Raw genomic sequence first — 57671 nt, forward strand, 5'->3', positions numbered from 1 at the left:
GCAGCGACACGCCGGAGGCGGCCAGGTGGTCGGCGATCATCGCGCCGAACATGTCGTTGGCGATGCCGCCGACGAAGCCGGTCAGCGCGCCGAGGCGCGACATGGCGACGGCGATGTTGAGGCAGGAACCGCCGACCGCCGGCACGTAGGCGTCCCGGCCATCGGCCGACTTCACAGGCACGAAATCGATCAGTGCGTCGCCGCAGGCCAATAACATGTGATTCCCCCGAGGTTGCTGGGCCGTCCTGCTCCAGTGCTAGCCAATCGGCAGGGCGGCTTCAATCGCTCCGATAGGCATGGGGAATACTTCTGACCACGTTGACAGCCGTCCGCCCGGCTCCTCAGTAGCGATCGATCGACAGGTCGGCCGTTTCGATGTCCGGCTTGCGGCCGGAAATCAGGTCGGCGAGCGCCCGGGCCGAGCCGCAGGCCATCGTCCAGCCGAGCGTGCCGTGGCCGGTGTTGAGCGACAGGTTGCGGTAGCGCGTCGCCCCGATGATCGGCGTTCCATCCGGCGTCATCGGCCGGAGGCCCGACCAGTAGCTGGCCGCCTTGAGATCGCCGCAGGGAAACAGGCTGCCGGCGACATGTTCGAGCGTGCCGCGCCGGATCGGCGGCAGGTCGGTATTGTAGCCGCCGATCTCGGCCATGCCGCCGACGCGGAGACGGCTGCCGAGCCGGGTGAGGGCCACCTTGTAGGTCTCGTCGAGCACGGTGGAGACCGGCGCGCGCGTCTCGTCGGTGATGCCGGCGGTGAGCGAGTAGCCCTTCACAGGATAGACCGGCAGCCGGAGACCGATGGTGCGGCCGAGGACCGGCGACCAAGATCCGAGCGCCAGCACGTAGTGGTCGGCATCGATCCTGCCCTCGGAGGTGGCGACGCCGCTCACCGCGCCGCCCTCCGTCTCGATGCCGGAAATCGACACGCCGTAGCGGAAGCGGACGCCCAACTCCCCGGCGATCTTCGCCAGGGCGTCGGTGAACAGGTAGCAGTCGCCCGTCTCGTCGAGCGGCAGGCGGAGGCCGCCGACGAAGCTCTCCTTCGTAGCGGCCAGCGCCGGTTCGGCGCCGGCAACGCCGTCGCGATCGAGCAGTTCGAACGGCACGCCGTCGGCCGACAGCACCTCGGTGTCGCGGCCCGCGTGATCGAGCTGCTTCTGCGTGCGGAACAGTTGCACCGTGCCCTGCGAGCGGTGGTCATAGGCGATGCCGGTCTCCTGGCGCAGGGCGATCAGGCACTCGCGCGAATAGCCGGCGATGCGCAGCATGCGCCCCTTGTTGCGGGCGTAGGCCGCCGACGTGCAGTTCATCAGCAGCGACAGCATCCACGGCAGCACATGCGGATCGAGCGTCGGCCGGACAATCAGCGGCGCATGCCGCATGAACAGCCATTTGATCGCCTTGAGCGGAATGCCCGGCGCCGCCCAGGGCGTCGAATAGCCCGGCGAGATCTCGCCGGCATTGGCGAAGCTGGTTTCGAGGGCGGGGCCGGACTGGCGGTCGTAGACGGTGACCTCGTGGCCGGCTTTTGCCAGATAATAGGCGGTGGTGGTGCCGATGACGCCGGCGCCGAGAACGGCAATCCTCATGTGAATGGTCCCTGCCTCACAAGTCTTCATGCGGGCGGCGGCCAGCGAAACCGCCGTCTTCCGCGGCGTCTCCGGCATCGCGGGAGGTCGCTCGCCGCATGTGCCCGAACTCTAGGAAGGCGGCCGGATCGGGTCCACATGAAAAAGACCGCGGCGGGCGCTTGGGAGGGTTGCAGGATTCCGGGGTCCCGGCGGACCGACCTTCATGCTCCCCCCTCGCTTCATTCGGCGAGGCGCCTGTGTTATCGAGGGGCATGACTCGCATTCCTAACCTTCTGCGCCTGTCCGGCGTGCTGATGTCGGCGGCCCTTGCGGGCTGCTCCCTCCTCGGCTCCGACTCGGACTTCACGCCGCCGCCGTCGCGCGCCGCCACCTTCCGCATCACGGCGGCCGGCGTGCCGGGATTGCCGCCCGGCACCGCCTTTTCGAAAAAGGCGATCGAGGCGCTGGAGCCCGGCTATGTCGTGTCGTCGGTGACCATGGCGACCGAGCAGAGCGAGAGCGTCGCCGCGCTGGCGCTGTTTCGCGAGGGCCTGCAGGTCCTGCAGGTGCTGCCCGGTCCGGGCGGGAAGATCGGCGCCGTGCATGGCGTATCGGAAAGTCTCGTCGGTCCCAATGGCGAGCGCATCGGCATGACCTTCCGCGAGACGCGCGTGGATCGCGCCGCCTGCCGCGAGGGGCAGGGCAATTGGCTCGGCATGCCGATCTGCACGGCGCGCGGCGCTCCCAACGTCACCTTCGTGTTCGCCATCCCCGGCTACATCTCGGCCGGCAGCCTGCCCGACGATGTCACGCTGGCCGGCGCCACGCTGCAGCGCATCATCTGGGTGCCGCCGGTGGGGTGAGGGCGCTCGCCCCGAAGGGCATTGTCGCAAAGCCGTGGCATGAAAACGCAAGAGGCCGGGAAATCCCGGCCTCTCGTCGTATTGGAGAATAAAGGCGTCGATCAGCAGAACTGATTGACGATGGCCTCCAACTGCTCCTGCTTGCCGCTCTTCGGCTCGGGATTGATGTTGTTCCTGGCAACGTAGTCGGCGAGGTCGTCGAGCGAGCGCTGGCCGGCGAGGATGGCCTGGCCCTCGGCGCCCTTCCAGCCCGCGTAGCGCGCTTCGAGGTTGTTGGCGAGGCGGCCGTCCTCGATGATGGCGGCGGCGTTGAGCAGCGCCTTGGCGGCGGCGTCCATCGACGCGGCGTGGGCGATCACCAGATCCTCCGGGTCGAGCGACTGGCGGCGGACCTTGGCGTCGAAGTTGAGACCGCCGGTGGTGAAGCCGCCCGCCTTGATGATCTCCAGCATGGCCAGCGTCAGCTCGGGCACGTTCATGCCGAACTGGTCGGTGTCCCAGCCGAGACGATCGTCGCCGCGGTTGAGGTCGACCGAGCCGAAGATGCCGAGCGCGTTGGCGAGCGCCAGCTCGTGCTCGAAGCTGTGGCCGGCCAGGATGGCGTGGTTCTGCTCGATGTTGACCTTGACTTCCTTCTCGAGGCCATAGGCCTTCAGGAAGGAGAACACCGTGGCGACGTCGTAGTCGTACTGGTGCTTGGTCGGCTCCTTCGGCTTCGGCTCGATCAGGATGGCGCCTTCGAAGCCGATCTTGTGCTTGTAGTCGACGACCATGGTCAGGAAGCGGCCGAGCTGGTCCTGCTCCTGCTTGAGGTCGGTATTGAGCAGCGTCTCGTAGCCCTCGCGGCCGCCCCACAGCACGTAGTTCTGGCCGCCCAGCTCCTTGGTGATGTCGAAGACGTTCTTCACCTGCGCCGCCGAATAGGCGAACACGTCCGGATCGGGGTTGGACGCGGCGCCGGCCATGAAGCGGCGGTTGGAGAACAGGTTGGCGGTGCCCCACAGGAGCTTGATGCCCGTCTCTTCCTGCTTCCTGGCGAAGATGTCGGCGATGACGCGGACGTTCTTGTTGGACTCGGCGAGCGTCTTGCCTTCCGGCGCGATGTCGCGGTCATGGAAGCAGTAGAACGGCACGCCGAGCAACTGGAACAGGTCGAAGGCGACGTCGGCCTTCACCTTGGCGAGCTCCAGCTCGTCGGAGCCGGTGAACCACGGGCGCAGGAAGGTGCCGTTGCCGAACGGGTCGCCGCCGCCCCAGGCAAACGAGTGCCAGTAGGCAACCGCGAAGCGCAGGTGATCCTCCATGCGCTTGCCGAGCACGACCTGGTCCTTGTTGTAGTAGCGGAAGCCGAGCAGGTTGCGGCTTTCCGGGCCCTCGTATTTGACGGGCTTGAGATTGCCCCAGAACGGATGGGTCATGGTCTTTCCTCTCTTTGAACTTTGTTGCGGACGAAAAGGTCAGGCGAGCGCATCCCGCACGGCCGGGTAGAGCGCGCGATACTTGGCGTAGCGGTCGGCATAGGCGGCGACGAGCGCCTTGTCCGGCTCGACGGTGCGGGCGACCGGCGGCGGCGTCAGCGTCTCGAAGGGATCGTCGCCGGTGGCGGCGATGCGGCCCATGCGGGCGGCGCCGAAGCCGCCGCCGTAATCGCCCTCGGCGGTGATGTCGAGCGGCCGGTCGAGCACCGCCGCCATGATCTGCAGCCAGGCTTCCGAGCGCGAGCCGCCGCCGACCGCGAAGGCGCGGTCGATGTCGGTGCCGGCGTCGTTGAGCACGCGCAGGCAGTCGCGGAAGGCAAAGGCGACGCCTTCCAGCACCGCCTGCGTCAGCTCGGCGCGGCCGGAGGTGTGGCTCAGCCCGACGAACACGCCGCGGGCGGCGGCGTCGTTGTGCGGCGTGCGCTCGCCGGAGAGATAGGGCAGGAAGGTGACCGGCGACGGCTTGGCCGGCTTCGGGTCGAGCCCCTTGGTCAGCTCCGGCGCCGGCGTTTCCAGCAGATGCGACAGCCATTGCAGGCTGTCGGTGGCCGACAGGATCACGCCCATCTGGTGCCAGGTGCCGGGAACGGCATGGCAGAAGGCGTGCACGGCGCCCTCGGTGTTGGGCGAGAAGGAGGCGTTGGAGACGAACAGCACGCCGGACGTGCCGAGCGAGGCAAAGGCGGCGCCGGGCTTGACGGCGCCCATGCCGATGGCGCTCGCCGCGTTGTCGCCGCCGCCGCCGGCCACCACCGGCGCCTTGGCGATGCCCCAGCGGGCAACCAACTCGGCGCGCAGGTCGCCCGAGGACTCCGTGCCCTCGACGAGGCGCGGCATGTGGTCGAGCGTGAGGTCGGTCGCGGCCAGCAGCTCCTTCGACCAGGCGCGCTTGCCGACGTCGAGCCACAGCGTGCCGGCGGCGTCCGACATGTCGGACACGTAGTCGCCGGTCAGCCAGAGCCGGACATAGTCTTTCGGCAGCAGCACCTTGGCGGTCCTGGCGAAAATCTCCGGCTCGTGCTTCTTCACCCAGGCGAGCTTCGGCGCGGTGAAGCCGGGCATGGCGATGTTGCCGGCGATGGCGCGGAGCTCGGGGCAGCGGGCCTCGAGCTCGCCGCACTCGGCGGCCGACCGCACGTCGTTCCAGAGGATGGCCGGACGGAGCGGCTTGTCGGCCGCGTCGAGCAGCGTCGCGCCGTGCATCTGGCCGGAAAGGCCGATGCCGGCCACGGCGGCGAGCTCCTTGGGATGGCTCGCCTTCAACTGGTCGATGGCGTCCTGCGTCGCGGCGATCCAGCTGTCGCCGTCCTGCTCGGACCAGCCGGCATGCGGCCGCGCCACCTCGAGCGAGGCCGAGGCGGTGGCGATGATCTTCTCGCCGTCGCCGACGAGAACGGCTTTCACCGACGACGTGCCGATATCGAGGCCGAGATAGGTGGTCATGGTCTCCTCCCAGTGTTGTTTCGGGTCTCTGTTTCAGGTCCGGCGCTACAGGAGATTGTCGCGCAGGAAGATGTCGATGCGGATCCGTTCCTGCTCGTCGATGATCTGCCAGTCCGAGGTCAGCGACAGCAGCACGCGGGCCGCCGAGCGCACTTCGTGGCCGGGATCCTGGTTGATCACCGCGTCGATGGTCCCTCTCACCAGCGCCTCGCGGTTTTCCTCGATGAGCTCATGGGCGATATAGACGATCTCGCGCGCCCGGCCGCTGGCTTCCAGCGCCGAGATGACGCCGGCATTGCCGGCGCCGGCGTTGTAGATGCCGGCGAGATCGGTGTGCTGGCGCAGGAGATCCTCGACCAGCTTGTGAACGCGGGCCGGGTCGTCGCGCCCCTCGCGCAGGGCGATGACGTGGACGTCGGGAAAGTCCTGGGCGATCACCTGCTCGAAGCCGAAGCGGCGTTCGGCATGGTCGCGCAGGGCCAGCGAACCGGCGACCAGCGCCACCTTGCCGGCATGGTTCGGCAGGAAGCGGCCGATCAGCGAGCCGGCGGTGCGGCCGGCGGCGGTATTGTCGATGCCGATGAAGCGATCGCGGCGCGAGCTCGGAACGTCCGACACCAGCGTCACCACGGCGACGCCGTCGGCCTTCAATGCGTTGATCGCCTCGCGCACGGCCGGGTGGTCGAGGGCGGCGACGGCGACGCCTGCGTAATCTTCTTGCCGAATTTCCCTCAAGGCATCGGCGAGCACCTCGCCGTCGAAGACGTCGACATGGCGAATATCGAAGCCGGCCCCCTTGTAGGGCAGCCAGTCGCCCAGGCGCTGGATGGTCGCTTCGAGGGATTCGAAGAACGGGTTGTGGCCGCGGGGCAGCACGAAGGCGAAGCGGCTGGTGCCGGGCTGGACGCGGCCGGCGAGGCTCGATGGCGCGTATCCGAGCTGGCGGATGGCGCTTTCCACCTTGTCGATGGTCACCGAACGCACGCCGTCGCGCCGGTTCAGCACACGGTCGACCGTCGCCACGCTGACGCCAGCCGCTTCAGCAACCGTCCGCAGGGTGATCTTCATTGAGGGACCTAGCCTTCCAAATGATTTTTTTCACTCAATAAGGCTATGCAATTCCATCGTCAATGCGCAATAGACCGATTCAAACACTCATCGGCGAAAAGCAGGGGGCGGGTGGGAAGCCCCATGATGTGTCGGGGCGACGCCGGCCGAGTTCGAGCCGGCGCCGCATTGGCCATCCTCAGGCGCCGAGCGCCTCGAGAACGCGGACCCAGGAGCGGATGCCGCCGTGGTAGCTCGACACCTCGTATTTCTCGTTGGGCGAATGGATGCGGTCGTCGTCGAGGCCGAAGCCGATCATCAGGCTGTCCATGCCGAGGATCGACTTGAAATGCCCGACCACCGGGATGGAGCCGCCCGAGCCGACCAGCGCCGGCGCCTTGCCCCATTCGGCTTCGAGGGCCGCGCGCGCCTTGCCCATCGCTTCGCCGTCGATCGACAGATGGACGGCCGGGCTGCCGCCATGCTCATGGAACTCGACCTTGGCGTCGGGCGGCAGCCGATCCTTCACATATTGCCGGAAAGCGGCGCGGATCTTCTGCGGGTCCTGCCCGGCGACGAGACGGAACGACACCTTGGCCTCGGCGGTCGCCGGCAGCACCGTCTTGAAGCCCGGGCCGGCATAGCCGCCGGCAAGGCCGTTGATCTCGCAGGTCGGCCGCGACCAGATCTTCTCCAGCACCGTCCGGTCGACCTCGCCGGCCGGCGTCGTCAGTCCGGCGCCGCCGAGGAAGGCGGCGGCGTCGAAGCCGAGGTTGTCCCAATTGGCCCTGAGTTCCGGTGAAATGTCGGCGACGCCGTCGTAGAAGCCGGGAACGGTGACGCGGCCCTCGTCGTCGTGCAGATCGCCGAGGATTTTCGTCAGCACGTGCAGCGGATTGAGCGCCGCGCCGCCGAACGCGCCGGAATGCAGGTCGTGGCTGGCGCAGCGGAGCGTGATTTCCTCGCCGACGAGGCCACGCAGCATGGTGGTCACGGCCGGCGTCTTGCGGTCCCACATCTCGGTGTCGCAGACCAGGGCCACGTCGACGGAGAGTTCGTCCCGGTTCGCCTCGAGGAAGGGAATCATCGACGGCGATCCCGACTCCTCCTCGCCTTCCGAGAAGAAGGTGACGTTGACCGGCAACTGGCCGGTCTCGGCGATCAACGCCCGGCACGCCTCGAGGAAGGTCATCAACTGCCCCTTGTCGTCCTGGGCGCCGCGGGCGAGGATGCGCTCGCTGCCGTCGGGCAATTTTTTCACCACCGGCTCGAAGGGCGGCGAATCCCACAGCTCCAGCGGATCGACCGGCTGGACGTCGTAATGAGCGTAGAACAGCACGTGCGGCTTGTCGGGACCGGCCTTGGTGTAGTGGCCGACCACCATCGGATGCTTCGGCGTCGGCCGCACCGAGGCGCTGAAGCCCAGCGCGGTCAATTCGTTCACCAGCCAGGCCGCGGCACGAACGCAGTCGTCCTTGTAGGCCGGGTCGGCGGAAATCGAGGGAATGCGCAGGAAGTCGAACAGACGGTCGAGGCTCTTCGGGAAGTCGGCATCGACGCGGGAAAGAACGGCAGTAACGGACATCGGCGTCTCCAATGGGATAGGCCCTTTATAATCCATTTGCGATCGATGCGACGAGCCCAAAGGAATGCACCATGGGCGGACCATGGAAGCGTCCCGCAGAGTTGGCGCCGCGGTCGGCAGAATTCGTGTTGTTTCCTACGTAAAAATACGCAATATATTGTCCCGGCTTGGCATTAGAGGCGCCGTCCGACGTGAGCTTATTGGCAAATTTTTCCGTTCGGCATGCTTTTCCGGACCGCTCCGGCGCTGAAATTCAGAGTAGCAAAATTCGAACCTGTAATCAGGGGCGGTGGTTGCTGGCGCGCCAAGTCGGGAGGATTTTAGCTGGGCAACGAAATTGGATTGCACCGGCGTTTTAAGGTTCGTTTCTGGCTATATACATATAATTTTTCTCATATTAGTTGCTGATAAATTTCAATTCGCAAGTTGATACTGACGATAATTCCGGAAAAACTGTCTTAATTCCGCCTAATCGAGCCCGTGGTGAAAGTTTATGCAGTGTCATAAATAGGATAGTTGGGTGGTAGTCGCCTTTTTTGAAAGCGAAGGGCATAGCAATTCGTGTGATATTGTGCGCTTTCGCTTCCAAAGCCTTTATCTGGCGCCAAATGTGCTCTAGAAGGAACCTATTCGGGCGTTCATGCGTTTTTATGCGAAAAGTAGCTGAAGCATGAGCATATATGTCCGAACTGACGACCTGTCGGATGGCTGGAGGTAGGGTCGAAACCATGAATACGCCAGACGATATCCTGGCTGACGCAGTCGGCCTCCGCACGTATTCCAGTGCAAACAAGATATTCGAGGTTATCGAGCGCCGGCTTATTGGGCACGGCGCCAGTCACGTCCTGATCTCCGGCCTGCCGATGCCGGGTCGGCCGGTGGAGCCGCTGGTTCTCCACATCCGTTGGCCCGACGTCCGCTCCGAGCGCGGGCAGCTCATCACCATCAACAAGGGTGACCCGGTGCTGGAGCGCTGCCGCGTCGCCCATCGGCCCTGCCTGATCGACGGCGTCAGCATTTCCGGGCACTCCGATCTGGTGGCCGCCGCCGGCCCCGAGGCCTCGGCGCGCATCGTGGCGGTGCCGATTACCTCGATCACGCCCTATCAGGCGGCGGTCATCGGCCTCGGCGAGGCGCTGTCGCTGACCGAGCTCGATCTCGTCGCCTTCGACTTCCTGTGCAACCAGGCCTTCCGGCGGCTGCGAGCGCTCGGCTATCTGGTGGATTCCCGCCCCGGTGACCTGTCGGCGCGCGAGCGGCGCGTCCTCGAACTGACGGCGCTCGGCATGACGGCGCAGGCCATCGCCGAGAACCTCAACATCTCCCAGCGCACGGTGCACGCCCATCTGCAGAACGCCGGCGAGAAGCTCGACGCCACCAACAAGACCCAGGCGGTGGTCGAGGCGTTGCGCTACGGACAGATCTCGCTCGCCAGCTGAAGCCATCCGGCGATGCCATGGCATGAAGGTCCGTCGGGTCGCCGGCGGGCCTTTTTTCTCGATCCGATCGTGAAAATGCTGTTCCCGTCCATAGGCAGCGTTGAGAGGCGACCGTCGACTGGGTTAGAACGTTTTCAGGTTCGCCGGGCATCGGACCGAAAAGTGGGATCCGGTTTTCGGAACATCCGATGCGGCAACAAAGAACTGGATCGTCATCTTGCGTCCGTAAGGACGCACGACGATCTAGGACGTCGGAAGGATTTGCGCATGTTGGAAGAGGGCAGGGTCTATATCGGGTCGAGCACGAAGCCGGAATATCTGACTTTGAAGCTCACCAACCGGCACGGTCTCGTCACGGGCGCCACCGGTACCGGCAAGACGGTGACGCTGCAGGTGCTGGCCGAAGGATTGTCGGACGCCGGCGTGCCGGTGTTCTGCGCCGACGTCAAGGGAGACCTCTCGGGCATCGGCGCCCCCGGCGAGGCCAAGGATTTCCTCGAGGAGCGGGCGCGCTCCATCGGCTTTTCCGATGAATATCGGCTCAAGGCGGCTCCCGCCGTGTTCTGGGACCTGTTCGGCGAGAAGGGGCATCCGGTGCGGACGACGGTGTCCGAGATGGGGCCGCTCCTGCTGTCGCGCCTCCTGGAGCTCAACGAGACGCAGGAAGGCGTGCTCAACATCGTCTTCAAGGTGGCCGACGACGAGGGCCTGCTGCTGCTCGACCTCAAGGACCTGCGCTCGCTGCTCACTTATGTCGCCGAGAACGCCGAAGCCGTGGCGGCGAGCTACGGCAACGTCGCCAAGGCGACGGTGGGCGCCATCCAGCGGCAGCTCCTGGTGTTGGAACAGCAGGGCGGCAACCATTTCTTCGGCGAGCCGGGCCTGCAGATCTCGGACCTGATGAAGGTGACCGGCGACGGCCGCGGTGCCGTCAACGTGCTGGCCGCCGACAAGCTGATGCAGACGCCGCGCCTCTACGCCACCTTCCTGCTGTGGCTGCTGTCGGAGCTGTTCGAGGATTTGCCGGAGGTCGGCGATCTCGACAAGCCCAAGCTGGTCTTCTTCTTCGACGAGGCGCACCTGCTGTTCGACGAGGCGCCGAAAGCGCTGATCGACAAGGTGGAGCAGGTGGTCAAGCTGATCCGCTCCAAGGGCGTCGGCATCTATTTCGTCACGCAGAACCCGCTGGACATTCCGGAAAGCGTGCTCGCCCAGCTCGGCAATCGCGTGCAGCACGCGCTGCGCGCCTATACGCCGCGCGAGCAGAAGGCGGTGAAGGTCGCCGCCGAGACCTTCCGGCCCAATCCCGACTTCGACACCTTCACGGCGATCACCGAGCTGGCGCAGGGCGAGGCGCTGGTATCCATGCTGGAGGGCAAGGCGGTGCCGTCGGTCGTTCAGCGGACGCTGATCCGGCCGCCGTCGTCGCGCCTCGGGCCGCTCAAGGACGACGAGCGCGCGGCGCTGATCGCCGCCAGCCCGCTGGCCGGTGTCTACGACGAGGCGGTTGATCGGGAATCCGCCTTCGAGGTGCTGAAGGCGCGCGCCAATGGCGTGCAGCAGGCGCACGAACCCGCCGCGCAGCCCCGCACGACGCGCGAGAGCCCCGGCTTCAGCGTGCCCGACTTCGGCTGGAGCCGCGGCAAGGACGCCGCGCCGGCGCCGGAAGCCCGCTACGACGAGCCCGCCCGCCGGCCGCGCCTTGACGAATACGAGAGCGCCGCCGAGCGCCGCCGCCGTGAGGCGAGCGAGGAGCGGGTGGCCCGGCGCGACACCTACGGCTACGGCGGCCGCCAGACGGTGACCGAGGCGGCCATCAAGTCGGTGGTCCGCTCGGTATCGAGCCAGGTCGGCTCGCAGCTCGGCCGGGCGCTGGTGCGCGGTGTTCTGGGAAGCCTCTTGAAGTAGTGCTTTGTTTGTAAGACGGATATCGAGCGATATCCGTCTTACCCTTCCGCCGGCGGCTCTTTTCGCGCTGCTGCTAGCGTCTCAATGCGCCGGGCGGTGTCGGGTTCGGCGAGTAAATCCTCGAGCGGGGCGCTCATGCGGCGGCGCCAGTTGGGATGCTCGGTGATGGTGCCGGGCAGGTTGGGCTGCTCCTCGAGCGCCAGAATATCCTCGAGCGGCGCGATGGCGAGCTGGGAGCGCGCCCGGCCGATGTGGCGGAGCGCCGCCTCCACCGCCGGCGCCGGATCGTCGGGCGCCGGCCGCGGCTCGCTGCCGCCGAAGGTGGCCCACAGAAGGCCGCGGTCCCACGCCCGCCGCTCGTCCTCCCGCTCGCGATTGGAATCGAGCGGCAGGCGGCCGAGCTTGTCCGCCCAGTCGAGGTCGCGGCCCGTCCACCAGCCGGCGACGGTGGCGGTGTCGTGGGTGCCGGTCATGGCGACGCTCTGCGGCGGATAATCCTGCGGGCCGATGAAGCCGTGATCGAGCGCCCGCTCGAACCACAGGACGCGCATGCCGAACATGCCCTCGGCGTCGATCGCCTCGGCGAAGCCGCCGGGCTTGGTGCCGAGGTCCTCGGCGACGATCAACGCCTTCGCCCGGTGCGACTCGAGGGCGGCGAGGCGGGTGAGGTCGTGGAAGGGATAGGCGAGATAGGCGCCGTCGCTCGACGCGTGTCCCTCCCGCATCACCCAGAGGCGCGACAGGCCGAAGGCATGGTCGATCCTGAGGCCGCCGGCCCGGCTCAGCGCCGACCTGAGGGTGGCAATCCACGGCGCATAGCCGCTTTCGGCGAGGCCGCGCGGCGAGAAGGTGGTGAGCATCCAGTTCTGCCCGAGCGGCCCGAGCGGATCCGGCGGCGCGCCGATGGTGAGGCCGTCGAGCAGATGCTGGCGCAGGCTCCAGCTATCGCTGCCGCCGGTGTGGACGCCGACCGCGAGGTCGGCCAGCAGGCCGACGGCCATGCCGGCGTCCCTGGCATGGCCCTGCACCGCCATGAGACTCTGGTGGGCCAGCCACTGGACGAAAAGATGGAAGGCGATCTCGTCGGGATTTTCGGCGGCGAACTGGCGCACCGCCGCCCCGTCGGGATCGTGAAAGGGCGCGGGCCATGTCCGCCAGCCGTCAAGGTCGCGCGCCCGGAATCGCACGTCGAGCGCGTCGAAGATGGCATGACGGCGCAATGCATCGCCACCGGCGAGGCTGTCCGTGGCGACACGGGAGCGGAATTCGGGCGCCAGTCCCTTGAAAACCGCCCGCAGCTGAGCGAGCCGCTTCGGCAGGGCGCTCTCCCAGTCGATCAGCGCGTCGCCGCCGTCGCCCGGCGGCAGCGGCGGCAGGCCGACCAGGGCCGGATCGCCCATGGCGCCGTTGAGGAACAGCCGGCTCGACGGCGAATAAGGGCTGAATCCGATGCCGTGGCCGGGGAACAACGCATGGACCGGATTGATCATCACGACGTCGGCGCCGCGGGCGGCGAAGCGTCGCACCGCGTCGTCGAGATGGCCGAAATGGCCGAACGGCTGCGGCACCGGGCCACGCAGCGACGGGATCTGGATCGACGGTCCCCAGACCCGGCGCTCCCCCCGAAGCTCGCCGGGATCGTGGCAGCGCGGCGGAGCGACGGCGAGCGTCAGCTCGTGCGGGCCGATGGAGAGCCGGTAGTAGCCGGGCTCGGCGATGGCCGGCAGATAGCCGCCTTCGATGGCCAGCGCGCGGCTCGTGCCGTCCTCGGCGGCGAGATCGGCGCGGGCGAGGCTGGACGGGATCTCTATGGGCCGGCCGGCGTCGGCGACGAGAAGGGCCGGCGGCCGCTGGCGCTCGTCCTCGATCCGGGCAAGGCTGAGGGCAATGGCCGCCGCGCTGTCGGCCGGATAGCCGAGCGCGGTGGCGATGGCGCCGAGTGCCTCGTCGGTCACTTCCTGCTGCCGGCCGGAGACGTCCCACCAAACCCGCACCAGGCCGATTGCCGCGGCGAGCGCGTGGAGTTCGGTCATGTCTGCCTCCCCTGAGGCCGCGGCGGGATCTTCGCCCGGCATTGCCAAAAACCCTGCCGGAACCGGCGGATAGGATAGTCCTGAGATGACGTTACGTGTTCCCGGCCCGGGGAACAACCGCCCGTCAGAGCTTCGTCAGGCCGGTGAGGTCGGACAATTCGGCCGCCGGCCGCATGTCGGGATACTCGTCGAGCGCGCCGGTGCGGTTGATCCAGACGGTGCGGAAGCCGAACCTCGAGCCGCCGGCCACATCCCAGCGGTTGGACGACTGGAAGGAGATGGCGCTCGGGAAAACGCGGAAATGCGTCGTCGCCATTTCGTAGACGCGCGGGTCGGGCTTGTAGCAGCCGATGGTATCCACCGACAGCACGTCGTCGATGATGTCGCCGAGGCCGGCGGCGCGGATCGCCCGGTTGAGCATCAGCGGACTGCCGTTCGACAGGATGGCGATGCGGGCGCCGGCGATCTTCAGGTCGCGCAGCACGGCCGGCACCTCGGGAAAGCAGTCGCAGCGGCGGTAGGCTTCGAGCAGCTTTTCCCGCAGGTCCGGGTCGACCTGCGGATAGGCGGCGAAGGCGGCGTCGAGCGCGTCCTTGGTCAGCGCCCAGAAATCCTTGTAGGCGCCGGTTGCCGACCGGATCCAAGAATATTCGAGCTGCTTGGCGCGCCACAGCTCGGACAGGCGCTGCGCGTCCGGTCCAAGCTCGGCGGCGTGCCGGCGGACGGCCGAATGGACGTCGAACAGCGTGCCGTAGGCATCGAACAGGAAAATCGGATGGTACATGCCGCTGTCTCCGCTCGCAGCCGTCGATTCGTGAATCCGGCGGCTTTCGCAACTTCGGTATCGGATATATTCGGATATCTGGAAACCGGCAAAACAGACATGCGGAAAAGCCTGCAGAGGGGCGGTTTTCATCCGGCCGTTGCCGCGCCGCCGCGTTTGGCGGCGGGGCTGCCGGCCGCAACGACGAACGGAAGGACAGTATCGTGGCTTGGTCTCAGACCTGGACGTGGTTGGATGGAAAATGGCACGAGGGCAACGTGCAGATCATGGGCGTCAGGACGCACTCGTCCTGGCTCGCCTCGTCGGTGTTCGACGGCGCCCGCTATTTCGAGGGCGTGGCGCCCGATCTCGACCTTCATTGCCAGCGCGTCAACCGCAGCGCGGTCGCCATGGGCCTTGACGCCCTTCGCCCGGCCGGCGAGATCGAAGCCCTGGCGCGCGAAGGCTTCTCCCGCTTTTCCGGCGACGCCGCGCTCTATATCCGGCCGATGTACTGGGCCGAGGACGGCGGCTTCATGGGCGTGCCGCCGGAAGCCGGCTCGACCCGCTTCTGCCTCAGCCTCTACGAGGCGCCCATTCCCTCGATCGACGAGGGCTACGCGGTGACCACCACGCGCTACCGCCGTCCGCTGCCCGAGACGGCGCTGGTCAACGCCAAGGCGGGCTGCCTCTATCCCAACAACGGCCGCGCCATGCTGGAGGCCAAGGCCAAGGGCTTCGACAACGCGGTATTGCTCGACGTGCTCGGCAACGTCTGCGAGCTCGGCACGGCCAACCTGTTCATCGCCAGGGACGGCGTGGTGATGACGCCGGCCGCCACCGGCGTGTTCCTCGCCGGCATAACGCGCTCCCGCATCATCCAGCTTCTGCGCGACGACGGATTCGACGTGCGGGAATGCGTGCTGAAGACCGAGGATCTGGCCGCGGCCGACGAGATCTTCGCGGCGGGCAACTACGGCAAGGTCACGCCGATCCTGCGCTTCGAGACCCGCGAGTTCCAGGTCGGTCCGGTGACCCGGCGTGCCCGCGACCTCTACTGGGCCTACGCCCACGCCTGATACGGCGTGGTTTTCTCGGTCCATCCTCTTGAAAACGCCATCTCGCGGATGGACATCAGGAGGATGCGACCCGGCAGCGCGGAGCTGCCGGCTGGATCCATCGCGAGGAGGCAGACATGCGGATGGCCATGGGCCTGGGATTGACGATCGCGCTATCGCTCGGCGCTGCCCTTCCGGCGGCGGCCGCTTCCGCCGCCTTCATCGCCAGGCCGACCGAACCCCTGGCCTGTCCGGAGGGGGCGGCCGGCGGAAACCTGTGGCAGGGCTACTTCCACGGGCGCAAGGAAGTCGATCTCGGCTGGATGAAATACGAGGACACGGCCGAGCGCCATTGTTTCAGGACGGAGCAGCTTTGCCGCAACTGGCTCTACAACATGCAGAGCGAGTATAGCGAAAATGCCTGGTCGGCCGTTTGCACGCCTCCCGGCGGTTGACGATCAGCGGTCGCGCGACGGCTGCGCCGGTCCGCGCGGCCGCCGCGAGCGCTTGACCACCACCGGAATGACGGGAGCGGCGCGCTCACCCACCAGATCGCCATAGACGGCCGCGTTTGTCTTGTGGCGGAAGCCGATATGGGTAATCGAGAAGCCGGGATTTTCCGGTAGCGGCGGTGTGTCCTGCGATGCGTCCGGCAACAGGCCGCGGCTGCGCAGCGAGGCGGCCTCGCGCAACGCCAGCAGCCGCTCCTCCGAAACGATCTCCGCCGGCTGTCCCGATCGGCGCTCCGGTCCCCGGTAGGCCGGGTCGTTGCGCCGCCGCCGGTCGGGGCCGAAATAGCCCGATCCGGTCTTCACATAGACGCGGGGCCGCCCGAACACCGTCAGCAGCCGCTCGGCGAGATAGCTGGACGACATCGGCTTGACGGCGATCTCGTCGATGCCGGCCATCACCGCCTTCTGCACGTTCTGCCGGCTGGCATGGCCGGTCATCAAGAGGACCGGCACCATGCGGTTGACGACGGCGCCGCCGTGGCGGATGCGATCGGCGAAGGCGAAGCCGTCCATCGGTTCCATGCCGAGGTCCGACATGACCAGGTCGACGTGTTGCCTCGTCAGGAATTCGAAGGCCTGCTCGGTGCCGGAGAACTCGTGAATGTTGCGAAAGCCGAATTCGGTGAGCATGCCGGCCACGAAGCGGCGAAAGCGGGGGCTGTCGTCGACGATGATGATCGTCCGAGCGATGAAATCCGTCAGCTTAGGCATGGCGCCCCGTCAACCGTTGCACAACTTGAATGAATAATCCCGGAGCGCGAACCACCCCAGTCCCCACCACGATAGTGATAGTGGCTGGCACTGCGCCGGACAACATATATTCCTGAATAAAGACAGGGCCCCGGACGTGCCGGAGCCCCGATGGAAGGCCCGCCGTTTCAACCGGCGGCCGCGAAGGACGGCCCGTTCAGCCGGCCTTGGCGTAGAGTTCGGCAACGAACTCCCAGTTGACCAGATTGTCGAAGAAGGCTTCGAGATACTTCTGACGCAGGTTGCGATAGTCGATGTAGTAGGAATGCTCCCACACGTCGACGCCGAGCAGCGGCGTCCCGCCGGACACCAGCGGATTCTCGCCGTTCGGCGTCTTGGAAATGGCGAGCTTGCCGTCCTTCAGCGCCAGCCAGGCCCAACCCGAACCGAACTGGGTCATGCCGGCCTGGATGAAGTCGGCGCGGAACTTGTCGAGGCCGCCGAGGTCCTCGTTGATCTTCTTGAGCAGCTCGCCGGGAATGGCGCCGCCGCCGTTCGGCTTCATCCACTGCCAGAAATAGAAGTGATTGTAATGCTGTGCAACGTTGTTGAAAAGGGCGGGATTCTTGCCGAAGGAGCCCTTTACAACTTCCTCGATGCTCTTGCCTTCCCACTCGGTGCCTTTGATCAGGTTGTTGCCGTTGTTGACATAGGCGAGGTGATGCTTGTCGTGATGATACTCCAGCGTCTCCTGCGACATGTAGGGGCCAAGCGCATCATAGGCATAGGGAAGGTCGTTCAGCTCGAAAGCCATGGTCGTCTCCTCAAAAAAAAGCGTTCTGAAACTGAGCATCGCCGCCCGGCGGTGGTGCATGCGGAATAGATAGTTACTTTTCCTGATGGCGGCAATGCACCACGAGTCGATTCATGGCTACCATGCGCCATTCGGCGAGCAAATCGAATTAGTTAGCTTTGCCCATCACCTTTAGCGCAAAGGCGTATTCGAGGGCCGTTTCCTTCAGCTCGTCGAAGCGGCCGGAGGCGCCGCCGTGGCCGGCATCCATGTTGACGTGCATGACCTGCGCGTTGTCGTCGGTCTTGAGCGCCCGCAGGCGCGCCAGCCATTTCGCCGGCTCCCAGTAGGTGACGCGCGGGTCGGCAAGCCCGGCCAGCACGAACATCGGTGGGTAGTCCTGCGTCATGAGGTTTTCGTAAGGGCTATAGGACGCGATCAACTGGAAGTCGTCGATGCTTTCGAGCGGGTTGCCCCACTCGGGCCACTCCGGCGGGGTGAGCGGCAGCGTGGCATCGAGCATGGTGTTGAGCACGTCGACGAAGGGAACGGCGGCCAGCACCGCCCCCCAGAGGGAGGGCGCCATGTTGGCGACCGCGCCCATCAGCATGCCGCCGGCCGAGCCGCCATGGGCGACGATGCGGCCTTCCGAGGTAAAGCCTTTGTCGCAGAGATAGCGGGCAGCGGCGATGAAGTCCTTGAAGGTATTGGGCTTGTTGAGGTGCTTGCCGGCGAGGTACCACCGGTGCCCCTTTTCGTTGCCGCCGCGGATATGGGCGATGGCATAGACGAAGCCGCGGTCGACCAGCGACAGGATGCGGGTCGAAAACGACGCCGGGATGGCAATTCCATAGGCGCCGTAGCCGTAGAGCAGGCAGGGCGCCGAGCCGTCGAGCGGCGTATCGGCGCGGTAGAGCAGGGTGACCGGCACGCTCTCGCCGTCGGCCGCCGGCGCCATGACACGGCGCGTCACGTAGTCGGACGGCTCGTGGCCGGACGGCACCTCCTGCGTCTTCCGCAGGAAGCGTTCGCCGGTCTCCATCTCGTAGTCGTAGACCTGCGCCGGCGTGGTCGGCGAGGAATAGGTGAAGCGCACGATGTTGGTGTCGAACTCGTAGGAACCCGACAGCCCGAGCGAATAGGCTTCCTCGGGGAAGGCGATGGCATGCTCGTGGCCGCTCGACAGCTCGCGGATGACGATGCGCGGCAGGCCTCCCACCCGCTCGAGACGCACCATCCGACCCCGGAAGATCGACATCGACAGGATGAGCCGGCCCGGTTCGTGGGCGACGACATCGATCCAGTTGTCGCGGCCCGGGCTTTTGAGCGGCGCGTTGACGATCTTGAAGTCCTCGGCGCCATCGGCGTTGGTCAGGATGTAGACTCGGTCGTCGCCGTCGTCCTCGATCGAATACTCGACCTCGGTCTCCCGCGCCGTGACGAGGCGCGGCGGGCTGTCCGGCGCCTCGGCGTCGATCAGGCGGACCTCGGAGGTCTGGTGGTCGTGCGAATCGATGACGATGAAGCGGCCGGACTGCGTCTTGTCGACGCCGCAGAAGAAGCCGGGGTCCTCCTCGACGTAAACGACGATGTCGTCCTCGGCCGGCGTGCCGATCACATGGCGAAGCACCTTCTCGGTGCGGTGGTTGTCGTTGATGTAGGTGTAGAAGAAGGAGCGGGAATCGGCCGCCCAGGCGACGCCGCCGGAGGTGTTGGGAATCTCGTCGGCGAGATCGGCATCGGCGTCGAGGTCGCGGACGCGGATGACGTGGAATTCCGAGCCGGTGTCGTCGACGCTATAGGCGAGCAGCTTGTGGTCGGGGCTGTGGCTGGCGCCGCCCAGGCTGAAATAGGGTTTGCCGCGCGCCAGCTCGTCGGCGTCGAGCAGCAGTTCCTCCGGACCGCCGTCGCGCAGCGTGCGGACGAGGCGCGGATGCTGCGCTCCGGTGAGATAGCGGCTGGCATAGGCATAGGGGCCGTCCGGCAGCGGCACCGAGGAATCATCCTCGAGAATGCGCCCGCGCATCTCGGCCACCAGCGTCTTCTGCAGGCCGACGGTGTCGGCCATGTAGGCATCGCAGTAGGCGTTCTCGGCCTCGAGATGCGCCCGGATGGCCGGGTCGAGCAGATCGGGATCGCGCAGAACGTCCTGCCAGTTGTCGGCGCGAAGCCAGGCGTAGTCATCGACGAGGTCGACGTCGTGGATGGTCGTCACGACGGGCCGCTTCTCGGCGCAAGGGGGCTTCATCTCGGTCATGGACGCTCCGAAAACTGCAAAACGGCTGGAGGGATATCCCCAAAGGTGCCGGCGGGGCAACAGTCAAACACGCCGTCGCGCGATCAGGTTCCGACAATATCGAGGTCGGCCGTGCCTTGCCGATCCTCGGTTTCGACGATCCAGCAGTCGCCGTCGAAGCGCCGCTCGGACTGCAGGCGGGCGTCGACGTCCGGCTCCGGCGCGCCGGCGAGCAGCGGCTCGAACACCCGGCCGTCGGCGACCGCCGGGTCGATGTCGTCGAGGTAGACTTGCGGCGCCGGGCCGTAGAGATCGGCGGTGCCGTCGAGGCGCGACACCTTGACGAAAATGGCGCCGGCCTCCGCTGCGCCCTTGCGGACCACCGCGGTGAACAAGCCGGCGTCGTTGCGCCGGCGGACGTAGGCCGAAACGAAGAAATCGGAGGTGATGCGGGCCATGGCCGTGCTCGAAGGCGGAACCTGCCGTTCAAACCACGGACCGCCGCCGGGAGCAAGGGTTGCCTGGCGCGGTGACATCGGCACTCGGTCGGCGCCGATGACAATTGAGTGATCGAGGTCGGTCTCGGCCCTAGAGACCGCCCACCTTGACGAGCTGGCCGATGAAGGCCTCGTCGATCACGCCGCTCTGCGGCAGGTTGTAATAGGCCTGGAAACGCCTGATGGCCTCGCGCGTCTCGGCCGACATCACGCCGTCGATGGCGACCGGGCCGAACCCCTGTTGCGACAGCGAGCGCTGGATTCGCGCCAGATTGGTATTGGCCGCCGCCGGCGCGACATCCGCCGTGGATGCCGCCGCAGCGGACGCCGTGCCGGCGGCCGCCGGCGCCGTCGAGGCGATGAGATCGCCGATGCCGTCGCTGGAGGCGGCGGCGGCCGGCGTCCCGTCGGCGGCGGGCTCCATGGCGGCGGCGCCCGGCTTGGGGGGCGGCACCGGGGCGGGGGAGGCCGTCGGCAGCGAGGCGAGGGTCAGCGGATCGGCGGCGATCGCAGCCTCGCCGTTGAGGCTGGTCTTCGGCCGCACGGACCGGATGGCGAGCAGGACGTTGTTCGACGGCGCGCCGGTCGGCGTCAGGCGGAAGGCCCGCTCGAAGGCGAGGATGGCCTGGGAGGTCTGCGGACCGTCGAGGCCGTCGACTTCGCCCTTGTAGTAGCCGAAGTCCTTCAGGCCCTGCTGGATGTCGGCGATCAGGCTGTGGTCGGTGGCGCCGGCCGCCGAGCCGTCGGACGACCGGAGCGCCGGCGGCTGCGCGACGGCCAAGTCGGCGGGCGCGGCGGGGCGGGTGCCGACGAACAGCGGCGCCGGATGGGCGCGCGGCTGCAAGGCAAGGGCGTTGGCCATGATGGCAACGGCGGTGGCCGTCATCATCAGGCCGCCGACCGTGACCATCGGATTGCCGACGGCCCCCCTGACCAGGAGGGCGACAAGTCCCGTTTTGTCGTGGGTCTTGCGTCCCGCCATGTCTCAGGCCCTCCGCGCCACGCGCTGGATCTGGTCGATGTCCAGAACGCGGGAAATTGGCTCGACCCCGTCGCGCGACGGCTGCATCGGCAGCAGGACCGTGACGGTGGTGCCCTTGCCCAGGTCGGAATCGATCATCACCTGGCCGCCGTGCAGCGCCACCAGGCCCTTCACCACCGAAAGCCCCAGGCCGGTGCCGGCCTGCTTGCGGTCATAGCCGGTCTCGGCTTGGAAGAACGGACTGCCGACGCGGCAGAGATCCGGTTCGGCGATGCCGATGCCGTTGTCCCGCACCGCGATGGCCATGCGGCGTCCCTGGCGGCGGACCGAGCACACCACGAGGCCGCCGCGGTTGGAGAACTTCACCGCGTTGGACAGCAGGTTGAGAACGATCTGGCGGCAGGCGCGCGGATCGGCGACCAGCTCGGGCAGGTTGGGCTCGATGTCGCAGGTCAGCGCGATGCCGGCTTTCTCGGCCTGCGGCGCCATCATCTGGCGGCAGCGGTCGACCAGCGGACCGACGCGGAAGGCCTCCGGATTGACGTCGAACGAACCGCACTCGATCTTCGACAGGTCGAGGATGTCGTTGACCACCTGCAGGAGGTGCTCGCCGGACTCCTTGATGAGGCCGGAATATTCCCGCTGCCGGTCGAATTCGAACTTGCCGAACAGTTCCTGGTTGAGAATGTCGGAGAAGCCGATGATGGCGTTGAGCGGCGTCCGCAGTTCGTGGCTCATGTTGGCGAGGAAGCGGGTCTTGGCGAGGTTGGCCGCCTCCGAATCGACGCGAAGGTTTTCGAGCTCCGCCTCGTGCCGCTTGCGCTCGGAGATGTCGCGGGTGACGGTCACCACCGCGTCGTCGCCCTGCTCGTCGGCCAGATGCCGCATGTGCGATTCGACCCAGATCCAGCCGTCGGTGTCCTGTTCCTCGCCGCAGCGCAGGCGGTACTCGACGCGGGCGGCGCCCTGGTGCAGCGCCACGGAGATGGCGGAAAGATAGGCCGGGCGGTCGCCGATGTGGACGCGGCGGAACAGGCCCTCCGCCACCAGGTCGGCCGGCCGCACCGACAGGAGGCGCATGGCGGCCGGGGAGGCGAAGGTGACGTCGCCGGAGGGATTGTGGCAGGTCACGAGGTCGCTCATCGCCTCGGCGAGCAACCGGTAGCGCTGCTCCTGGCGGGCGATGGACAGCGAGGTGGCGCGCTCCCGCCGCTCGATGCTGATTGCCACGCCCGAGGCGTAGCCGAGGGCGATCACGCAGGCGAGGAAGCTCATGGTCGTGTTGTCGCCGGCAAAGGCGAGATTGTGCCCGGCCTCGCCGGTGGCGGTAAGGGCGGCGGTCAGCAGGAAGCCGGCGCCGCTGATCAGCGCCGCGCCGGTGACCGTCGAGCGCCGGCCCGACAGCGCCGCCTCGATCGGCGCGATCGCGAACCAGACGACGGCGAACGATCCGAGACCGCCGGTATGGAGCGCGACCCAGACCGCGAGGATGGTCAGGATGGCCGCCGATAGCAGGAAGCCCTGCGCCAGACGGCCCGTGCGGGACACGAACAGCGCGACGAGAATCTCCAGCCCCAGGACGGACAGGGTGGTGGCGGTGAAGCCTGCCGACGATGCGTCGACGGCGAGCGCCGGCGGAATGAGGCCGAAGGCGGCAAACCCGCTGATCAGATGCGAGGCAATGAACCCCCTGTGCCTGTTGACCTCGACCGGATCGTCGGCCACCGAGCTATGCACAAGGTGATCGAACGAGCGCTCCAGCGCGGCTCTGAGCTCACAGTTACGCAACACGCATCCCCATCGCAGGCGGGTCGGCAACTTTTGCGGGAATTCCGCGCGGTCGCCGCCGACATGCCGGCCCTCGTTCCGAAGATTTTCCGCTGTTGGCGGGCCTGCTCCGGGCTGGGCCATTTGTCTTTTCTGAAACCACGGTGCCACGTGCCCCTTTATGGAATGTTGATGGCGGGCACGGGACGAGGGGGTGAGGCGCCTTCAAAAAGGGATTTGGTCGAAAAGATCGAATTCACGGTTAAGCATGGGTGAACACCCTCGCGAGCTATCCGGAAACCCACGATAAACCTCACGAATTCGGCGTGCCGCGTCGCGAAGGGGGCGGATCGATAAAATTGAACTCAAATTTTCGTCGAATTTTCCTGCAATTTGAATGACCGGCCTAATTCGATCCTAAAACGTCCCTGCTAGATCGGGAACATCGAACGGACAGCGACGGTTTCGACCGCGAAAGATCCGAACGCCCTTTGAGGGGCGATGAACAACAGGGAATTGCATCATGATGTTTCTCCTGAGGACGGCATTCTGGCTGTCCGTGGTCATCTTCCTCATTCCCGTCGACCACGCGGCCGAGCAGCAGGCCCGGACGGCCGAGGTGCAGCCGATCGGGGCGCTCGAGGCGGCAAGCGCCGCCCAGGCGACCCTCTCCGACATGAGCGGCTTCTGCGGCCGCAACCCCACCGCCTGCGAAATCGGCGGCCGGGTCGCCACCACTTTCATGCTGAAGGCCCAGACCGGCGCCCGCATGGTCTACGACTTCATCGACCGTTCGCTCGACGACAAGGCCGGCGCCGCCAACGTGGATCACGGCACGCTGACCGCCACCGACCTCGCCCCCGCCTGGCGCGGACCGGGCAAGGCGCCGCAGGGCATCTGATCCGGCCGGTCGGCCCGATGCCTGTCGCCACAATTTCCCTGCCCGGCGACCATGTCCGCCGGGAACTCGACCGCCGCGACCCATGGTCCGGCGGTCTCTTTCTTTACCGCCGCCGGCGGTCTATACCGGGCCGGCGCAACGAATATGGAGACGGAACGTGGCGGCGACCCTCGACGAAATCCGCGAGAACTTCTCGCTTCTCGACGACTGGGAAGATCGCTACCGCTACGTGATCGAGCTCGGCAAGGAGCTGGAGCCGCTCGCCGAGGGCGACCACAGCGAGGACAACAAGGTGCGCGGCTGCGTCAGCCAGGTCTGGCTCAAGCCGCATCTGTCCGCCGACAAGGTCGATCCGGTGCTGACTTTCGTCGGAGATTCCGACGCCCTGATCGTTCGCGGGCTGATCGCCATCCTGCACGCCACCTATTCGGGCAAGCCCGTCTCGGAGGTGCTGTCGATCGATCCCGAGGCGATCTTCAACGAACTGAACCTGCGCGAACATCTCACGCCGCAACGCTCGAACGGCCTGCGGTCGATGGTCGAGCGCCTGCGCAAGATCGCCCAGGACGCCGGAGGCTGAGGAGCAATTCCGGCCCGGGAGCGTCGCCGGTGCTGAATCGGCCGCAAAAGAAAAGCCCGGCGGGAAGCCGGGCTTGTCATGGTTCGTCGGGCGGGGCCGATCAGCGGCTGCGGCGACGCTGCTGGCCGAGGCCCATCTTCTTGGCGAGATCCGAACGGGCGGCCGCATAGTTGGGGGCGACCATCGGATAGTCGGCCGGCAGGCCCCACTTCTCGCGATATTCTTCCGGCGACATGTTGTAGTGGGTGCGCAGGTGCCGCTTGAGCGACTTGAACTTCTTCCCGTCCTCAAGGCAGATGATGTAGTCGTTGGTCACCGACTTCTTGACCGGAACGGCCGGGCGCACCGGCTCGGCTTCGACTTCCTGCGGAGCCCCGCCCTGCACGCGGTTGAGAGCGCCGACAACGTCGAAGATCAGGTTCGGCAGTTCCGAAGCCGGTACGGAATTGTTGCCGACATAAGCGGCGACGATATGCGCGGCTAGGTCGATTATCGTCAGGTCGTCTTCCATCTCGCTCATCTTTGTACCTGTCCTGCTTGAATTCGGATATTTCTGTTGCGTCTCATTAACTTCTCAGCCAGGTGAGAACTTTTGGAAGAATTCTACCTGCAAAACCGCAACAAACTCATGATCTGCTGTCGGACATCTCATTACAGCGCTTCAAAAATGAAAACAAGTGGAACTTGGACAAGAGTGACACCAATACGATGAAAACCGCATTCCCACCCAGCGAATGCTAGGAAAATATCCACAAGACGCTCGCAGCACACTGAAGTTGCCTGTGCATGGACAGGCTGTCGCATTGGTGAGACCGAGCTCATGCCGCCGAAATCCGGCCCGGGGCGCAAGATGGATCGAATCATGACCGTCTTGCCGGCCATGGCGGCGCGGCCCGAAGGGAGACGGACAGTTTATCCGGGATGGCCCGACGGCCGCGCCGCCGACGCGAAATAGGCCCGCAGAATAAAGCCTGGCCTCAAGCGCGGTCGCGTCTGATCTGCGGCGTCTCGGCCGGCTTTTCGCCGTGGCTGCCCCCGCTCGCCGTCGCGCGGACGGGCGTGCCGGCCTGGGCCTGCGGCACGTGAACCGGCGCCCGCCTCGCGGCGGGAACCACGCCGCGCCAGCGGTCGACCAGGAGCAGCGCCGAGCGAAGCGACACCATCTCGTAGAGGTCGACGAGCCGCTTGACGTCGAAATAGCTGCGCGTGTCGTCGACGCCGGAGAACAGGATGACGCGGGTGGCGATGCCGGTGTCGACGCCGGCCGCCTTCAGGCAGATCGACAGCGGCTCGCCGCCCTGATCGGCGAGCAGCCGCACCAGGAACGGGGCGTCGAGACCGGTGATGTCCGACAGCATCCGCGCCATGGCCTCGGTGTTGCGCTGCAGGCAGGCGCGGGCGAGCGTCGCCACCTTGTCGGCATCGGGCATCGGCACGCGCGGCAGCGGCCGGCGGGCGGCGAACTCCCGGAGCGCGGCGATTTCCAGCGCCTGGATGACGCGGCGGCGGCCGCGGCCGTCGAGATCGAGGAACAGGTCGATCAGGTCGGTGTCCTGCACGTCGTCCATGCGGGCGGCGAGAAGCCGGGCCAGCCGCGGATTGCCGTGCGCGTTCTCCACCAGGTGCCGGACGGCGCTGGGCGAGAAATGCAGGCTAGGATTGGCGGCGAGCGCCGTCAGGCCATCGGCGCGCATGCGTCCGAGCAGCGCCTCCACGACGGCCGGCTGAAGGTTCTTGCGGGCGGCGATCATCTCGAGATGGCTCGGCGAGGCGGTCGCCGCCAGCGCCAGCAACTGCCCCTCGGATATGCTTTTCGACTTCTCGATCATCACCGAGGAAACGGGGAATATGTCGTGCAGCAACGACCGCATGACCGACGCCGGCACCTCGCTGTAGTCGGCGAGAAGGGTGGCGATGCGAATGCGGTCCTGAAGGCCCGTCACCTTGAGCAGTTGCGCCGCCAGCTCTTCGTACATGGCGGTTTCCGAGCGCGTGTGAACGGGCTCCGACACGTAAAGCTCGGTCGCCTCCCTGAGAAGGGAGCGGGATCGCGCGCCGTCGCTGCCTTTGACGAGGCCGAAAATGCCGCTTGAAAACGGGGGCGACGCCATTTCAAAGCCATCCCGAACATGAGTGTTTCGCCGCCGATTCTGGCCATGTCGACCGGCAGCCGAACATGCTGAGAATGCCGTCCAAATCGTAAACCATTTGTTAACTCTGGCGACGGAATGATGATGGAACGAGGCGAAAGTGCTTGAGCGCGGCAATCGTCCAAGCGCGTTATTCGCTGTGAACCTTTCCGGCCCTGGAGGGTGCCGTGGGCGAGGTGGTAGCTTTCGGTCTGCCGGCCATCCGTGCGCGTCGAAAACCGACGAACGGTTTTTGCGAGGTAACCGTTCTGCCGTCCCGTGCCGGCGACGAGCCCGATCCGGCCGCCTCACCCAAATCGCCGAAGCGGCGGACGGCTCGCAAGCCGGGCGGGGTATCGCGCCGGCCGGCATCCGCCTGAATCAGCTCCCCCACGCGCCGCTATCGGCGGGCTTGCGCCGGCCCCGCGAATCCGGAAGACTCGCGGTCGAAACGACCGGAGAAGCATTGTGGCCGCGCGTTTGGGTGACTGGAGGGCCGGCGGCGCGCTGGCCCTGATCATGATCGCGGTTGCCGCCTGTGGCCGTCCGACCGGCGATTTTGGACGCGCCGAGCCGTCCTTCCTGCACGACACGCTGTTGCCGGCGGCCGGCAATCTCATGGCGTCGCAGGCGCGCAAGGAGCCGGTTTCCGCCTTTCCCCTGACCGACGACGAGATCGAGCTGCGCAATCGCGCCTGGGCTTTCGTGCGCGCGCCGCATGTCCGCGACTGGTGGCTCGACACGCTGGTCGAAGGCGAGCGGACGCGCATCCTGCCGATCCTGAAGGGCGGCGACGCCATGTCGCCCGAGACAGCCGCCATGTTCCCGCAGGTGGCCCTGCCGCTTGTCGCCCCCGCCTACGACCGCGGCCGCTATCACCGCCATCTCCTGTCGGATGGCCGCGTCTCGACGGAGACGCTGTGGACGCGGATCATCGACGACGCCGGCGCCGACACGGCGCTGATCCCTCCCTTCTGCGCGGTCGCCGCGCGGGTGCGGCGCGACGACGTCGAGCGGCTCGGCGCCCTCAGGCGCCAGCGTCTCGTCGAGGCGGGGCTGCACGAGGGGGCCGAGGCGCGGGTGTGGGAGAACGAGGAGACCATCGCCTGGGTCTGGCAGGCGTTGGGCTATCGGGCGGCGTCCTATCGCTACGCCATCGACCATTTCCAGGTGGAGGCGCCGTCCGGGCAACTGTTCACCGCCAACCGCGCCTACGATACGCTGGTGTTCTCGAAATGCTTCGGTGCGCCGCCGATCCGCACGGCGGTGCCGCGCGGGCCGGCGCGTCCCTCCAGGCTGATGACGGCGCCCGATCCCTTCGACGAGCCGGTGCCGCAGAAATAGCGCAAGCTCAGTCCGGGAGCGCCGGCCGGCATTGAAGCCTGTCGAAGGCTTCCTCGGCGCGGCTGCGATCGTCGAGGTCGCCGGCGAACAGGCGCACCAGCACGAAGCCGGTATCGACGGGCAGCGACATGGTCTCGATCGAATCGATGCCGGCCGCCTGGCGGGCGGCGTCGAGAGCGGCGGTGCGGCCGACCAGAAGGTCGATGTCGCTGCCGCGCAGGTCTTCCCGCGACAGGGTCGACAGGATCCGCCCGTCGTCCGCCATCGCCGCGATCGACCAATAGCTGGCGGGCATGGCGCCGGTGAGCCGCATCGGCCCGCTGTCGCTGTCGAAGCGGCACACGGCGTTGAGGAAGGCCGGATCGAGATCGGCGGCGGTGTTGCTGTTGTCGACGCGCGCAAGCCTGCCGTCCGTCCCGCTGGTATCGACGCCGGTGAAGGCCAGATCGCGGGACTGGCCGGGCGCGAGCAGGACCGCGCCGATGTGGGTGAGCCCGGCGATGCAGAATATGGCTGCAAACCAGCGGAGGCCGGTGTCGATCATGAGGCTTCCCCTTCCTCGCAGCCAAGAGAGGTCACCGTGGGAAGTTGCTCGGGACCCGGCGCGCGGGTCGCAAGGGTCGGCGAATAGAGACGCAGCGTCAGGCGGAGGCTGGACAGGCCGGTGGTCGCGACGAAATCGCCCGGACGAACGTCGCGGCCGATCGATATGCGAATCTGCCGCGCCGGGCCGAACGTCATGGCGTCGAGCGAGGTGAAGCCGACGCGGCGGGCGGGGTTGCCGGGCAGCCGCCCGTCGCGATCGGAGACCGTCAGCGTCCACAGCACGCCCTGGGGCATCGGGCCGGCGACGAGATAGGCGCAGGCCGCCGCGAGCGGCTTGCCGTCGGCGCTGACCTCGGTGGTGAGCTCGATGCCCTCGCTCGGGCCGAGGCCGCCGCCGCCGCGCCTGGCGGCCCGCACCGCCTCGTAGGGATTGGCCTTGGCGCCGTCGTTTTGCAGCGACCACTGGCCAATGGTGCGGCTTCCCTCGAAACGAAGGTTGCCGACGGCCCACCAGGCCGAGACGAGGCCGAGAAGGATGCCGGCCAGGATTACCAGGATGAAGCGGAGCGTAGCGAGCACTGGTGCGACCGGTCAGCGAGGGGCCGCGGCGTCTGAAGCGCCAAGCAGCGAAAGGCCGTTGAGGAAGGTGTTCGGCCGTCCCACGGCGGAAGGCGTGACGAGGGGGAGCGGCTCGCTCGCGGCGGCCGGAACCAGGGCCGCCTCCCGGGCTTTCGCCTCGGGAACGCGGGCGCGCATGCTGGTGCCGACGTCGCGGATCACCGACACGGCGGCCGGCGTCAGCGATTGCGGCGAAACGTCGGTCTCGGACGGCGCCGCGGCCGTCGCCACCGGCTTGCCCACCGAGGCTACGAGATCGGCCGGCACCGGCACGCCCGGGATCGGCTTGAAGCCGAGACCCTTGTGGATCGGCTCCATGATGGCGTGCCAGGCAATGGCCGGCAGGCTGCCACCGGTCATGTTGGCCGTCGAGGTATAGTCGTCGTTGCCGAACCAGACCGAAGCGGCGTACCAGCCGGTGTAGCCGACGAACCAGGCGTCGCGATAGGCCTGCGTCGTGCCGGTCTTGCCGGCCTGCATCTGGCCGGGAAACTTCGCCTTGCCGCCGGTGCCGGCGTTCACCACCGTCGACAGCACGCTGTTCATGTCGTAGGCGATCTCCTCGGGCAGCACCTGCTCGGGCGGCGGCTCGTCGCGCGCCCGGTCGTAGGTGATGACGCCGGCGCGGGTCTTGGTCCACTCGACGGCATAGGGCGTCGACTTGAGGCCGCCGGTGGCAAAGCCCGTGTAGGCGCCGACCATGTCGAGCGCCGTGACCTCGGCGACGCCGAGCGGCAGGGCGCGGGTGATCTTGAGCTCGCTGCGGATGCCGAGCTTGTGCGCCGTTTCGACGATCTTGCCGCGTCCGAAACTCTCGGCAAGCCGCACCGGCACGGTGTTGATCGATTTGGCGATGGCGGTCCTGAGCGAAATCCGGCCGGCGTAGGAGCGGCCGTAGTTGCGCGGGCTCCAGTTGCCGATGCTGATCGGTGCGTCGGAGATCATGTCGTCCGGCGCGTAGCCGTTCATGAAGGCGGTGGCGTAGACGAAGGGCTTGAAGGACGAGCCGGGCTGGCGCAGCGCGTAGACGGCGCGGTTGAACAGGCTCTCGCCATAGTCGCTGCCGCCGACCATGGCGCGGACGGCGCCGTCGAGGCTCTGCACCACGGTGGCCGCCTGCTTCACCTTGTATTGCTGGCCATATTGCCGGAGGCTGTCGGCGATGGCGGCATCGGCCGTCTTCTGGATCATCGGGTCGAGCGTGGTGCGGACGGTGATGGTGCGGTCGCCGGGCGGCGCGATGCGCTTCACCTCCTCGAAGGCCCAGTCGAGGAACCAGTCGGGCGCGTTGCCGTTCGCCGAGGGCACCGGCGTCGCCGGATTGCGGCGGGCCGACGTCACCTGCGCTTCGGTCATGAAGCCGGCGTCGACGAGGTTGGACAGCACCTGGTTGGCGCGGGCGCGGGCGGCGGCGATGTTGTTGTTGGGCGAATATTTGGTCGGCGCCTTGTAGAGGCCGGACAGCATGGCCGCCTCGGCCAGCGTCAGCGACTTGACCGACTTGCCGAAATAATACTCCGACGCCGCCGCGACGCCGTGCGTGCCGCCGCCCATGTAGGCGCGGTCGAGGTAGAGTTTCAGGATCTCGTCCTTGGAAAGCTGCGCCTCGAGCCACAGGGCGAGGTAGGCCTCGTTGATCTTGCGCTGGATGGTGCGCTCGTTCGAAAGGAACAGGTTCTTGGCGAGCTGCTGGGTGATGGTCGAGCCGCCCTGAACGACGCCGCCGGCCCTGGCATTCGACACGACGGCGCGGAAGGTGCCGAGCGGGTCGATGCCGAAATGGTCGTAGAAGCGCCGGTCCTCGGTGGCCAGCGTCGCCTCGATGAGATAGGGCGGCATCGCCGAAAGCGGCACGCTGTCGTCAAGGAACATGCCGCGCCGGCCGATGATCGCGCCGGTCTTGTCCTCGAAGGTCACGGCATAGTCGCCGCGCGCGCGCCAGTCGCCCTCCGTCGCCTTGAAGGCCGGAATGGCGAACACCAGCAATACGATGGAGCCGGCGGTGCCGAGCGTCGCTCCTTCCGAGACGAGCTCGAACAGTCCGCGCTTCCAGCCGCGCATGCGGATCAGGCCGGAATAGTCGACAAGGCTGCCCCAGAACCGCGAGAAGCCCTGCGAGGCGTTCCAGGCGGCCGAGTCGACGAAGGCGTCGATTCTGAGAAGCCAGAGGCGCCAACGCGGATTGCTCTTGAATTCCGGCACGGTAGAGCCCAAGCGTTAGGGATGTTCGGAAGTCGAAAACTAACCTTTTCCGGCTCCGGTTACCAGATCGCAGAGAAAAAGATGGCGGACGACACCGGCAAAGACGACGAACTGCCCTTCTGGCGCGTGAAGACCCTCGAGGAGATGACCGATGCGGAGTGGGAAAGCCTGTGCGACGGCTGCGCCCGCTGCTGCCTCAACAAGCTCGAGGACGAGGACACCGGTCGCGTCGTCTACACGGATGTCGGCTGCTCGCTGCTCGACGGCGAAAGCTGCCGCTGCCGCGACTATCCCAACCGCTCGACGATCGTGCCCGAATGCGTGCGCCTGACGCCGCATGAAGTGCGCACGCTCTCCTGGTTGCCGGCCACCTGCACCTATCGCCTCGTCGCCGAGGGACGCGACCTCTACGACTGGCATCCGCTGGTCTCCGGCGATCCGGACAGCGTTCATCGCGCCGGCGTCTCGGTGCGCGGCAAGACGGTGCGCGAGCAGGACTGGCCGGTGGAGGAGTGGCAGGACCGCATCGTCACCTGGCCGACGCGGCTGCCCGGGCTGATGGGCCGCAAGAGACGGCGGCGGGCATAGGCCGCACGAGACCTCGGCCACGGAGGCCCCGCCGTCCATGGCGATCGATGGAGGTCCATGCCGAGGCATGGAGCCCCGGATATTCCCCGGTCCGCGCCTCAGTCGATGGCGACCAGCACGTCCGACGCCTTGACCACCGCCTTGGCGGCGTCGCCGACCTTCAGGCCGAGGTCGTCGACGGCCTCGTTGGTGATCGACGCCGTGACCTTGGCGCCGCCGGCAACTTCGAGAACCACGTGGGCGGTGGTGGCGCCCTTGGTGACCTTGACCACTTTGCCCTCGAGGACGTTGCGGGCGGAAATCTTCATGGTGATGTTCCTTGCTCGGGTTGGATTCACGATGGGATACAGCGCCCTGGGATGAGGACGCTCGCAGCGCGAGAGGATAGGCCGCGTCCGCCTTTCCGCAAACGTCAGAATGGCGGCATTCGACCATCGTCGGCGCGATACTTGCACAGACCTTGCGCAGGACAGGCGGAAGGCAGGCTGGCAAAGCCGCCGATGATATGACAGAGAGCGCGTCGATCGTTCGGGAAAGGCCGGCAGACATGGTGAGCATCGACAGGGGCGACGACAGCAGGCACGGGGTCTGGGACGATGTGCAGGCCATCGCCATGGGAACCTTCTTCGCCGCTATCGGCATCGAATTCTTCCGCGATGCCCATCTCGGCACCGGCGGCACCGCCGGCGTCGCTTTCCTGATCCACTATGCCACCGAATTCGGCATCGGCCCGGTGATCTTTCTGTTGAACCTGCCGTTCTATGCCTTCGGCTGGGTGACGCTCGGCCGGGAGTTCACGCTGAAGACCTTCGCGGCCGTGGCGCTGCTCGCCGTCGAAAGCTATTTCATGCACGACGCCTTCGCCATCGGCTTCAGCGCCCCGTGGTTCTCGGCGATCACCGGCGGCGCGCTGACCGGCGTCGGCATGCTGATGCTGTTCCGCCACAAGTCCAGCCTCGGCGGCATCGGCATCCTCGCCGCCTTCGTGCAGGAAAAGCTGGGCTGGCGGGCCGGCAAATTCCAGCTGGCGACCGATCTCGCGATCCTCGCCGCCTCCTTCCTGGTGCTCGACTGGCGGCACGTGGCTTTATCGGTGCTCGGCGCCGTGGTGCTCAACCTCGTCCTGGCGGTCAATCACAAGCCGGGCCGCTACAATGGCTATTGAGCCGCCTTTGCGACGTCACGCCGACTTGCGGCGCGGCACCGGCACGGGGTCGGCGGCGTCGGCCACTTCCCTCCAGGCCGGCTCGGCGCTTTCGATCTCCCGCCACTCCTTGAGCAGCACCCGGCGGCGGCGTGGATAACGGACGCCGAGGTCGATGGCGTCCGCCATGCGGTCGACGCGGAAATGCCGGAAGTCGGCCCTGAGCTCGCACCAGGCGGTCAGAACGCGCACCCGTTCGAAGAAGGCGACGGCGATCGGCCAGACGACGCGGCGCGAGGCGATTCCCTTCTCGTTGACATAGGAGAATTCGAGCCGCGTCTCGTTGCGGATGGCCGTCCGCACCAGCGACAGGTCGATGCCGTCGCGCTGGACGTTCCAGGCCGGCGCGACGATCAGGCCGGTGGCGTCCATCCGGTCGGCGAGGTCGGGCGGCAGCACCGCGGCGATCTTGGCAAGCGCGTTCTCGGCCGACGAGGCGAGCCGCTCGTCGGCGCGCGTCGCCGCCAGGCGGGCGCCGAACACCAGCGCTTCGATCTCGTCCTCGGTGAACATCAGGGGCGGCAGCATGAAGCCCGGCCTCAGGACGTAGCCGACGCCGGCTTCGCCGTCGATCGGCGCGCCCTGTCCGATCAGCGCCTGAATGTCGCGATAAAGCGTGCGCAGCGATACGCCGAGCTCGGCCGCCAGTTCCGCCCCGGCGACGGGACGGCGGCGGCGACGCAGGGCCTGGACCAGGGTGAGAAGGCGCTCGGCGCGGGACATGGGACGACCCAGGGGTTCGGGCAATGGATTCGGACAATGAATGCGAGCCGATCATGCCAGCACGCACGGTCTGCGTCCAGAACAATGATCTTGTTTTGTTCTGAAAGTAAGGGAGAGCGGACCGTCGCTCCGGCATCTTCCGGTCGCAAGGACAGTCGGCCGCCGAACCCGCTGTAAACAGAATGGCCCCGCTCGTCTCCGGATCCGTCGCTTTGGCGCTCGCCAACAGGGCCGCCGGCTTGAATCATTGCATGAACAAAGGAAGCGGCACTTCAACGGTCGCGTTCAAGCGATTCGAAAGACTCGCCAATTCGCTCTCTTCTGAATCACATTCTGAACCAGCTTCGGGTGGCTTTCGCGGCGCTTTTGAATCGGCGTCTCAACCACCGGAATCATCCTGTGAGCTTGCTGATTCACTTTGCGAAGGTGCCGGAGCCGGCCTGCCCGATCTCGTCGGGCAAGATTTCCGGGGCATGGCGGTGGAGAAACGGCGCGGTGACGTTCGATCTCGATAACGTCGACCGTCGGCAGTGTCCGTCAGCCAAGGCAGCGGGTGACGGCGAGGCTAGCCCGCGCCGTCGGACGGGGACGGCGCGGGCTATAGCGCTGGGGCCCAACGAGGAGGGGTGTCAAGCCACGGCGCATTTGGACGCGGCGACGGCGGCCGCGATTTCATCCTTGAGCAGAGACCGGTGGCGCTTGAGATCGGCGAGCACGTCCGGCTCGGCCGGCTCCTCCAGCGTTTCGATGCGGAAAATGCGCCGGTTGATCTCTTGATAGGCACTGGCGAGGTCGCAGAACACCGCATCGAACAGCATGAGCTGTTCAATGGCGTTCCAGCTCTGCGGGAATTCCAACGAAAGCTCGTGCGGGATGCTCATTTCACTGCCCCCTCTTCTGATCGTCCCGAGGCTAGGCCCCTCGTCGCAACAAGGCTTTGAGGTGGATCAAAAGTCGTATGCGTGCCTTCCACCAACAGGAGTTTCCCTATGTCGGTCTTTCGAGGGGAGGCGGATCCGGCACGGGCAGCGGGCCGGACATCGGACCGACGGGGAAACGTCGGCGCCGGCCGAAAAGGCGTTGCGGCCGCGTGAGATGCGGGTGATCGCCATCGGCCGGAAGCATGAATGGCGGGCATCGCCGGTGTTCATGGACCATTCAGGCTCGGCTGGCTAATCTCCGGCCCATGAACACTAATCGCAAGCGATTCCGTTTCGCCTTGGCGTGTCTTCTGATGCTGCCGATCGTAACGGCACATGCCGCCGAGGCGCGCTGCCTGACGCCGGCCGAGGCGCAGGCCGTCGTCGGCAAGGGAGCCGTCCAGAGGCTGAGCGTCATTGCCCGCGTCGTCGGCGGGGAAATCGTCGATGCCCGCCTTTGCGAGGGCGGCGGACTGCTCGTCTACCAGCTCGCGGTGATGCGCGAGGGGGGACGGGTCGACAATATCACGGTCGACGCCACGTCCGGCCAAAGGCTTCGCTGAACCGGGAACTCTCAGAATGCGGATTCTTGTGGTCGAGGACGATCGCGACCTGAACCGGCAGCTTGTCACCGCCTGCCGCGACGCCGGCTATGCCGTCGACGCCGCCTTCGACGGCGAGGAGGGGCATTTTCTCGGCGACACCGAACCCTACGACGCGGTGATTCTCGACATCGGCCTGCCCAAGATGGACGGTCTCAGCGTGCTCGAGGCCTGGCGGCGCGACGGCCGGCTGGTGCCGGTGCTGCTGCTCACCGCCCGCGACCGCTGGAGCGACAAGGTGGCCGGCATCGACGCCGGCGCCGACGACTACGTCGCCAAGCCGTTCCACATGGAGGAGGTGCTGGCCCGCCTCAGGGCGTTGACGCGCCGCGCCGCCGGCCGCGCCTCCAACGAGGTGGAGGTCGGACGGGTCCGGCTCGACGTCAAGGCGGGGCGCCTCACCGTCGACGGCAATCCGGTCAAGCTCACCTCCCACGAGTTCCGCCTCATCCAGTACCTGATGCTGCACATGGATAAGGTGATCTCGCGCACGGAACTGGTGGAGCATCTCTACGACCAGGACTTCGATCGCGATTCCAATACCATCGAGGTGTTCGTCGGCCGTTTGCGCAAGAAGATGGGCATCGACCTCATCGAGACGGTGCGCGGTCTCGGCTATCGCATCGCGTCCGGCAAATGAACGCTCGCCTCAGAAAACTGGGCGAATGGCTGACGAGCTCGCTGGCTCTGCGCCTGGTGCTCGCTTCGGCCCTGTGGGCGGCGATCGCCCTGGCTGCCTTCGGCTGGCTGCTCACCGAGCTCTATCGGGCCAGCCTGATCCGCTCGTTCGACGAGCGCATCATCGTCTACGAGAAGACGCTGGCCGGCGTCGTCGCCTCGGCGCCCGACGGCAGCGTGCCCGATCCCGGCACCATGGGCGATCCGCGGTTCGGCCGCTACCAGTCCGGCTGGTACTGGCTGGTGGTCGACGCCAAGTCGCAGTCCACCGTCGCCACCAGCCAGTCGCTGTTCGGCGAGGTGCTGGCCCTGCCGCCGCCGCCCAACAACGGCGTGGTGGTGACCAACGACGCCCGCGACCCCGCCGGCATCGCCCTCCGCCACGCCGCGCAGCGCATCTTCCTCAGCAACGGCCGGATGTTCGATCTTCACGTCACCGGCAACGTGGCCGAGCTTGCCGACGAGATCTCCACCTTCCGCTTCCAGGTGTTTGCCACGCTCGCCGCCTTTGCGCTCGGCCTCGTCGCCGCCGCCGGGCTGCAGGTCAGCTTTGGCCTGAGGCCGCTCGCCGCCATGAGCCGCCGCCTCGCCGACATCCGCGAAGGCCGCGCCAACCGCCTCGAGGGGCGGCTGCCGCGCGAGATCGCCGCGCTCGGCAAGGAGCTCAACGCCCTCATCGAGACCAACAGCGCCATCGTCGACCGGTCGCGGACCCAGGTCGGCAACCTGGCCCATGCCCTGAAGACGCCACTCGCCGTCATCCTCAACGAGGCGCGCGCCGAGGGCGGGCCGCTGGCCGACAAGGTGGTCGAGCAGGTGACGGTGATGCGGGCCGAGGTCGACCGCTACCTCGACCGGGCGCGGCTCGCCGCCGATCGCAAGGTGGTCGGGGCGGTGGCCGACGTCCGCCATTCGCTGGAAGCGCTGATCCGCGTTTTGCGCCGGGCCTATCCCGATCGCAGCCTCGACCTCGATGCGCCGGGCGCCGGGCATCCGAAGGCGCGCATCGAGCGGCGCGACCTCGAGGAACTGGTCGGCAATCTGATGGACAACGCCTGCAAATACGGCCGCGAGCAGGTGCGCATCGCGCTGTCGGTCGACAGGACCGACCGGGACCGGCCGATGGTGGTGATCCGCGTCGAGGACGACGGCCCCGGCCTGCCGCCGTCCGCCTATGCCGAGGTGCTCGGCCGCGGCAAGCGGCTCGACGAGACGCAGCCGGGATCGGGCTTCGGCCTCGCCATCGCCACCGAGATCGCCGAGACCTACGGCGGATCGCTGGTTCTCGACCGGGCCGGGCTCGGCGGGCTGGCGGTGACCTTTCGCATTCCCTTGAGCTGAATTCGATTGACAGGACGCGGGGCTATGAGGGCAGTAATCGGAAAGATGGGAGGCCGTCGGCGGCAAGAATATGTCGCAATCAAAATTCGGCCATGATTTCAGGCCATTACAAGTATCAAGGGGCGATTCGCCCGACAAGATTGGTTCCATTCTCGGAGACCGGAGAGATGCTGTTGAAGAAACTTGTGATCGTCGGCCTGGCGGCTTCCCTGTTGGCCGGGTGCGCCACCGGCAGCGACCACCAGAACGAGACGCTCGGCACGCTGGCCGGCGCCGTCGGTGGCGCCGCCATCGGTTCGGCCTTCGGCCAGGGCAGCGGCAAGGTGGCGGCGATTGCCGCCGGCGCGCTGGTGGGTGGTTTCCTTGGCAACCAGATCGGCGCAACGCTTGACGCCGATTCGCAGCGCTACAACTACACGGCCAGCGTCCAGGCGCTCGACAGCGGCTACCCGCAGCAGTGGCAGAACCCGCAGACCGGCGTCTACGGAACGGTCAATCCGGGCCCGGTTGCCTACGTCAACAACCGCACCTGCCGCCCGTACACCAACACCGTGTACATCGACGGCCAGCCGCAGGTGGCGCGCGGCACCGCCTGCCGCAATCCGGACGGTAGCTGGCAGGTGGTCGGCTGATCCAGGCCCTTGTTCCATAACGCTTTCGGAAGGCCGGCTCATTGAGCCGGCCTTTTGCTATTTCCCGTCAGGCGCTCCGTTCGTTACCAGTCGTCAACCATCTTGCGGCAGGATCGTTTGGTAAAGGAGCGGTTTACGGGATTCGACATGGACGAACGGGCGGCGGTGACCGACAAGGCCGAGACTTTCCTGCGGGGCCTGACGCCGCGGGCCCGCGGCATGCTGGTCCGCCGGCTGGAAAGCGACCGCGCGGTTCCCGGCGAGATCGACGCCCGCCGCCGCCTGATCCTCGAAGCGGCCCGCGCCATCGCGGCAAGCCGCGGCGCCGCGAAGCAGGCGACGGCCGGCGGGGTGCCGGACATGCGCCGGCTGGTCTTCGGCGCCTTCGAGCCCTACGTCATCGAGGAGAGGCTGACGTTTCCCGCGCGCGGCTTCGTCACCGCCGCGACGCTGTCCCATCTCTGGGCCTACGCCTGCACCGAGCTCCTGCCCGCCGAGTTCGCCGTCTGGAACGACCCCTCGGCCGCACCGCCGCCGACCGACGAGGCGGCCCGCCGCGCAGAGGCTGCACGGCTGGAGGCGCGCCTGTTCGAGGCGTTGGCCCGCCATGTCGAGGCGATCGCCGACGAACCGAAACGGCAGCAGCGCTTCATGTCGCGCATCGGCGGCGAGGTGGCCCGCCAGGAAGTGGACGACATGATCGCGGTGCGCGACCGTCTGGACGACCTGCCGACGTTGAGCGCGGCCATCGTGCACCTGCTCGATTCCGGTCCCGTCGACATGGGGCTTCTCGAGCAGATCGCCGCCTATCTCGCCAAATATCCGCACACCGCCGGTTGGGTGGCCGGCGGCGTGTTCCGGCGCCAATCGTCGGTGGCTTCCCTCATCGCCTTCGCCAAGCTGCTGGCCCACGGCGAGACGGCCCGCCATATCCGCGCCACGCCGGCCGCCGCCGCCTTCGTCGACCTCGGATTCGCCGCCGCCGACCGCGCGGCCTCGCGCTTTCTCACCATTCTGCGCAGCGGTCGGAACGCCGCCGACGCCGTGCGGCAGATCGGCGTCTTCCGATCGGTTCTCAACGAGCTCGCCGTCGGTCTCGACGTCGATGGCGACGGCTGGTGGCAGCAACGGATGGTCGTCATCAAGCGGCGCTTTTCGGAGATGTTGTTCGCCGAGTTCGACAAGCTGCTGCCGGCCATGCGCCGTGCCTTCCGCATGCAGGAGACGCCCTATCCCGGTCCGGCCGACGGCGCCGAGGCCGTCTTCCTGTGCGCCGTCTTCGCCGCGGCGGGCAAATCCCGCGACACCCTGGCCATCCATGGCCTGATCGGCCGCCTGACGCCGTTGGTCGACCAGGCGATGGAACTCTATGCGCTTGATCTGCCGACCAGGCTGCGCAGCCTCGACGGCGAGGCGCGGGCCGCGGCGCTGTCGGCGGTCGACCATCTCATCAAGGCCGCCGGCTTCCTCTACGGCGAGGATTACGCCTCCCACCTCCGCCGCAGCAGGGAGCAGCAGCTCAAGGCGGCGCGGCCGGCGGCGTGACCGCTTTTTGGAATCTTTCTCAAATTCGCCCAGAAGTCCATTGAGAAACCGCTGGCGTTGCCCTATTCGGCATAGGGCATCGACGTGTCGGCGCTAGAGCCTCGGACCGAAAAGTGGGAACCGGTTTTCGGACAATCCGATGCGATAACAAAAAACCGGATCGTCGCTCTGCGTCCGTCAGGACGCATGGCGATCCGGACCGGCATCTCCGGGAAGAGCGAAGGATGGTTTTCTGGGTTTTGCTGGCATTGATGACGGCGGCGGTCGTTCTCGTCGTCATTGCCCCGATGGCGCGGCCGGCGGGCGCCTTCCCGGCGCAGAGCGGCGAAGAGACGCGCGTCTACCGCGACCAGTTGGGCGAGCTCGACCGCGATCGCGAACGCGGCCTGATCGCCGGAGAGGAGGCGGATGCCGCCCGCGCCGAGATCGGCCGCCGCCTGCTGGCCGCCACACGGGCGCCGGCGGCGGCCGACGCGCCGAGGCTGGCCGCCAATCGCTTCTTGGCGCTGATGACGGTGGTCGCCATTCCGGCGATCGCGCTGCCGCTCTATCTCCTGATCGGCCAGCCCGACATGCCCGACGCGCCGCTGGCCGAGCGCCTGTCGGCGGCGCCGGCCTCCGGCAACGTCGCCGACATGGTCGGCCGCGTCGAAAAGCATCTCGCCGCCAATCCCGACGACCTCTCCGGCTGGCGCGTCATCGCGCCGATCTACGCCCGCATGGGCCGGCTCGACGACGCGGTGAACGCCTGGGGCAGGTTGGTGGCGGCCGGCGGGGCCGACGCGGAACTCCTCGAAAACTACGGCGCCGGCCTCGTCGACACCAACGACGGCATCGTCTCGCCCGAGGCGCAGTCCGTCCTGGCGCGCGCCATCGCCGCCGATCCCGAGCGGGCCCGCGCCCGCTTCTACTACGCCGAGGGGCTGCGACAGACCGGCGCCTTCGCCGAGGCGCTCGATCAGGTCGACGAACTGATCCGCCGCTCGCCATCCGACGCGCCCTGGCTGGAGACGGCGCGCGGCAAGCGCCGCGACATCCTCGCCGCGCTGAAGAAGCCCGCCGACACGCCGGAGCCGCCGACCCTGCCGGCTGCCGGCCTGACCATCGAGGGTATGGTGGACCAGCTCGCCGCCAGGCTCGCCGCCGAGCCCGACGACCGCGACGGCTGGATCCGCCTGATGCGCTCCAACCTCGTGCTCGGCCGCGCCGAGCAGGCGAAGACGGCGCTCGCCGACGCCCGCAAAGCCCTCGCCGGCAATGCCGAGGCGCTGGCGGCGATCGATGCCGCCGCGGCAAAGCTCGGCATCGACACCCAGGAAGGACAATGACGATGGCCATGACGCGCAAGGCGCGGCGCCTCATCCTGATCGGCACGGTCGGCGCGGTTCTCGCGGCCGCCGTCGGCCTCGTTCTCTTTGCTCTGTCGGGGGAGATCACGCTTTACAAGACGCCGACCGAACTCGCCGAGCAGCCGATGACCGAGGGCCGGCGCCTCAGGATCGGCGGTCTGGTCGAGGTCGGCAGCGTCGCCCGCGGCAACGGCGGGCAGGTCGAGTTCAAGGTCACCGACACGGTGAACGCCGTGCCGGTGACCTACACCGGTTTGCTGCCCGACCTCTTCAAGGAGGGGCAGGGCGTGGTCGCCGAGGGAAAGCTCGATCAGGCCGGCCTGTTCCATGCCGACACCGTGCTGGCCAAGCATGACGAGCGCTACATGCCGAAGGAAGTGGTCGACGCGCTGAAGGCGCAGGGCGTCTGGGAAGAAGGCCAGCCGGGCGGACCGATGCCGCCGGCGGCGAGCAACTAGGCGAGGGCGGCATGATCGTCGAATTCGGCCATTTTGCCCTGATCCTGGCGCTGGCGGTGGCCGTCGCGCAATCGGTCCTGCCGATCGTCGGCTTTTTCCGCCGCGATCCGGCGCTGATGGCGGTGGCGCCGAAGGCGTCGACGATGCAGTTGCTGCTCGTCGTCATCGCCTTTTCGGCGCTGACCTACGCCTATCTCGTCTCCGACTTCTCGCTTCTCAACGTCGTCGAGAATTCCCACTCGGAAAAGCCGCTGATCTTCAAGATCTCCGGCGTCTGGGGCAATCACGAAGGCTCCATGCTGCTCTGGGCGCTGATTCTGGCGATTTTCGGCGCGGCGGTGGCTCTGTTCGGCGGCAACCTGCCGCAGACCCTGAAAGCCAACGTCCTTGCCGTCCAGGGCTGGATCAGCACGGCTTTCCTCGCCTTCATCCTGACGACCTCCAATCCCTTCCTGCGCCTCGCCGAACCGCCGATCGAGGGCAGGGACCTCAACCCGGTCCTGCAGGATATCGGCCTCGCCATCCACCCGCCGCTGCTCTACCTCGGCTACGTCGGTTTCTCCATCGCCTTCGCCTTCGCCATCGCGGCGCTGATCGAGGGACGCATCGATGCCGCCTGGGCGCGCTGGGTGCGGCCCTGGGTGCTGGCCGCCTGGATCTTCCTCACCGCCGGCATCGCCATGGGGTCCTACTGGGCCTATTACGAGCTCGGCTGGGGCGGCTTCTGGTTCTGGGACCCGGTGGAGAACGCCTCGCTGATGCCGTGGCTGGTCGGCACGGCCCTGCTGCACTCCGCCGTCGTCATGGAAAAGCGCGAGGCGCTGAAGGTGTGGACGGTGCTTCTGGCCATCCTTGCTTTCTCGCTGTCGCTGCTCGGCACCTTCCTGGTGCGCTCCGGCGTGCTGACGTCGGTGCACGCCTTCGCCACCGATCCGACGCGCGGCGTGTTCATCCTGGCCATCCTCTGCCTGTTCATCGGCGGCGGTCTCGCCCTGTTCGCCGTCCGCGCCGGCACGCTCAGGCAGGGCGGCCTGTTCGCGCCGATCAGCCGCGAAGGGGCGCTGGTCCTCAACAACGTGTTCCTGACCGTGGCGGCCGGCGTCGTGCTGTTCGGCACGCTGATCCCGCTGATCGTGTCGGCCTTCGGCGGCGCCATCTCGGTCGGCGCGCCCTATTTCAACACCGTGTTCGGCCCGCTGTTCGGCGCGACGCTGCTGGTGGTGCCGCTCGGGCCGCTGCTGGCCTGGAAGCGCGGCGATCTGCTCGGCGCCCTCGAGCGCCTGTGGGCGGTGTTCGCGGTCGCGGCGCTGATCGCCCTCGCCGTGGCCTGGCTGAATGGCGTGACCCATCTGCTGGCCGCCGTCGGTTTCGGCGTCGCCGTCTGGGTGCTGGTCGGCGCTTTCGCCGAGCTCTGGACGCGCGCCCGCTTCCGCGAGGCGGGACTGGCGGTTGGCTTTCGGCGCCTTGCCGGTCTGCCGCGCTCGGCCTTCGGCACGGCGCTCGCCCATGCCGGCCTCGGCCTGACGCTGCTCGGCATCGTCTCGACCTCGGCTTTCCAGAGCGAGGCCATCCTGGAGATGAAGCCGGGCGACACCGCGACGGTCGGCGCCTATTCCGTCACCTTCGACGGCATCCGGAACGGCGCCGGCGCCAACTACTCCGAGCTGGTCGCCACCATGACGGCGCGAAAGGGCGGCACGGTACGCTTCGTCGTCGAGCCGTCGCGCCGCCTTTACACGGCGCGCCAGATGCCGACCACCGAGGCCGGCATTCGCACCCACGGCCTGTCGCAGTTCTACGTGACGCTCGGCGGCGAAGGCCGCGACAGCGGCTCGGTGGTGGTGCGCATGTGGGACAAGCCGCTGGTGACGCTGATCTGGCTCGGCGCCCTCGTCATGATGGCCGGCGGCGCTCTGTCGCTCGCCGATCGCCGCCTGCGCGTCGGCGCGCCGACCCCGGCCCGCCGGGCGGCGCCGGCCCTGACCGCCGATTGACCGAGGCAACCCGATGCGCCTTCTCCCCGCCCTTGCCCTTCTTCTCGCGCTGGCCGGCCCGGTCTTCGCCGTCGACCCGTCGGAACGGCTGGCCGATCCGGCGCTCGAGGAGCGCGCCCGGCAGATCTCCGAGGAGCTGCGCTGCCTCGTTTGCCAGAACCAGTCGATCGATGCCTCCGACGCCCAGCTCGCCAGGGACCTGAGGCTCATCGTCCGCGAGCGCATCGCCGCCGGCGACAGCGATGACGCGGTGCGCGATTTCCTGGTCGAGCGCTACGGCGAATTCGTGCTGCTGCGGCCGCGCGCCCATGGCGTCGGCCTGCTCCTGTGGGGCCTGCCGCTCGCCCTGCTGCTGGTGGCCGGGGCCGGGCTGTTCGTCGCCTTTCGGCGGCGGACGGCGCTTCCCGCCGCCGAACGGCTCTCCGCCGAGGAGGAGGCGGCCCTGAAAGCGCTGGCCCAGGACGGCGACGAGCGCCCAAACCATTGAAATAAGGCGACTTTTCGACAGGCTTTCTTACGAAAGTTTAATCCGCCCGCAATCTTCAGGTTAGGGACACGGTGGCTATATGTCATCATCGAAACCGGATCGACAGCCGGTTCCCCGAATTCATCCCCCTGGAGATCGTTCCATGCTCAGGACTTCCGACAAGCCGACCAGATCCCGTGTCAAGGCACTGCTGCTGGGATCGGTCTTCGCGCTGGCCCTCGGCGGCATCGTCGCCGGCGAGACGGCCTTCATCTTCGACAATACGGCGCAGGCCCAGAACCTGTCGCAGCCGCAGAGCCAGCCGGTCTTCTCCTTCGCCGACATGGTGCAGCGCGTCCAGCCGGCCGTCGTGTCGATCCGGGTCAAGACCGACGAGACGGTCGGCCGGGGCGACAGCGACAGCGACGGCCTGCCGCCCGGCCTGACGCCCGACAGCCCGTTCTACGACTTCTTCAAGCGCTTCGGCATGCCCGGCAACCGCAACGGCTCGCCGCAGCACCGCTACGGCCTGGCCCAGGGCTCCGGTTTCTTCATCTCGGCCGACGGCTACGTCGTCACCAACAACCATGTGGTCGAGAACGCCACCGACGTGAAGGTGGTGACCGATGACGGCACCGAACACGTCGCCAAGGTGATCGGTACCGATCCCAAGACCGATCTCGCCCTCGTCAAGGTGACCGACGGCGGCGACTTCCCGCATGTCTCCTTTGCGGTGAACGAATCGCGCGTCGGCGATTGGGTGGTGGCCGTGGGCAATCCCTTCGGCCTCGGCGGCACGGTGACGGCCGGCATCATCTCGGCGCGCGGCCGCGATATCGGCGCCGGTCCCTACGACGATTTCCTGCAGATCGACGCGCCGATCAACAAGGGCAACTCCGGCGGCCCGGCCTTCAACGCCGGCGGCGAGGTGATCGGCGTCAACACCGCCATCTACTCGCCGTCGGGCGGCTCGGTCGGCATCGGCTTCGCCATTCCGGCGCATACGGCGCAGCAGGTCGTCGCTTCGCTGATGGATAACGGCAAGGTGGTGCGCGGCTGGCTCGGCGTGCAGATCCAGCCGGTCACCGACGAGATCGCCAGCTCCATCGGTCTCGACAAGGCGCGCGGCGCCCTGGTGACCGAGCCGCAGGACGATTCGCCGGCCAGCAAGGCCGGCATCAAGGCGGGCGACACCATTCTCTCCGTCAACGGCCAGCAGGTCGAGGACGCCAAGGACCTCGCCCGCAAGATCGCCGCCTTCCCGCCGAAGACGGTGGTCGATGTGACGCTGTGGCGCGACGGCAAGGAGCAGACCGTCAAGGTCGACCTCGGCGAGCTGCCGAACGACCAGGTCGCCTCCTCGACGTCGAGCGACAGCGGCTCCGACCAGCATACTTCGCTCGGCGACTACGGACTGACGCTCGCGCCGGCCACCACCGTCGGCGCCGGCGACAGCGGGGCGGTCATTACCGATGTCGATCCGAATGGCAAGGCGTCCGACCGGGGCCTGCGCCAGGGCGACGTCATCCTGGAGGCCGGCGGTCAGACCATCGATGGTCCGCGCGACGTGTCCAAGGCGATTTCCACGGCGGAGAAAGCCGGCAAGAAGGCCATCCTGTTGCGCGTCAAGTCCGGAGATAGCGTGCGCTTCCTCGCGCTCCCGTTGGGAAAGTGAACCGCTGATCTCCACACCGTACCGGCGGGGCGGGCTCGGCGCCCCGCCGGTACGCTTTTTCCTTGCGCCGGCCCGTGCCGGCGCTAAACAACAATCGACACCACCTTTGCGGGGCTGGGCGACATGCGCATTCTGGTGATCGAAGACGACGGCGAAGCGGCGGCCTATCTCGTCAAGGCACTCGGCGAGGTGGGGCACGTCGCCGAACACGCCGCCGATGGCGAGGCCGGCGCCTTCATGGCCGAAGAGGGCGGTTTCGACGTGCTGATCGTCGACCGCATGCTGCCCAGGCGCGACGGCCTTTCCATCATCGAGGACATGCGGCACCGCGGCGACCAAACGCCGGTGCTGGTGCTCTCGGCGCTCGGTCAGGTCGACGACCGCGTGCGCGGCCTGAGGGCCGGCGGCGACGACTATCTCACCAAGCCCTACGCCTTCACCGAGCTGCTCGCCCGCGTCGAGGCCCTGGCCCGCCGCAACCGCCCGGCCGACGTCGAGACCACCTACCGCGTCGGCGACCTGGTGCTCGACCGCCTGTCGCATACCGTGACGCGCGCCGACACGGAAATTCCCCTGCAACCGCGCGAATTCCGTCTGCTGGAATACCTGATGCGCAATGCCGGGCAGGTGGTCACCCGCACCATGCTGCTGGAGAACGTCTGGGATTATCACTTCGATCCGCAGACCAATGTCATCGACGTCCACGTCTCCCGCCTGCGCGGCAAGATCGACAAGGGCTTCGACAAGCCGCTGCTGCATACGGTGCGCGGTGCCGGCTACATGATCCGCGAGGCCGGCCCGGACAGGGGCGGGGAGGCTGCATGGGTGCGCTCGGGCGGCTGATCCGGACGACGGCCTTCAAGCTGTCGCTGGTCTATCTCGTCGTCTTCTCCGGCCTGACGCTGTTCCTGACCGCCTATATCGCCAACAGCACCGGCGAACTGCTCGATTCCCAGATCAGCGACACCATCGACAGCGAGATCAACTCGCTGTCCGACCAGTACGAGCGCGGCGGTCTCAGGCAACTGGTCAGCGCCGTCGATCTGCGCAGCCGCCGTCCGGGCGCCAGCCTCTATCTCGTCGCCGATTCGTCCGGCCGCACCGTGGTCGGCAACGTCGCCGATCCGCCGCTGTCCATCCTCGGCCTGCCGGACGGCGACACCGCGCCCGTCACCTACCAGCGGCTCGACGGCGACACCGGCCGCCGCTACGACGCGGTGGTGCGGGTGTTCGCCTTGCCCGGCGGCTTCAAGCTGCTGGTCGGCCGCGACATCAGCGAGATCGGCCAGCTTCGCTCGCTGATCTTCGACGCCTCGCGCTACGCCATCATCGTCATGGTGCTGACCGGCTTCATCTCCTGGTTCTTCGTCGGCCGCTCCGTGCTGAAGCGCGTCGAGAACATGGCCGAGACGTCGCGCCGGCTGATGTCCGGCGATCTCACCCACCGGCTGGCCGTCAAGGGGTCGCACGACGAGTTCGACAATCTCGCCCTCAGCCTCAACGAGATGCTCGACCGCATCGAGGCGCTGATGACCGGCCTGCAGGAAGTGTCCGACAACATCGCCCACGACCTGAAGACGCCGCTCAACCGGCTGCGCGGGCGCCTCGAGGAAACGCTGCGGCGCGGCGGGGCGGTGGAGGATTACCGCGAGGCCATCGCCTCGGCCATGGAGGAGGCGGACAACCTCATCCATATCTTCGACGCCCTCCTCAAGATCGCCCGCATGGAGGCCGGCTCCTCGGGCGACAGCTTCGAGCCGCTCGACGCCGCCGGCATTCTCGACGAGATCGTCGAGCTCTACGAACCGGTGGTGGAGGACACCGGCGGCCGCCTCACGCTCGAAACGGAGCGGCCGCTGCCTCTAAAGGGTAACCGCACGCTGCTCAGCCAAGCCTTGTCCAACCTGATCGACAATGCCATCAAGTATGGCCGGCCCGAAGGAGGCGAGGGACTGTCGATCGCGCTGAGCGGCATCGTCGAGGGCGACGAGGTGTGCCTGACGGTGACCGACGACGGCCCGGGCATTCCCGAGGCCGACCGGCAGAAGGCGCTGTCGCGTTTCGGCCGGCTCGACGCGGCCCGCAGCCGGCAGGGATCGGGCCTCGGTCTGTCGCTGGTGGCGGCCGTGGCGCGCCTGCATGGCGGACGGGTGTCGCTCGGTGACGCCGAACCGGGCCTCAAGGCCAGCCTCCGCCTGCCGAAGGCCTAGAGGCATGATAAGCTCTTCGCTCAGAAGTATCGGAGTGGACGATGGGGGATGAGAACGGCATGACGCAGCCGGCCGAAGGAGCGCTCAAGGATCGCATCGCCATCGTCCCCCCCGAAGGCCCCGATATCGCCATTGCCCGTTCGCTGCTCGACGACTGCCTTGCCGGACCGGGCGGCGAGGCGTTGGCGGCGCTGTTTGACGGCGCGCCGGCGGCCCGCGACCTGGTGCTCGCCGCCGCCTCCAACAGCGCCCATCTGCGCGAGGCGGCGCTGCGCGACGGCGAACGGCTCTGGCGCGTCCTTGCCAACGATCCGGCGGCGCTGGTCGACGGCCTGATTGCCAGCCTGTCCGAACCGGCTGCCGACGAGCCGGCGCTGCGCCGGCATCTCCGCCGCGTCAAGGCCGAGGCGGCGCTCGCCATCGCCCTGGCCGATATCGCCGGCCTCTGGGAGGTGATGGAGGTGACGGGCGCGCTGACCCGGCTCGCCGACGCCAGCCTGTCCGCCGCCATCCGGTTCCTGCTCGTCGAGGCGGATGCCGCCGGCAAGCTGAGCCTGCCGGACCGCGCCGAGCCGGAGCGCGGCTCGGGCTGGGTGGTGCTCGCCATGGGAAAGCAGGGCGCCTTCGAGCTCAACTATTCCTCGGACATCGACCTGATCGTCTTCTTCGATCCGGCCGTGGTGCCGTCGGCCGACAAGGACGACCTGACGACGCTGTTCGTCCGCCTGACCCGCCGCCTCGTCGCCATCCTGCAGGAGCGGACCGCCGACGGTTATGTTTTCCGCACCGACCTGCGCCTGAGGCCCGACGCCGGCGCGACGCCGGTCGCCATGTCGACCACGGCGGCGCTGATCTACTACGAGAGCGCCGGCCAGAACTGGGAGCGGGCGGCGATGATCAAGGCGCGGCCGGCGGCCGGCGACATCGCCGCCGGCGAGCGCTTCCTCGCCGAACTCAAGCCTTACGTCTGGCGCAAGTACCTCGACTACGCCGCCATTCGCGACATCCATTCCATCAAGCGGCAGATCCACGCCCACAAGGGCCATGGCGAGATCGCCGTCGCCGGCCACAACGTCAAGCTGGGGCGCGGCGGCATCCGCGAGATCGAGTTCTTCGTGCAGACCCAGCAGCTCATCGCCGGCGGCCGCAATCTCGACCTGCGCGGCCGGCAGACGCTGGCGATGCTCGACGCGCTGGTGGCGCAGGGCTGGCTCGACGAGCCGGTGCGCGATCTCCTGGCCGAGGCCTACCGCTTCCTGCGCCGCGTCGAGCACCGCGTCCAGATGCTCAACGACGAGCAGACCCACACGCTGCCCGACGACGCCGAGGGGCTTGCCCGCGTCGCCCATCTGATGGGCTACCGGGACCCCGAGGCATTCGGCGCCGCGCTGAAGCAACGGCTGATCGCCGTCAGCGACCAGTATTCCGAGCTGTTCGAGGAAGAGGCCGACCTCTCCTCGCAGCACGGCAACATGGTGTTCACCGGCAACGACATTGACCCCGGCACGCTCGACACCTTCACCCGGCTCGGCTTCGCCCGGCCGGAAGCAGCTATCCGCATCGTCGCCTCCTGGCACTTCGGCCGCTATCCGGCCATGCGGTCGTCGCGCGCCCGCGAGCTGCTCACCGAGATCACGCCGCGGCTCATCGTCGCCTTCTCGGAAACCGAGGCGCCGGACGCCGCGCTGATCGCCTTCGACCAGTTCCTGGCCCGCCTGCCGGCCGGCGTGCAGCTCTTCTCGCTGCTCTCCTCCAACCAGTCGCTGGTGACGCTGCTGGCCATGGTGATGGGCAACTCGCCCTATCTCGCCGACACCGTCGCCCGGCGGCCGCACGTGGTGGACGCGCTGCTCGAACCGCAGTTCTTCGGCGCGCTGCCCGGCCGGGCCGAGCTGACGCGCCGGCTCGACGTTTTCTTCGGCGAGGCGCGCGGCTACGAGGACGTGCTCGACCGCGCCCGCATCTTCGCCCAGGAGCAGAAATTCCTGATCGGCGTCCGCGTCATCACCGGCACCGCCGCCGCCCGCCAGCTCGGGCAGAGCTTTTCCCGCCTCGCCGATCTGCTGCTCGAACGCGTGCTGACCGCCACGGCGGCCGAGCTCGAGCTCCAGCACGGCCGCGTGCCGGGCGGACGGGTGGCGCTGATCGCCATGGGCAAGCTCGGCAGCGAGGAACTGACCGCCGCCTCCGACCTCGATCTCATCCTGCTCTACGACCACGACCGCGACGCGATGCAAAGCGACGGCCGGCGGCCGATCTCGCCCAACCAGTATTACGCCCGGCTGACGCAGCGCCTGGTGACGGCGATCACCGCGCCGACCGCCGAGGGCACGCTCTACGACGTCGATTTCCGCCTGCGCCCGTCGGGCAATGCCGGGCCGCTCGCCACCCGCATCGACGCCTTCGAGCGCTACCAGCGCGAGGAGGCCTGGACCTGGGAGCACATGGCGCTGACCCGCGCCCGCGTCGTCGCCTCGACCGGCGGCCTCGGACAGGAGGCGGAGCGGGTGATCGCCGAGACGCTGTGCCGGCAGCGCGATCCCGGGAAGGTGCTGGCCGACGCCGCCGACATGCGCGCCCGGCTGGAGCAGGAGAAGGGCTCGACCGATCCCTGGAATCTCAAGCGGGTGCCGGGCGGCCTCGTCGATCTGGAGTTCGTCGCCCAGACGCTGCGCCTCGTCAACGACTGGCGGCAACCGGCCATTCGCCTGCGCAACACGGAAGCGATCCTGCTCACCGCCGCCACCCACGACCTTCTGTCGCCCAGCCATCGCGACGTGCTGCTGCCGGCCATCCGCCTGTTCGGCGACCTGACGCAGGCCCAGCGGCTGACGCTGCCGGTCAAGGCGTCGGTGGCGGAAGCGCCGCGCGGCGTCCACGACGTGCTCTGCCGCGTGGCGTCGGCGCCTTCGCTCGCCCAGCTCGAAGCGGAACTGCGCGAGCGGCAGGCGGCGGTGCGCGACGCCTTCGTCGAGATCGTCGGGCCGGTGGTGCGGCGCGCCGAGTAAAGAATAAATCGGATCATTTCCGTGTTTCATGGAAACGCGGAAATGATCTACTTATTGATTTGACGCATTTTCTTCACGCGAACCGGTATCCACTTCGCTCGAAAATGCTCTAATGGACGGTTCGCCGCGGCTCGGTGAAGGCTTCAGGCCCGGCGACCACCCGAGGGTAGGTGGTGGCGGCCGCCGACCCCGCCTGCGACGTCGCCACGGCAGCGGTGCCGTCGCTCGCCGTCGGCGCGGCGATGCGCGGCATCGAGATGGTGACCGTCGTTCCCGATCCTTCCACCGATTCGATCATCATCTGGCCGCCGTGCAGCGCCACCAGCGACTGGGCGATGGCAAGCCCCAGGCCGGAGCCGGGATGCTTGCGCGTCAGCTGGTTCTCCACCTGCACGAAGGGCTTGGCGATCTGGTCGAGCGAACCGGCGGGAATGCCGATGCCGGTGTCGCTCACCGAGAACAGGATGTTGTCGCCCACCTGCCGCGTCCGCACCGTCACCGTGCCGGCGGCCGGCGTGAACTTCAGGGCGTTGGACAGCAGGTTGAGCGCCACCTGCTTGACGGCGCGGCGGTCGGCCACCATCGGCTCGGCCGCCTCGAAATCGGTGGCGAGGATGATCTGCCGCGTCTCGGCCTGCGACGACATGATGCGCACGCACTCGCCGAGCACCTCGTCGACCACCACCGACTCGAGCGCCAGGTTGACCCGGCCGGCCTCGATCTTCGACATGTCCAGGATGTCGGAGATGACGTTGAGCAGGTAGATGCCGCTGTCGTGGATGTCGCGGCAGTAGCCGGTGTACTTGTCCGAGCCGAGGTCGCCGAACATGCCGGACATCATGATGTCCGAGAAGCCGATGATGGCGTTGAGCGGCGTCCTGAGTTCGTGGCTCATCGAGGCGAGGAATTCCGACTTCGCCCGGTTGGCCGCCTCGGCGCGCGCCTTTTCCTCGGCGTATTTCTCGGCAAGCTCGACCAGTTGGGTGGTCTGAAGCTGCATCTTGTGGCGGTGCTGGCGCAGGTCGGCGACGGTCGCCATCAACTGCCGCTCGCTTTCCAAGAGGTTCTCCTCGTGGCGCTTCAACTGCGTGATGTCGGTGCCGACCGACACGAAGCCGCCGTCCTTGGTGCGCCGCTCGTTGATCTGCAGCCAGCGGCCGTCGTCGAGCCGCGCCTCGTAGGAGCGCTCGCCGCCCGACAGCGAATAGCGCAGCCCCTCGCTCGACACCTTCGGCTGGCGGGCCGCCGCCATCACCTCGGCGTAGGGCGTGCCGGGCCGGGCCACGCTGTCCGGCACCTGATGCAGGCTCTGGTATTTCGAGTTGCACATCACCAGCCGGTTTTCCGAATCCCAGATGACGAAGGCCTCGGAAATGGTGTCGATGCCGTCGCGCAAGCGGACGGCCGCCGTGGCGTTCTCCTCGGCGAGCGTCTTCTGCTCGGTGACGTCGACGGTGATGCCGATCAGGTGCGGCGAGCCGTCGCGATCGCGAACCACCTCGGCGCGCATCCTGAGCCACACCCATTCGCCGCCGGCGTGGCGGATGCGGAACTCCAGGTCGACGGACGGCTGGCCGGTTTCCAGCACGTCCTTGGCCAGCTCGTAGAGGTCGACGTCGTCGGGGTGGATCATCGCCTGCAGGTCGTTGAAGCCCATCAGGTCGGAATTGGGCTGCATGCCGAGAATGACATACATCGACGGCGACCAGAAAAGGCGGCCGCGGGCGAGATCCCAGTCCCACAGGCCGCAGCGGCCGCGCCGCAGCGCCGTGTCGACCCGGGCCTGGGTGGCGTTGTAGATGCGGTCGGCTTCGCGCGCCCTGCTCATCTGGGCGAAGAAGGCGTAGACCACGGCGATCAGGATCAGCGACGTGCCGACGAACAACACCGCCGTCATGGTGACGTCGTGCCGCCAGCCGACATAGACCTGCGCCAGCGGCTGGTAGACGGCGACCGTGCCGCGTTCGCCGACGAGGTTGCGAACCGTGGCGAGCGCCTCGGTGCCGTCGGACAGCGTCACGTCCAGCACGCCGGCCCGCTTGCCGAACACCAGCATCGGCTGGTCGGCGCCGAACAGGTCGGCGATGGTGCCGTTGCCGACGAAAGCGCCTTCCGGCGCCGTCGCCCGGACGGTGCCGGAGGCGTCTGCGAACAGGATCACCCGGCCGTCGCTGGTCGCCGACGGCGGCAGGCTGTCGCGCAGGGCGGCGCGCATGATGCCGGAATAGCCGCCTTCGGCCTTGTCGAGCGACGGGTGGGTCGACAGATCGGCGTCGAGCGCTTCAGCGAGCAGTGCCACCATGTCGGAGGCGGAGCGGTAGGTGTCCGTGCGCTGCTGCAGGAGGTTGGAGACGTGGAAGATGCCGCCCACCAGCAGGAAGGCCGAAATCAGCACCGGGATCGACCGGCGGAACAGCGGCTCGGCCTGGAGGAGACGAAGGTAGGAAGGGCGAACCAGCAAGCCGGCATGCCCCTTCAAGATGCTCTCGGTGTCGGCGTCGCCAAAAAAGCGCGTTCGCCACGTTGCCGACCCTCTGCCGAGGTCGTTGCCCGCCATGTCGTTGCCCCGCCGCCGCATGTTGTTGGGGAACGCGAAACACCCCCGAATCAAGGGCAGTTTGAATCATCGGGAATCGCTCTGTCCATAGGTTAACGAGCGTTGAATCTGCTTTTTGAATCGCTGCCGTCGAATGGCGGGGCGTGTGACATTCCTGCCGAATCCGCGGGCGGGATTCGGGGAGCGGACATAGACTTTCGTTGCATTGTCATCCCCTCCCGGCGCTTCCTCGACAGGAGAGGGCAGGGAGGGGAGATACCGGCAAGCCGGCCGATCAGGCCAGCGTGCGCTCCAGGATGTCGGCGACGTCGCGCGAAAGCTGCGGCTTGATCTGGATCGAGCGGAGCGCCGTCTCCGCCTGGGCCCGCCGCTTCGGCTCGTAGGAGCGCCAGGAGCGGAAGGTGACGAGCAGCCGGGCGGCGAGCTGCGGATTGGCGGCATCCAGGCGCGAGATGACGTCGGCGACGAAGCCGAAGCCCTTGCCGTCGGCCCGGCCGAACTGGGTGGGGTTCGACGTGGCGAAAGCGCCGATCAGCGCCCGCACGCGGTTGGGATTGCCGAAGGAGAAGGCCGGATGCCGCGTCAGCGCCATCACCTTGTCGAGCGCGCCGGGGAGCGGCGCCGACGCCTGCGCCGACAGCCACTTGTCGACCACCAGCGGCACGTTGCCGAACCGCTCGAAGAAGGCGGCGAGCGCCGCCTCGGCGTCCGCGTCGCCGCGATGGACCAGGATGGTCAGCGCCGCCATGCGGTCGGTCATGTTGGTCGCCGTCTCGAAGCGCCGGCGCACCAGCGCCATCGCCTCGGCCGAGCCGGTGATCGACAGGAGATCGAGCGCGGTATTGGCGAGCGACCGCCGGCCGGAGCCGGCGGCATCCGGCACGTAGGGCGCGCCGGCGGCGGCGTCGTCGGCCGCGACGATCGCCGTGAGGCGCGCCGCGAGCCGGCCGGCGACGGTGCGCCGGTAGGCCTGATGGGCGGCGGCCACCGCGTCGGGATCGACGTTTTCGGCCACCTCGCGGGCGACGTCGTTCTCGCTGGGCACGGCGATCAGCAATGCCTTGAAGGCGGCATCGAGGCCCGGGTCGTCGAGCAGCGCGCCGAGCGCGTCGATCGGCGCCGTTTCGAAGCTAGGCGCCTGGCCGGCGCGCACCTGCTGCGTCGCCTTGACCAGCGCCGTCATGGCCAGCGTGGTGCCGGCCTGCCAGCGGTTGAAGCTGTCGGCGTCGTTGGCGAGCAGGAAGATGAGGTCGGCCGACGACAGCGACTGCCGCACCTTGACCGGCGCCGAGAAGCCGCGGAACAGCGACGGCACCGGCCGCGACGGCAGCCCCTCGAAGGTCACGGTGTGCGACGGCTGGGTGAGGATCAGCGTGTCGCCGTTCACCTCGGCGCCGGCGATCGACGACGGCTGCATGTCCCCGCCGTCGGGACCGACCAGGCCGAAGCGCACCGGGATGACGCGCGGCTTCTTGGTCTGCTGGCCCGGCGTTGCCGGCGTCTCCTGCGTGAGCGTCAGCCTGTAGCGCCGCGCCGCCTCGTCCCAGTTTTCCTCGACGGTGACGGTCGGCGTGCCGGCCTCGCGGTACCAGACCATGAAGGGTTCGAGATCGCGGCCCGACGCGTCGGCGAATGAGGCGATGAATTGCTCGACGGTGGCGGCCTCGCCGTCATGCCGGTCGAAATAGAGGTCCATGCCGCGCGCAAAGGCGTCGTCGCCGATCAGCGTCTTCAGCATGCGGATGACCTCGGCGCCCTTCTCGTAGACGGTCGCCGTGTAGAAGTTGTTGATCTCCTTGTACTGCTCCGGCCGCACCGGATGGGCGAGCGGGCCGCCGTCCTCGGGGAACTGCTGGCTCCTGAGCAGGCGGGCGTCGGAAATGCGCTTCACCGCCCGCGACCGCATGTCGGAGGAGAACTCCTGGTCGCGGAAGACGGTCAGGCCTTCTTTCAGGCAGAGCTGGAACCAGTCGCGGCAGGTGATGCGGTCGCCGGTCCAGTTGTGGAAATACTCGTGGGCGATCACCGCCTCGATGCCGGCATAGTCGGTATCGGTGGCGATCTCCGGATCGGCCAGCACGTATTTGTCGTTGAAGATGTTGAGGCCCTTGTTCTCCATGGCTCCCATGTTGAAGTCGGACACCGCCACCACGTTGAACACGTCGAGGTCGTATTCGCGGCCGAACACCTCCTCGTCCCACTTCATCGAGCGCTTCAGCGAGTCCATGGCATAGGCCGCCTTCGGCGCGTTGCCCTTCTCGACGTAGACGGCGAGCTTCACCTTGCGGCCGCTCATCGTCGTGAAGTCGTCCTCGAAGGCGTCGAGATCGCCGGCCACCAGCGCGAACAGGTAGCTCGGCTTCGGCCAGGGGTCGTGCCAGACGGCGAAGTGGCGGCCGTCCTCGAGGTTGCCCGACGACACCGGATTGCCGTTGGACAACAGGATCGGCGCCTCGGTCTTCGGCGCGGTGATCTTCACGGTGAACACCGAGAGCACGTCCGGCCGGTCGTAATAATAGGTGATGCGGCGGAAGCCCTCCGCCTCGCACTGGGTGCACCAGGTGCCGGACGAGCGATAGAGGCCCATCAGCTTGGTGTTGGCGGCCGGATCGAGGCGCGTCGTCATGTCGAGGCGGAAGCTGCCGGCCGGCGGCGCCTTGACGGTCAGGCGGTCGGCGCTCGCCTCGTAGTCGTCGGCGGACAGCTCGCGGCCGTCGATCGCGATACGGACGAGCGTCAGCTCGCCGCCGTCGAGGACGAGCGGCTCCCCGGCGGTGCCGGCCCGCGGCGAAAGGACGAGCGACGCCGCCACCAGCGTCCTCTCCGCCGTCAGGTCGAATTCCAGGTCGACCTTGTCGATGGCGTAGGGCGTTGGCCGGTAGTCGGCGAGGCGGATGACGGGGGAGGTTTCCTGGGACACGGGGCGCAACCTATTGTCAAAGCATGCGGCGCGAAGCGCCAAAATCGGGTGGTCCGGCGGCGGCCGGCGATGCAAGGGTTGTAAGATCGATCGGGGGAAATGCAAACTCCTCTTTGCGAGAGTGTCGCGATATAGGACAATTCTTGAAGCTGCGGAGCGGCATTTCGAGGCAAGGATTGCCTCGAAATGCGTCTATCGAAGCGGAAAGCCTAAGGGCCGGAGGCCCGCCGGCGTCTGAGGCCAAGAAAAGCGAAGTCTTTACAACCCGGCGCGCTTCGCCTATGGGAGAGGGCATGAACGGTTTTGTCGCCCTGAACGCTTCGTGGTGGTGGCGCTTCTCGTAAGAGAGCGGCCGACGCGGTGTGTCCAGACGGGACGAATTGAGCGAGGGCTGCTCCGGGAGACCGGAACGGCCCTTTTTGTTCGAGGTGTCCGAGGCGGTCTCTCCGAGTGGCGACAGGGGAGATTGCGATGGTAAAAAGCGAAGCCGAGGCCGGTTCGTCCGGCAACAGAGAATCCTTCGTCACCGCCGGCGGCGTGGAAGTGGCCCGTAGCGCCCGACCAGACCACTACAAGACGGCGATTTCAGGGTACTTCGACAGGCTCGACACGCGGCGCGGCGCCGTGCTGTCCTCCAACTACGAGTTTCCCGGCCGCTATTCGCGCTGGGACATCGCTTTCGTCGACCCGCCGGTGGCGATCACCGCGCGCGGCCGCAGGATGACCATCGAGGCGCTCAATGCCCGCGGCCGCATATTGCTCCCCGCCTTCGCCGCGGCCGTCCGCGGTCCGGACCTCGTTTCCCTCTCCGTCGATGATGCGCTGATCTCGCTCGAAGTGGCGGTGCCCGAGGGCGGATTTGCCGAGGAAGACCGCTCGCGCCAGCCATCGGTGTTCTCGGTGCTTCGCCGCATCATCGCGAAATTCGCCACGCCCGAGGACGACAAGCTCGGCCTGTGGGGCGCCTTCGGCTACGATCTCGCCTTCCAGTTCGACAGCGTCGATTTCAAGCTGCCGCGGCCCGACGACCAGCGCGACCTCGTGCTCTACTTCCCCGACGAGATCGTCGTCGTCGACCACCATCGCGCCGCCGCCACCGTCTATTCCTACGATTTCGTCGTCGAGGGCCGGTTGACCGTCGGCCTGCCGCGCGACGGCGCGCCGCAGCCGTTCCGGATGAGCGACCGCGATCCCGGGCGCGGCGATCATCGGCCCGGCGAATACGCCGCGTCGGTGGAGAAGGCGGTGGAATACTTCCGGCGCGGCGACCTGTTCGAGGTGGTGCCGGGCCAGGTGTTCTACGAGAAGCCGTCGTCGCCGCCGTCGGCGATCGCCCGCCGCCTGCAGCAGATCAATCCGGCGCCGTTCGGCTTCATGTTCAACCTCGGCAATTCCGAATACCTGATCGGCGCCAGCCCCGAGATGTTCGTGCGCGTCACCAACGGCAAGCGCGTCGAGACCTGCCCGATCTCCGGCACCATCCGCCGCGGCCGCAACGCCATCGAGGACGAGGAGCAGATCCGCATCCTGCTCAATTCCAAGAAGGACGAGGCCGAGCTCACCATGTGCTCGGACGTCGACCGCAACGACAAGAGCCGCATCTGCGAGCCGGGGTCGGTGCGCGTCATCGGCCGCCGCCAGATCGAGATGTATTCGCGCCTGATCCATACCGTCGACCACATCGAGGGGCGGCTGCGCGACGGCATGGACGGTCTCGACGCTTTCCTCAGCCATGCCTGGGCGGTGACGGTGACCGGCGCGCCCAAGCTCTGGGCGATGCAGTTCATCGAGGACCACGAGAAGAGCTGCCGCGCCT

Annotated in this window: 48 protein-coding genes (1 of these 48 running past the window's edge); 24 read left to right on the forward strand and 24 right to left on the reverse strand. The window is 67.5% G+C overall.

Annotated elements, in window-relative coordinates:
• A partial coding sequence (locus tag CJ014_RS14115; protein ID WP_245427352.1) for a PfkB family carbohydrate kinase occupies positions 1–217 on the reverse strand: 217 nt, incomplete at its 3' end.
• Between the two features lie 124 nt (positions 218–341).
• Positions 342–1589, reverse strand: coding sequence for a D-amino acid dehydrogenase (locus tag CJ014_RS14120; RefSeq protein ID WP_100081133.1), 1248 nt, complete (start codon positions 1587–1589; stop codon positions 342–344).
• A gap of 254 nt (positions 1590–1843) precedes the next feature.
• Here CJ014_RS14120 and CJ014_RS14125 point away from each other — a divergent pair, with 254 nt between their 5' ends.
• Positions 1844–2434, forward strand: a complete 591-nt coding sequence (locus CJ014_RS14125) for a DUF1131 family protein (protein WP_165790841.1) — start codon at positions 1844–1846, stop codon at positions 2432–2434.
• A 101-nt stretch (positions 2435–2535) separates the two neighbouring features.
• Here the strand turns inward: CJ014_RS14125 and xylA are convergent, their stop codons facing one another.
• The 4 genes from xylA to CJ014_RS14145 all read right to left on the reverse strand — a co-directional run bounded on the left by xylA (position 2536) and on the right by CJ014_RS14145 (position 7987).
• Positions 2536–3852 (reverse strand): xylose isomerase, encoded by a 1317-nt coding sequence (gene xylA, locus CJ014_RS14130; protein ID WP_100081135.1) that lies wholly within the window; start codon positions 3850–3852, stop codon positions 2536–2538.
• Between the two features lie 39 nt (positions 3853–3891).
• Entirely contained in the window at positions 3892–5355 is a 1464-nt protein-coding gene (gene xylB / locus CJ014_RS14135) for a xylulokinase (protein WP_100081136.1), read from the reverse strand.
• Positions 5356–5400: 45 nt separating this feature from the next.
• The gene (locus tag CJ014_RS14140; RefSeq protein ID WP_100081137.1) at positions 5401–6423 is read right to left on the reverse strand and encodes a LacI family DNA-binding transcriptional regulator; all 1023 of its coding nucleotides are present in this window, start codon (positions 6421–6423) and stop codon (positions 5401–5403) included.
• 178 nt (positions 6424–6601) lie between these two features.
• Positions 6602–7987 (reverse strand): M20/M25/M40 family metallo-hydrolase, encoded by a 1386-nt coding sequence (locus tag CJ014_RS14145; protein ID WP_100081138.1) that lies wholly within the window; start codon positions 7985–7987, stop codon positions 6602–6604.
• A 728-nt stretch (positions 7988–8715) separates the two neighbouring features.
• Between CJ014_RS14145 and CJ014_RS14150 the strand changes: the two genes are divergently transcribed.
• Positions 8716–9426: a helix-turn-helix transcriptional regulator gene (locus CJ014_RS14150; protein ID WP_100081139.1), complete on the forward strand. Its 711-nt coding sequence runs from the start codon at positions 8716–8718 to the stop codon at positions 9424–9426.
• Between the two features lie 267 nt (positions 9427–9693).
• Positions 9694–11334, forward strand: coding sequence for a helicase HerA-like domain-containing protein (locus CJ014_RS14155; RefSeq protein WP_100081140.1), 1641 nt, complete (start codon positions 9694–9696; stop codon positions 11332–11334).
• A 38-nt stretch (positions 11335–11372) separates the two neighbouring features.
• On the opposite strand, the gene malQ is transcribed toward CJ014_RS14155, so the two are convergent.
• Both malQ and CJ014_RS14165 read right to left on the reverse strand, forming a co-directional pair.
• On the reverse strand, positions 11373–13367 hold the full coding sequence (malQ, locus tag CJ014_RS14160; protein ID WP_100081141.1) for a 4-alpha-glucanotransferase: 1995 nt from the start codon (positions 13365–13367) through the stop codon (positions 11373–11375).
• A 124-nt stretch (positions 13368–13491) separates the two neighbouring features.
• The gene (locus CJ014_RS14165) at positions 13492–14151 is read right to left on the reverse strand and encodes a haloacid dehalogenase type II (RefSeq protein ID WP_100081142.1); all 660 of its coding nucleotides are present in this window, start codon (positions 14149–14151) and stop codon (positions 13492–13494) included.
• 200 nt (positions 14152–14351) lie between these two features.
• Here CJ014_RS14165 and CJ014_RS14170 point away from each other — a divergent pair, with 200 nt between their 5' ends.
• A complete protein-coding gene (locus tag CJ014_RS14170) occupies positions 14352–15209 on the forward strand; it encodes a branched-chain amino acid aminotransferase (RefSeq protein ID WP_100081312.1) in 858 nt (285 codons plus the stop codon).
• A 116-nt stretch (positions 15210–15325) separates the two neighbouring features.
• Positions 15326–15643, forward strand: coding sequence for a hypothetical protein (locus CJ014_RS14175; protein ID WP_100081143.1), 318 nt, complete (start codon positions 15326–15328; stop codon positions 15641–15643).
• A gap of 3 nt (positions 15644–15646) precedes the next feature.
• Here CJ014_RS14175 and CJ014_RS14180 read toward each other — a convergent pair whose 3' ends face one another.
• The 6 genes from CJ014_RS14180 to CJ014_RS14205 form a co-directional block, all read right to left on the reverse strand.
• On the reverse strand, positions 15647–16411 hold the full coding sequence (locus CJ014_RS14180) for a response regulator (protein ID WP_100081144.1): 765 nt from the start codon (positions 16409–16411) through the stop codon (positions 15647–15649).
• 196 nt (positions 16412–16607) lie between these two features.
• Positions 16608–17204, reverse strand: coding sequence for a superoxide dismutase (locus CJ014_RS14185; RefSeq protein ID WP_100081313.1), 597 nt, complete (start codon positions 17202–17204; stop codon positions 16608–16610).
• A 148-nt stretch (positions 17205–17352) separates the two neighbouring features.
• Positions 17353–19440, reverse strand: coding sequence for a S9 family peptidase (locus CJ014_RS14190; RefSeq protein ID WP_100081145.1), 2088 nt, complete (start codon positions 19438–19440; stop codon positions 17353–17355).
• Positions 19441–19523: 83 nt separating this feature from the next.
• Positions 19524–19877, reverse strand: coding sequence for a DUF1491 family protein (locus tag CJ014_RS14195; RefSeq protein WP_100081146.1), 354 nt, complete (start codon positions 19875–19877; stop codon positions 19524–19526).
• Between the two features lie 130 nt (positions 19878–20007).
• Positions 20008–20898 carry a peptidoglycan-binding domain-containing protein gene (locus CJ014_RS14200; RefSeq protein WP_100081147.1) on the reverse strand — a complete coding sequence of 297 codons (891 nt, stop codon included), beginning with the start codon at positions 20896–20898 and terminating at the stop codon, positions 20008–20010.
• A 3-nt stretch (positions 20899–20901) separates the two neighbouring features.
• Positions 20902–22689 carry a sensor histidine kinase gene (locus tag CJ014_RS14205; RefSeq protein ID WP_165790842.1) on the reverse strand — a complete coding sequence of 596 codons (1788 nt, stop codon included), beginning with the start codon at positions 22687–22689 and terminating at the stop codon, positions 20902–20904.
• 499 nt (positions 22690–23188) lie between these two features.
• Here CJ014_RS14205 and CJ014_RS14210 point away from each other — a divergent pair, with 499 nt between their 5' ends.
• Entirely contained in the window at positions 23189–23566 is a 378-nt protein-coding gene (locus tag CJ014_RS14210; RefSeq protein WP_100081149.1) for a DUF5330 domain-containing protein, read from the forward strand.
• Between the two features lie 157 nt (positions 23567–23723).
• On the forward strand, positions 23724–24146 hold the full coding sequence (locus CJ014_RS14215) for a SufE family protein (RefSeq protein ID WP_245427354.1): 423 nt from the start codon (positions 23724–23726) through the stop codon (positions 24144–24146).
• Positions 24147–24246: 100 nt separating this feature from the next.
• On the opposite strand, the gene CJ014_RS14220 is transcribed toward CJ014_RS14215, so the two are convergent.
• Both CJ014_RS14220 and CJ014_RS14225 read right to left on the reverse strand, forming a co-directional pair.
• Complete coding sequence (locus CJ014_RS14220) at positions 24247–24666, reverse strand: Ros/MucR family transcriptional regulator (protein ID WP_100081151.1); 420 nt, start codon at positions 24664–24666, stop codon at positions 24247–24249.
• A gap of 457 nt (positions 24667–25123) precedes the next feature.
• Positions 25124–26257, reverse strand: a complete 1134-nt coding sequence (locus tag CJ014_RS14225; RefSeq protein WP_165790843.1) for a DUF2336 domain-containing protein — start codon at positions 26255–26257, stop codon at positions 25124–25126.
• A gap of 486 nt (positions 26258–26743) precedes the next feature.
• Here CJ014_RS14225 and CJ014_RS14230 point away from each other — a divergent pair, with 486 nt between their 5' ends.
• On the forward strand, positions 26744–27619 hold the full coding sequence (locus tag CJ014_RS14230; protein ID WP_133121857.1) for a hypothetical protein: 876 nt from the start codon (positions 26744–26746) through the stop codon (positions 27617–27619).
• Positions 27620–27626: 7 nt separating this feature from the next.
• Here CJ014_RS14230 and CJ014_RS14235 read toward each other — a convergent pair whose 3' ends face one another.
• The 3 genes from CJ014_RS14235 to CJ014_RS14245 are packed head-to-tail and all read right to left on the reverse strand — an operon-like array spanning position 27627 to position 30985.
• A complete protein-coding gene (locus tag CJ014_RS14235; RefSeq protein ID WP_100081154.1) occupies positions 27627–28163 on the reverse strand; it encodes a hypothetical protein in 537 nt (178 codons plus the stop codon).
• Positions 28160–28744 (reverse strand): DUF1214 domain-containing protein, encoded by a 585-nt coding sequence (locus tag CJ014_RS14240; protein WP_100081155.1) that lies wholly within the window; start codon positions 28742–28744, stop codon positions 28160–28162. The genes CJ014_RS14235 and CJ014_RS14240 overlap by 4 nt, the downstream gene beginning before the upstream one ends.
• 12 nt (positions 28745–28756) lie before the next feature.
• Positions 28757–30985 (reverse strand): transglycosylase domain-containing protein, encoded by a 2229-nt coding sequence (locus CJ014_RS14245; RefSeq protein WP_207765755.1) that lies wholly within the window; start codon positions 30983–30985, stop codon positions 28757–28759.
• Between the two features lie 81 nt (positions 30986–31066).
• Between CJ014_RS14245 and CJ014_RS14250 the strand changes: the two genes are divergently transcribed.
• Positions 31067–31573: a YcgN family cysteine cluster protein gene (locus CJ014_RS14250; RefSeq protein WP_100081157.1), complete on the forward strand. Its 507-nt coding sequence runs from the start codon at positions 31067–31069 to the stop codon at positions 31571–31573.
• 98 nt (positions 31574–31671) lie between these two features.
• On the opposite strand, the gene CJ014_RS14255 is transcribed toward CJ014_RS14250, so the two are convergent.
• On the reverse strand, positions 31672–31881 hold the full coding sequence (locus CJ014_RS14255) for a TOBE domain-containing protein (RefSeq protein ID WP_100081158.1): 210 nt from the start codon (positions 31879–31881) through the stop codon (positions 31672–31674).
• A gap of 239 nt (positions 31882–32120) precedes the next feature.
• On the opposite strand from CJ014_RS14255, the gene CJ014_RS14260 reads away from it, so the two are divergent.
• Positions 32121–32738, forward strand: coding sequence for a YitT family protein (locus tag CJ014_RS14260; protein ID WP_100081159.1), 618 nt, complete (start codon positions 32121–32123; stop codon positions 32736–32738).
• A gap of 15 nt (positions 32739–32753) precedes the next feature.
• Here CJ014_RS14260 and CJ014_RS14265 read toward each other — a convergent pair whose 3' ends face one another.
• The gene (locus CJ014_RS14265; RefSeq protein WP_100081160.1) at positions 32754–33500 is read right to left on the reverse strand and encodes a helix-turn-helix transcriptional regulator; all 747 of its coding nucleotides are present in this window, start codon (positions 33498–33500) and stop codon (positions 32754–32756) included.
• A gap of 629 nt (positions 33501–34129) precedes the next feature.
• On the reverse strand, positions 34130–34381 hold the full coding sequence (locus CJ014_RS14270; RefSeq protein WP_100081161.1) for an HP1242/YdcH family protein: 252 nt from the start codon (positions 34379–34381) through the stop codon (positions 34130–34132).
• A 353-nt stretch (positions 34382–34734) separates the two neighbouring features.
• Between CJ014_RS14270 and CJ014_RS14275 the strand changes: the two genes are divergently transcribed.
• The 13 genes from CJ014_RS14275 to CJ014_RS14335 all read left to right on the forward strand — a co-directional run bounded on the left by CJ014_RS14275 (position 34735) and on the right by CJ014_RS14335 (position 50378).
• Positions 34735–34983, forward strand: coding sequence for a PepSY domain-containing protein (locus CJ014_RS14275; protein WP_100081162.1), 249 nt, complete (start codon positions 34735–34737; stop codon positions 34981–34983).
• 16 nt (positions 34984–34999) lie between these two features.
• Entirely contained in the window at positions 35000–35662 is a 663-nt protein-coding gene (locus tag CJ014_RS14280) for a response regulator transcription factor (protein WP_100081163.1), read from the forward strand.
• Complete coding sequence (locus CJ014_RS14285) at positions 35659–37041, forward strand: ATP-binding protein (RefSeq protein ID WP_100081164.1); 1383 nt, start codon at positions 35659–35661, stop codon at positions 37039–37041. Before CJ014_RS14280 ends, CJ014_RS14285 begins: the two co-directional genes overlap by 4 nt.
• A 173-nt stretch (positions 37042–37214) precedes the next feature.
• Positions 37215–37673: an RT0821/Lpp0805 family surface protein gene (locus CJ014_RS14290; protein ID WP_245427355.1), complete on the forward strand. Its 459-nt coding sequence runs from the start codon at positions 37215–37217 to the stop codon at positions 37671–37673.
• 147 nt (positions 37674–37820) lie between these two features.
• The gene (locus CJ014_RS14295) at positions 37821–39218 is read left to right on the forward strand and encodes a hypothetical protein (protein WP_100081166.1); all 1398 of its coding nucleotides are present in this window, start codon (positions 37821–37823) and stop codon (positions 39216–39218) included.
• Positions 39219–39442: 224 nt separating this feature from the next.
• A complete protein-coding gene (gene ccmI / locus CJ014_RS14300; RefSeq protein WP_100081167.1) occupies positions 39443–40546 on the forward strand; it encodes a c-type cytochrome biogenesis protein CcmI in 1104 nt (367 codons plus the stop codon).
• 8 nt (positions 40547–40554) lie between these two features.
• Positions 40555–41025, forward strand: a complete 471-nt coding sequence (ccmE, locus tag CJ014_RS14305) for a cytochrome c maturation protein CcmE (protein ID WP_100081314.1) — start codon at positions 40555–40557, stop codon at positions 41023–41025.
• Between the two features lie 11 nt (positions 41026–41036).
• Complete coding sequence (locus CJ014_RS14310) at positions 41037–43019, forward strand: heme lyase CcmF/NrfE family subunit (protein ID WP_100081168.1); 1983 nt, start codon at positions 41037–41039, stop codon at positions 43017–43019.
• Between the two features lie 13 nt (positions 43020–43032).
• Entirely contained in the window at positions 43033–43506 is a 474-nt protein-coding gene (locus CJ014_RS14315; RefSeq protein ID WP_100081169.1) for a cytochrome c-type biogenesis protein, read from the forward strand.
• A gap of 142 nt (positions 43507–43648) precedes the next feature.
• Complete coding sequence (locus tag CJ014_RS14320) at positions 43649–45160, forward strand: Do family serine endopeptidase (RefSeq protein ID WP_100081170.1); 1512 nt, start codon at positions 43649–43651, stop codon at positions 45158–45160.
• 123 nt (positions 45161–45283) lie between these two features.
• Positions 45284–46003 carry a response regulator transcription factor gene (locus tag CJ014_RS14325; RefSeq protein WP_100081171.1) on the forward strand — a complete coding sequence of 240 codons (720 nt, stop codon included), beginning with the start codon at positions 45284–45286 and terminating at the stop codon, positions 46001–46003.
• Positions 45982–47370 carry a sensor histidine kinase gene (locus CJ014_RS14330; RefSeq protein WP_100081172.1) on the forward strand — a complete coding sequence of 463 codons (1389 nt, stop codon included), beginning with the start codon at positions 45982–45984 and terminating at the stop codon, positions 47368–47370. The genes CJ014_RS14325 and CJ014_RS14330 overlap by 22 nt, the downstream gene beginning before the upstream one ends.
• Positions 47371–47411: 41 nt before the next feature.
• Positions 47412–50378 carry a bifunctional [glutamine synthetase] adenylyltransferase/[glutamine synthetase]-adenylyl-L-tyrosine phosphorylase gene (locus CJ014_RS14335; protein ID WP_245427356.1) on the forward strand — a complete coding sequence of 989 codons (2967 nt, stop codon included), beginning with the start codon at positions 47412–47414 and terminating at the stop codon, positions 50376–50378.
• Positions 50379–50487: 109 nt separating this feature from the next.
• On the opposite strand, the gene CJ014_RS14340 is transcribed toward CJ014_RS14335, so the two are convergent.
• Positions 50488–52935 (reverse strand): sensor histidine kinase, encoded by a 2448-nt coding sequence (locus CJ014_RS14340; RefSeq protein ID WP_100081174.1) that lies wholly within the window; start codon positions 52933–52935, stop codon positions 50488–50490.
• Positions 52936–53209: 274 nt separating this feature from the next.
• A complete protein-coding gene (gene pepN / locus CJ014_RS14345; protein ID WP_100081315.1) occupies positions 53210–55855 on the reverse strand; it encodes an aminopeptidase N in 2646 nt (881 codons plus the stop codon).
• Between the two features lie 471 nt (positions 55856–56326).
• On the opposite strand from pepN, the gene CJ014_RS14350 reads away from it, so the two are divergent.
• Positions 56327–57671, forward strand: the 5' portion of a protein-coding gene (locus tag CJ014_RS14350) for an anthranilate synthase component I (RefSeq protein WP_100081175.1). 863 nt of this gene lie beyond the right edge of the window; only the first 1345 of its 2208 coding nucleotides appear in the window; it begins with the start codon at positions 56327–56329; the stop codon falls past the right edge of the window.

This window comes from Pleomorphomonas carboxyditropha (genome assembly GCF_002770725.1).
Lineage (GTDB): Bacteria > Pseudomonadota > Alphaproteobacteria > Rhizobiales > Pleomorphomonadaceae > Pleomorphomonas > Pleomorphomonas carboxyditropha.

Coding starts and splice junctions, on each gene's coding strand:
- ccmE (WP_100081314.1), top strand. CDS start 40,555: ATGACGCGCAAGGCGCGGCGCCTCATCCTGATCGGCACGGTCGGCGCG.
- ccmI (WP_100081167.1), top strand. CDS start 39,443: ATGGTTTTCTGGGTTTTGCTGGCATTGATGACGGCGGCGGTCGTTCTC.
- CJ014_RS14120 (WP_100081133.1), bottom strand. CDS start 1,589: ATGAGGATTGCCGTTCTCGGCGCCGGCGTCATCGGCACCACCACCGCC.
- CJ014_RS14280 (WP_100081163.1), top strand. CDS start 35,000: ATGCGGATTCTTGTGGTCGAGGACGATCGCGACCTGAACCGGCAGCTT.
- CJ014_RS14195 (WP_100081146.1), bottom strand. CDS start 19,877: ATGGCCCGCATCACCTCCGATTTCTTCGTTTCGGCCTACGTCCGCCGG.
- CJ014_RS14260 (WP_100081159.1), top strand. CDS start 32,121: ATGGTGAGCATCGACAGGGGCGACGACAGCAGGCACGGGGTCTGGGAC.
- xylA (WP_100081135.1), bottom strand. CDS start 3,852: ATGACCCATCCGTTCTGGGGCAATCTCAAGCCCGTCAAATACGAGGGC.
- CJ014_RS14255 (WP_100081158.1), bottom strand. CDS start 31,881: ATGAAGATTTCCGCCCGCAACGTCCTCGAGGGCAAAGTGGTCAAGGTC.
- CJ014_RS14220 (WP_100081151.1), bottom strand. CDS start 24,666: ATGAGCGAGATGGAAGACGACCTGACGATAATCGACCTAGCCGCGCAT.
- CJ014_RS14210 (WP_100081149.1), top strand. CDS start 23,189: ATGATGTTTCTCCTGAGGACGGCATTCTGGCTGTCCGTGGTCATCTTC.
- CJ014_RS14250 (WP_100081157.1), top strand. CDS start 31,067: ATGGCGGACGACACCGGCAAAGACGACGAACTGCCCTTCTGGCGCGTG.
- CJ014_RS14335 (WP_245427356.1), top strand. CDS start 47,412: ATGGGGGATGAGAACGGCATGACGCAGCCGGCCGAAGGAGCGCTCAAG.
- CJ014_RS14140 (WP_100081137.1), bottom strand. CDS start 6,423: ATGAAGATCACCCTGCGGACGGTTGCTGAAGCGGCTGGCGTCAGCGTG.
- CJ014_RS14320 (WP_100081170.1), top strand. CDS start 43,649: ATGCTCAGGACTTCCGACAAGCCGACCAGATCCCGTGTCAAGGCACTG.
- CJ014_RS14285 (WP_100081164.1), top strand. CDS start 35,659: ATGAACGCTCGCCTCAGAAAACTGGGCGAATGGCTGACGAGCTCGCTG.
- CJ014_RS14295 (WP_100081166.1), top strand. CDS start 37,821: ATGGACGAACGGGCGGCGGTGACCGACAAGGCCGAGACTTTCCTGCGG.
- CJ014_RS14330 (WP_100081172.1), top strand. CDS start 45,982: ATGGGTGCGCTCGGGCGGCTGATCCGGACGACGGCCTTCAAGCTGTCG.
- CJ014_RS14190 (WP_100081145.1), bottom strand. CDS start 19,440: ATGACCGAGATGAAGCCCCCTTGCGCCGAGAAGCGGCCCGTCGTGACG.
- CJ014_RS14145 (WP_100081138.1), bottom strand. CDS start 7,987: ATGTCCGTTACTGCCGTTCTTTCCCGCGTCGATGCCGACTTCCCGAAG.
- CJ014_RS14150 (WP_100081139.1), top strand. CDS start 8,716: ATGAATACGCCAGACGATATCCTGGCTGACGCAGTCGGCCTCCGCACG.
- CJ014_RS14125 (WP_165790841.1), top strand. CDS start 1,844: ATGACTCGCATTCCTAACCTTCTGCGCCTGTCCGGCGTGCTGATGTCG.
- malQ (WP_100081141.1), bottom strand. CDS start 13,367: ATGACCGAACTCCACGCGCTCGCCGCGGCAATCGGCCTGGTGCGGGTT.
- CJ014_RS14155 (WP_100081140.1), top strand. CDS start 9,694: ATGTTGGAAGAGGGCAGGGTCTATATCGGGTCGAGCACGAAGCCGGAA.
- CJ014_RS14180 (WP_100081144.1), bottom strand. CDS start 16,411: ATGCCTAAGCTGACGGATTTCATCGCTCGGACGATCATCATCGTCGAC.
- CJ014_RS14235 (WP_100081154.1), bottom strand. CDS start 28,163: ATGATCGACACCGGCCTCCGCTGGTTTGCAGCCATATTCTGCATCGCC.
- CJ014_RS14175 (WP_100081143.1), top strand. CDS start 15,326: ATGCGGATGGCCATGGGCCTGGGATTGACGATCGCGCTATCGCTCGGC.
- CJ014_RS14270 (WP_100081161.1), bottom strand. CDS start 34,381: ATGAGCATCCCGCACGAGCTTTCGTTGGAATTCCCGCAGAGCTGGAAC.
- CJ014_RS14325 (WP_100081171.1), top strand. CDS start 45,284: ATGCGCATTCTGGTGATCGAAGACGACGGCGAAGCGGCGGCCTATCTC.
- CJ014_RS14315 (WP_100081169.1), top strand. CDS start 43,033: ATGCGCCTTCTCCCCGCCCTTGCCCTTCTTCTCGCGCTGGCCGGCCCG.
- CJ014_RS14275 (WP_100081162.1), top strand. CDS start 34,735: ATGCTGCCGATCGTAACGGCACATGCCGCCGAGGCGCGCTGCCTGACG.
- xylB (WP_100081136.1), bottom strand. CDS start 5,355: ATGACCACCTATCTCGGCCTCGATATCGGCACGTCGTCGGTGAAAGCC.
- CJ014_RS14265 (WP_100081160.1), bottom strand. CDS start 33,500: ATGTCCCGCGCCGAGCGCCTTCTCACCCTGGTCCAGGCCCTGCGTCGC.
- CJ014_RS14200 (WP_100081147.1), bottom strand. CDS start 20,898: ATGGCGGGACGCAAGACCCACGACAAAACGGGACTTGTCGCCCTCCTG.
- CJ014_RS14340 (WP_100081174.1), bottom strand. CDS start 52,935: ATGGCGGGCAACGACCTCGGCAGAGGGTCGGCAACGTGGCGAACGCGC.
- CJ014_RS14185 (WP_100081313.1), bottom strand. CDS start 17,204: ATGGCTTTCGAGCTGAACGACCTTCCCTATGCCTATGATGCGCTTGGC.
- CJ014_RS14165 (WP_100081142.1), bottom strand. CDS start 14,151: ATGTACCATCCGATTTTCCTGTTCGATGCCTACGGCACGCTGTTCGAC.
- CJ014_RS14310 (WP_100081168.1), top strand. CDS start 41,037: ATGATCGTCGAATTCGGCCATTTTGCCCTGATCCTGGCGCTGGCGGTG.
- CJ014_RS14225 (WP_165790843.1), bottom strand. CDS start 26,257: ATGGCGTCGCCCCCGTTTTCAAGCGGCATTTTCGGCCTCGTCAAAGGC.